A 55,826-nucleotide genomic window follows, 5' to 3' on the forward strand; every position below is an offset into this window, starting at 1 on the left:
AGCCGATCTCGTCGAAGTCGTTGCCGCTCATGCCGTCAGGATCTCACCCGCCCGGCAGCATGGCGCGAAACCGCCGCCACCCGGTGCGCCTACCGCCCGGCCGGAACCTGCCCGATCCCGTCGACCACGCTCCGCTCCAGCACGGCCTTCGTCTCCACGAGCGATCCGCCCGCGCCCAAGCTGCTGTCCTCGGCGAGCACGGTCCGCTTCCCCAGGTACTCCAGGGTCTGCGGGTCGAAGATCCACTGCTTGCGCATGCCGGCGTCCTCGTCGAGGTAGCTCACCACCAGGCCGGTGCGGCCCTCGGCGTCCTGCGCCTGGCCGCCCAGCTCCACGCCGGGGATCTTCGCCGCCGCCTGGTACACCGCCGCGGCCAGGTCCGGCGGCAGCAGGGCTTCCTGGATCAGGTCGCCGAGCTTGTCGAACGTCCGCCGGTCCTTCGAACCGCCGCTGCCGGAGTTCTCCCGCGCCCAGGCCAGCAGCGCGTCGGGATCGGTCGGAAGCTTCTGGAGCTCCTCGTAGGTGGGCGTCTGGTCGGCGTGCTTGATCAGCTCGAACATCGGCTCGGAGCCCTCGCGGATCGCGCCGGCGGGCGAGCCGGGAGCGACCTGCCGCTGCGCGAACCAGATCTCCCGCTCCTGCACCGGTCCCAGCACGAACGGCCCGCCGGTGTCGCCGTCGGCGGTGGAGTCCGCGCCGACGCTCCTGATGTAGACGTACTGGTCGGGCCGGACCTGGGGCGCTGGCTTCGCGGCGGCCGCCGCCGAGATCCGGCCCAGTTGCTCGGCCGCTGCGGCCTGCCCGGCGTTCGGGCCGGACTGCAGCACGAACACGCCGGCGGTGATGGCGGCGATCGTCAGCGGAACGGCGGCCAGGGCCCACCGCCTGCTCCGCGCCGGGCGGGCGTGGGTCCGGGGCTGCTGGTGGATCTCCTGCATGAGGTTCTCCCTGAGGACGGTGAACCGCTCGCCGGACAGCTCGGGCTCGGCCGGGGACGGCAGCAGGTGAGCGAGTTCGGCGCGGTCGACCTCTTCGCGCGACCCGCGTCGCATGGCCTTCATCGGTTCCTCCCTTGCGGCGAACGGGACGCCATCGGGCGTCCACCCCGTTCCTGTCCGGCTGCGGGCGCGGGTTCCGCCGCCACGCGCAGGTTCTGCATTTCGGCGTCGGCGAGCTTCTGCAGCCGCGCGCGGGCGCGCGACAGCCGGGAGCGCACCGTCCCGACCGGGACGCCGAGGGCTTCCGCGGCGGCCGCGTAGTCCAGGCCGGACCAGACGCACAGCGTGAAGACCTCGCGCTCACCGCGGCGGAGCTCGGCCAGCGCGCGTTGCGCGGCCGCGACGCGTTCGGCGTCGTCCATCCGGCCCGCCACGTCGTCGGCGAAGTCCGGGACGGTGTCCTGCGGCCGGGTCCGGGCCAGCGCGGCCTGGTGCCGCCGCGCCGCGCGGGAGACGTTGCGCTGGACGTTGGTGGCGATGCCGAGCAGCCACGGCAGCAGCGATTCGCCGTCGGCGTGCACCCGGTCCCGGATCCGCCAGGCCTCCAGGAACGTCAGCTGGGTGATGTCCTCGGCGGTGGCGTGGTCGGTGAGCCGGGCGGCGTGGCGGAAGACGGCTCGGGCGTGTTCGTCGAATAGCCGCGCGAATGCGGCCGGATCCCCGGCTCGCACCCGGCTGCGCAATGTCTCTCCCACGCCCAGTCCTGTCCGCGACACCCTTCGAGTTCCAGGTGACCTGGATCACTTTTCAAGGCAGGGGTGCGATTTCCCGAGAAATCGACGTTCGTCGGGGTGAACGTACATTTCTCGAGAAATTGCGTTCCTGCGGCCGGAAGCTCCTGACATTTGTCACGGATAGTTTCGACAAGCGGCAGTACCTCGCTCTTGTGTTCACCTGATCGAATGATCTTGCAGATTCAAGTGAACGCAACGTGAGAGGGGATCCGGTGCGAAATTCCTTGCGCGCGTTAGGGGTTACCGCAGCCTTGGGGGTGCTGCTGGTCGCTGCCCAGCCGGCTCTCGCCCAGCAGGCGCCACCCCAGCCGCCGTTCGAGGTGCCGGCGAAGTTCGCGGAACAGCGGATCCAGTGGGCACCGTGCTTCCCGCCCGAACTCCCGCCGGACCTGCCGCCGGGATCCGAGCGCCTCCAGTGCGGCACCATGACCGCGCCGATGGACTGGCACAACCCGGACAACGGCAAGGAAATCAGCATCGCGGTCACCAGGCTGTCGCCCGCCGACGGCCCCGGTGACCGCGCGCTGTTCACCAACCCCGGCGGACCCGGCGGCGCGGGCCTCGGCATGCCGCTGGCGATGCTCACCATGGGCATCCCCGAGGTGATGGACGCCTTCGACGTCTACGGCATCGACGTGCGCGGCACCGGGAACAGCAGCACTGTCTCCTGTGGACCGCAGGAGGCGGTGCCCGGGATGGACGTCCGGGATCGCAGCCCGGAGAGCATCGGGGCGCTGATGGACATGACCCGGCAGCTCGCCGCCGACTGCCAGGAGCACAGCGGTGAGCTCGGCCGCTACGTCACCACCGAGCAGACGGTGGCCGACTTCGACCTGCTCCGCCAGGTCGAGCAGCGCGAGAAGATCAACTGGTACGGCGTCTCGGGCGGCACCTGGCTCGGCGCCTACCTGGCCACCTACTTCCCGCAGTCGGTGGACAAGGTGGTGCTCGACTCGAACGCCGAGTTCACCGGCAGCTGGCAGGAGGTGTTCCGCTGGCAGCCGATGGCCTTCGAGCGCCGCTGGCGCGAGGACGTGCTGCCCTGGCTGGCCGCGCACGACGCGACCTACCACCTGGGCGCCGATCCGCGGCAGGTCCAGGCCACTGTGGACGAACTGCGCGCGGCGCTGAAGGCGAATCCGCTGCCGTCGCCGGACGGCCCGCCGGTCGACCACGCCGCGCTCGACAACCTGGTGGTGCAGAGCATGTACTCGAAGTTCGCGTTCCCGCAGCTGGGCGGCACGCTCGCGGCGCTGCGGGACGGCGCGGGCGAGGCCGCTCCGGTGCTCGCGCAGGCGCGGGCCCGCACCATGCCGATGCAGGCCGATCCGAGCGACAGCATGGCGGCGACGTTGTACTCGATCCGCTGCAACGACACGGAATTCCGGGGCTCCCCCGAGTCGGTGGTGGCGCGGTCCGGCGTCGAGGGGCGGCTGTTCCCGACCATGGGCTACTACTCGATCGTGCAGCCGTGCGTGTTCTGGGAGCGCCCGGACGTGAACCTGCCGAAGATCACGGGCAAGGGCCTCCCGCCGGTGCTGATGCTCCAGTCGGAGAACGACCCGGCGACCGCGTGGGAAGGCGCGGAGGTCGCGCACCGGAAGTTCCAGGGCTCGCGGATGATCACCGTCCGCGGCGAAGGCGACCACGGGGTCTTCGGCATCGGAAACGCCTGCGTGGACGACGCGACCACGGCGTACCTGCTTGACGGCGTGGTGCCCGGGCGAGACCTGGCCTGCCAGGGCACTCCGGCGCCGGAGCCGGCCGGGGTGCGCAGCCGCGAGTCCGGCGGTCGGAGCCTGCTGGACGAGCTGGACCGGCTGTCCGGCGTGCTCGGCTGATCTCGGAAAAGGGCTTGGCAGCGCGCAAAAAGCTCGCGGGCGGGGAGTGGATTCGATCCGCTCGCCGCCCGCGGGCCGTTGAGACGCCTTGCACTCATCGCAGTTGTGGCCTCCTCCGGATCGGAATGGTGTCCCGGTGCAGCCGGTCGATCTCACCGGCCTCCGACTGCTCGTCGACTTCGGCGTCCTCCCTGCGCAGCGAAACGAACACCGCAGCGACCGCGATCAGGGACAACGCCAACATGGCCAGATCAGCCATGACACACCCCCTCGTATCGGCGCGCCGTTTTCGGCGGTAATCACTGGGACGCACACAGTGTCCGCCGGGTTGCTGATCGTTTGAAATCCCCGGATCTGCTCCCCCGGGCTGCGTAGATCCACCCGTCGGCGAAAACGAAAACGGCGTTTCCCCGAAAGAGCTTCAGCTCTCTTGGGGAAACGCCGCACGATTGCGCACACTGCGCTGGAGCTCCGCGCCGGACGGGTGGACGCGAAGCTTCCCACGTCGCTTCGCGGATCCACCCGTCCGGGGGTCGCTCGGTCAGTGACCGAGACGCTGTTTCAGGGCCTCCAGCTCGTCGCGCATCGAGCTCGGCAGCGAGTCGCCGACGGTGTCGAACCACTCCTCGATGAGCGGCAGCTCCGCCTTCCACTCCTCGACGTCGACCTTCAGCGCCTCGTCGACGTCGGCCGTCGGCGTGTCCAGCCCGGTCAGGTCGAGCTCCTCGGCCGAGGGCACCCGGCCGATCGCGGTGTCGGCGGCGGCGGCGTTGCCCTCCAGCCGGTCCACGATCCACTTGAGCACGCGCGAGTTCTCGCCGAACCCGGGCCACAGGAAGCGCTTGTCGTCACCGCGGCGGAACCAGTTCACGTAGAAGATCCGCGGCAGCTTGGTGGCGTCGGCGGACTTGCCGATGTTCACCCAGTGCTGGAAGTAGTCGCCGACGTTGTAGCCGATGAACGGCAGCATCGCCATCGGGTCGCGCCGCACGTCGCCGACCTTGCCGGCCGCCGCGGCGGTCTTCTCCGAGGACAGCGTGGCGCCCATGAACACGCCGTGCTGCCAGTCGAACGCCTCGTTCACCAGCGGCACCGTGGTCTTGCGGCGGCCGCCGAAGAGGATCGCCGAGATCGGCACGCCGTTCGGGTCGTCCCACTCCGGCGCCAGGATCGGGCACTGCGACATCGGCGTGCAGTACCGCGAGTTCGGGTGCGCGGCGTTCTCCCCGTTGTCCGGGGTCCAGTCGCGGCCCTTCCAGTCGGTGAGGTGCTGCGGGTCGCCCTCCATGTCCTCCCACCAGACGTCGCCGTCGTCGGTGAGGGCCACGTTGGTGAACAGCGAGTTGCCCTTCTCGATGGTCTCCATCGCGTGCGGGTTCGTGTTCCAGTTGGTGCCCGGCGCGACGCCGAAGAAGCCGGCCTCCGGGTTCACCGCGTACAGACGACCGTCCTCGCCGAAGCGCATCCACGCGATGTCGTCACCGAGGGTCTCGACCTTCCAGCCCGGGATGGTGGGCCGCAGCATCGCGAGGTTGGTCTTGCCGCAGGCCGACGGGAACGCGGCCGCGACGTAGTAGACCTTGTCCTCCGGCGAGATCAGCTTCAGGATCAGCATGTGCTCGGCCAGCCAGCCCTCGTCGCGGGCCATCGCCGAGGCGATGCGCAGCGAGTAGCACTTCTTGCCCAGCAGCGCGTTTCCGCCGTAGCCGGAGCCGAAGCTCCAGATCATCCGCTCTTCGGGGAAGTGCGTGATGTACTTGGTGTCGTTGCACGGCCACGGCACGTCCTGCTGCCCCGGCTCCAGCGGCGCGCCCACGGAGTGCAGCGCGGGTACGAAGTCGCCGTCCTCGCCCAGCCGCTCCAGGACCTTCGCGCCCATCCGGGTCATGATCTGCATCGACACCACGACGTACTCGGAGTCGGTGATCTCCACGCCCAGCTTCGGCGGCTCGGCGTCCAGCGGGCCCATGCAGAACGGGATGACGTACATCGTGCGACCACGCATGCAGCCCCGGTAGAGCTCCGTCATGGTCGCCTTCATCTGGTTGGGGTCCATCCAGTTGTTGGTGACCCCGGCGTCCTTCTCCTCGACCGAGCAGATGTAGGTGCGCTCTTCGACGCGCGCCACGTCCGAGGGGTCCGAAGCCGCGTAGAACGAGTTCGGCTTGTTCGCCAGGCGGGTGAAGGTGCCCGCCTCGACGAGACGATCGGTCATCCGCTGCCATTCCTGCTGCGAACCGTCGCACCACACCACCTGGTCGGGTGTGGTCAGCTCGGCGACCTCGCGCACCCACGACAACAGGCGCTCGTGCGTGGTCGGTGCCTGGTCGAGACCTGGGATGGTCAATGCGGTCATCGCTCCGCGTCTCCTGACTGGGCGCCACAGCCCGGATTCGCCGACGGGGTCTCCCGTCGGCCTTTACAGGGAAAGCTTCGCCCGCCCCGAAGACCGGGCGAAGTGAAAAAGGGATGCACCGAGGCTAACGGCGGATCGGGCGCGCAATGGAGATCAGCCATGTTCGTTCTCTCACAAGAACGATAAGGGAATCGATTCAGAAGCGACCTGAGTAGTGGTCTGGACGAAAATCTCGCCGTGCCGGGATCGCTTGGATCCAGAATTTCCGGCGAACCGGACGTGTTCGCGAACACCGGGTTACGCGCAGGCATCGACCGAATGGCGGTTGATCCCCGCCGCGGACGTGAAAAACCCCGCCCGATGCGCATCGGGCGGGGTGGGAATCGAGCCGAGCGGTCAGCCCCAGACCTCGTCGGAGTCCGCCGCGCCGCCGCGCTGTCCGCCGCCCGCGCCGCCCGCGCCACCGCCCGCACCGCCGCTGTGCGTGTCGACGTTGGCGGCGTGCGGCTGGGCCGCGTCGTCGAAGGTCCAGGCCGCGTCGTCGGTCGCGCCGGTCGCCTGGTTCGGGGCGTATTGGCCGTCGTCGGTCATCTTGCCCTGCTCGACCACGGTCCACTGGCCGTCGCCGGTGTGGTGCGAGATCGTCACGTCGCCGGTCTGGCTGATCTCCACGACCTGGTCGGCGGACCCGTCGCCGTCGACGTCGGTGACCAGCATGGTGCCGCCGGCCTCGGTCTCCACGACCGCCGTGTCGGCGATGCCGTCCTGGTTGGTGTCCTCGGTGGCCGGGCCGACCTGCATGTCGCCCTGCGGCGTGTCGATGACCATCGACCGGCCGTGCTGCTGGTCGTCCGGGTCGGCGCCGCCCGGGTGCTGCTGGGGCGCCTCGCCGGCCCACCCGCCGGTCTCCGCGTCGAAGCGGGCCTGCTCGACGACCACGCCATCGCTGTCGATCGACTGCATGAGGTCGGCTTGACCGTCGCCGTTCTCGTCGATGTACGCGACGTAGCCGTCGTCGGTCATCACGGCGACCGTCTCGTCGATGCCATCGCCGTCGAGGTCGTAGTTGGCCTCGGCGGTGTACTCCTCGCCCTCGACGGTGACCTTGATGTCACCGTCTCCCGCGCCGGTCTCCTCGATGTACACGTCCGCAACCTCTCAGCCGCCGATCAACTGCAAAGCCTACGACGCAGGGTAGAGGCCGCAGGTTCCGGAAATGAAGGACCTGGTCTTTTCCGGGCGCCGATCGCAACGCTCGGTGGTCGGCCCGCAGCGCAGCGGAGGCGGGCTCCACAGTCGGTCAACGGTGTCCCGCGCCACCCCCGCTATCGGTCGAAGGTGCCGTCCTTGACGGCGCCGATGAACCGGTGCCAGCTCGGCACCGGCACGGCTAAGTGCCCACCGTCCCGATCCTTCGTGTCGCGTACCCCGACGGCATCGAGTGTGAAGCCGACCTCGACGCAGTTGGTGTCGGGTCCAGAGCGGCTGGACTTCCGCCATGTCATCTCAGCTTCCATCATCGGTCGGTCTCTCCAATCTCAGCGGCCAGTACTCTGATCAGCTGCAACGACGCGTCAGAGCTCAGCGCTTGTTCTCGCAGTTCATCGGCCGCGCGTTGGTAGTCCGCGACCACCTTCTTGTCGTACAAGAAGGCGGAAGACCTGTAGTGCTCCAGGTGGACGATGGGAAGTGCCTTCGGGAAGCTCAGGTAGACGAACGGGCCGACCAAGGACGCGTTCCACTTCGAGTCCTGCGCAGGAAGCACCTGGATGTCCACATTGGCCATCTCCGCCATTGAGGTCAGGTGCAGCAGTTGCTCGTGCTGAACCTGCTGGCCGCCGAACGGGCGGCGCAATGCGTCTTCGCAGATCAAGGCATGTAGCTTCACGGGATTGCGGCGGGTGAGGATCTCGCGCCGAGCCAGCCGAAGCATCAGCCTGGTCTCGGCCTCTCCGGAGCGACTGCCCGTCATGGCCACCCGTGCGTAGTCGGCGGTCTGCAGCAAACCTGGAATCAGAAGCGGTGCGACGTCAATGATCTCCGTGGCACTTCGCTCGAAATCTATGTAACTCGCCAGCGGACGACCGCTCCCGGAGCTTCCCAGGGCCAACCAGTTCGGGTCGCCTGCCTGTCGGGCTAGATCCAGTGCGCGTTCTCGATGCTCGCCCGTGACGCCGAGTTCTTGCAGGATGCTCGCCACATCCTCTGGTCTCGGGAGCCTTGCGCCGGTCTCGTAGCGCGATATCAGCGTGTGCGATGTTCCAAGTCGTCGAGCGAGCTCGCGCACTGAGAGGTTCTGTCGCTGACGCGCTTCTCTGAGTTCTGCTCCCAGGGCGCGGGCCCTGGGACTCCCGCTACTGGTGCCAGGCATGCACCAGATCCTAGAGAGAGATCCTCACCGCCCGTAAGTGTGATTGCACACAAGGTGACAGCTTCGAGATAGTGGTGCCAGCACCACATCAAGTAAATGGCACCAGGAGGCGGGGATGTTCGAAAGTGCTGGTGTGGACTGGTTTTGGCGGCCGGTGGGGGTCGGGCGGCATGCGTTCGACGTGGCCGCGAAGCGGGCGGAGCCGTATGCGGCGGTGACGTCGTTCTGCGGCGTGGAGGTGGATGCGTGGCAGGTGCAGCGACTGCCGCGAGAGCTGGAGTGGATCAACGAGGACACCTGCATGGACTGCTGGCGGCGCATCAGCGCTCGGTGGGCCACAGGCCCGTGAGCACTTTTTGCTGCTATGGCGACACAAAGTGCACACGGGTCCTGACCAGCGGAAACGTCGACTTCAAAGGTAGGGAGAAACCATGTTCTGGCTTCAGGTGAGCACTCTGGTTCTGGTGAACGTGCTGATCGCGAGCATGTTGCTGGTCCGCGCTCCGCGCGCGCAGCACGCCGGCGCGGGTGATGGCGCGTTGAACGTGTGGCAGCTGATCGAAGAGGTCGAGGCCGAGCGACAACGGGAAGCGGAGTCCGCCGGGCGGCACTGCCTGAACACCGAAACCCTTGCGCGCCTGCGCATCTGACCGAGGCTAGGTCCGGCGAACTCCCTCCCCTCGCCGGACCGCATGGTGGCCGGGCGCTCCGCCCCCGGCCCCGGCGCCCGGCCACCCCCGGCGATCACATGTTGTGCACTGCGTCACACCGAATTGAGCTCGAGTAAGGTCGAAGTTCGAGGATGGCGGTGATCGCGTGGCTACGACGGAAGGTGTTCCCATGACCGACGGCCGGACGGCTCTCGTCACCGGTGCCACCGGAAACCAGGGCGGCGCGACCGCCCGCCACCTGCTGGCGCGCGGCTGGACGGTGCGCGCGCTGGTGCGCGACCCGGAGAAGCCCGCAGCCCGCGAGCTGCGGGATGCGGGCGCGGTGCTGGTCCGGGGCAACCTGGACGACGCCGATTCCCTGCGCGCTGCGATGGCCGGGGCGGACGCGGTGTACAGCGTGCAGGCCCTGGCGTGGGACGAGGCAGGCTTGGCCGCCGAAGTCCGCCAGGGCACGACCGTGGCCGACGTCGCGCTGGAGACGGGCGTCTCGCACCTGGTCTACAGCTCGGTCGGCGGCGCCGAGCGCGACTCCGGCATCGCGCACTTCGAGAGCAAGTTCGCCATCGAGGAGCACATCCGGCGCATCGGTGTGCCCGCCACCGTGCTGCGCCCGGTGTTCTTCATGACCAACCTGGTCAGCACCACCGGCGATGCAGGCGAGCAGGTCCTTTCGCTGCCGCTGGCCCCGGCGACTTCGCTGCAGATGATCGCCCCCGACGACATCGGCTACTTCGCGGCCACCGCGCTGGACGACCCGCAGCGCTACCTCGGCCGGCAGCTCGAAATCGCCGGCGACGAGCCGACCATGCAGCAGGTCGCGGAGACGATCCAGCGCGTCACCGGCACCCCGACCCGCTACGAACCGAGGCCGTTCGAGGGGCGGGACCGGATGTTCGAGTGGTTCGAGGAGAGCGGCTACCGGGCCGACATCCCGGCCCTGCGCCAACAGCACCCGGGGCTGCAAACCTTCGAAGAGTTCCTGCGGCGGCAGTCCTGACCGGCGGTGATCGTGCGCCGTTTTCGCGCGAAAACGGCGTTCTCCACGCCTGGGGATGACGGTTTCGCGCGAAACTGTCATCCCGCGAGCGCTCGTGGCCCACTTGCGGTCAGGTGGTTTCGGTGTAGAGGCGGGCCCAGCCTTCGGCCGTGAGATCCCGGGGCAGCGCGGGCAGGTCGCGGACCCGGCATCCCGTGACGTTGCGGACGATCTCGCCCAGGCCCCGCCCGCGACCGGTGAACACCGCCTCGACGAACCGCTGGTAGCGGCGGAGTTCGCCGAAGGGCACCAGCGGACCAGCGCGGCGCAGGATCCTCAGCACGCCGCCGTCGACCGCGGGCACCGGCCGGAACGAACGAGCGGAAACCTTGCCGCAGAGCCGGAATTCGTACCACGGCGACCATTGCGCGGTCAGCTGGTTGCCGCCCGCGGCTCGCTTCCGGGCGACGTCCCACTGCACCAGCAGCACCGCCTCCGACCAGCACCGAATGCCCAGCAGCCGTCGCGTCATCGCGGTCGTGATGCCGAACGGGAGGTTGCCGACCACCGCGTGCGGCGTGTCGGGGAAGCGGAATTCGAGCATGTCGCCCGTGATCACGTGCACCCGAGGCCACTTGCCGCGGAGCTCGTCGGCCAAGTGCGGGTCGAGCTCCACGGCCGTGATCGGCCGTCCGGTGCGGGCCAATTCGCGGGTGATGGCCCCGCGTCCCGCGCCGAGCTCCACCACGGGAACCGGCGACGGATCGAGCAGATCGGCCATGCGGCGGGCGATGCCGCGGTCGATCAAGAAGTTCTGGCCGAGTTCGCGGCGCGCACGATCGCGCGCCGAATTCCGGCGGGAAGGCATGTTGGCTGCTCCTGCGTTCGCGGACCGGTCGGAACCGGGCCCTCGCGAGCGCAGGTCAGCGTGGAATCACCGCACGACGAACCGCGCGTCGGGAAACGAGAGCCCGGACGCGGAAGGCGACGCGAAAACAGATCCGGCGCCGCCTAAGCGGAACGCAGCCGGATGAAGAAGGCACAAGCAGCAGGACAGGCCATGCGGGGAACGTAGCAACGCACGCACCACCGGCGACACCGATTTTCCCGCTCGGGTTGACCTTGCCCCCGGGGGGCGGGGTTTAGCGTTCGTCGAGGTGACAGGAATGCGGATCAGCGAACTGGCCCGGCGGGCAGGCGTGACGACCAAAGCGGTGCGCTACTACGAATCGCTGGGGTTGATCGCCCCCGGACGGCTGCCCAACGGCTACCGGGATTACGACGAGGCCGACGTACGCCTGGTTCGGGAGGTCAAGGCCCTCAGCAACCTGGGCATCCCCGTCGAGCGCACCCGGCCGTTCCTCGACTGCCTCGCGGCCGGGCGGCAGCACGCGGACGACTGCCCGGCCTCGCTCGCCGGGTACCGGGAGGCGATCGACGAGCTCACCGAGCGGATCGAAGCGCTCACCTCCCGTCGCGCGGTGCTGATCGCGCACCTGCAAGAAGCCGCCCATCGCAACAGCTGCGCGACCAGCGGAGAGGACCCGATGAACGACTACCTGAACCTGCCCGCAGACCTGCCCGTGCCCGAGGACGACGGCGCGGCGGACCACCTGCCCGGGATGCGGATGCCGCGCCTGGAACTCCCGAGCAAAGGAGGCGAGACGGTCCGCGTCGACGCGCTCGGTCCGGGCCGCGCGGTGCTCTACATCTACCCGCTCACCGGCCGCCCCGGCACCGACCTCCCGGAAGGCTGGGACTCGATCCCCGGGGCGCGTGGCTGCACCCCCGAGGCGTGCAGCTTCCGCGACCACCACGAGGACCTGCACAACGCCGGCGCGACCCGCGTGTTCGGCCTGTCCAGCCAGTCCACCGACTACCAGCGCGAGGTCGTCGAGCGGCTCCACCTGCCGTTCCAGATGCTGTCCGACCCCGCGCTGGGCCTGGCCGACGCGCTCGACCTGCCCACGTTCGAGGCCGGCGGGATGACGCTCTACAAGCGGCTGACGCTGATCATCCGCGACGGCGCGATCGAACACGTCCACTACCCGATCTTCCCGCCCAACGAGCACGCCGAGCAGGTTCTGACCTGGCTGCGGGGCAATCCTCTTCGCTGAGCACCCGGTCGCGTGAAACCATGCGGTGACCGGTGATCTTCGGAGGTGGCGGATGCGGATCTACCTGAGCGTCGACATGGAAGGCGTCACCGGCCTCGTCGACGCCCAAGACGTCCAGCCCGCCGGGCGCGACTACGAGAACGGTCGGCAGATGATGGCCGAGGACGTCAACGCGGCGATCCGCGGCGCGATCGCCGCGGGGGCAACGGAGATCACCGTCAACGACGCGCACGGACCGATGCGCAACCTGCGCTCCGACATGCTGCACCCGTCGGCCCGGCTGATCCGCGGCAAGCCCAAGAACATGGGCATGCTCGAAGGGCTCGACGGCACCTTCGACGCCGCGCTCTGCATCGGCTACCACTCGCGCGCAGGCACGTCGGGCGTGCTCAGCCACAGCTTCATGGGCCACGAGATCGAGGACATGTGGCTCGACGACCGCCCCACCGGCGAGATCGGCCTCACCCACGCCACCGCCGCCGCGCTCGGTGTCCCGGTGGTGCTGCTCTCCGGCGACGACACCGCGTGCGCGGAGATGACCGAATGGGATTCCGGCGTGCGGACCGCAGCGGTGAAGTATGCGCGCGGCCGCTTCGCCGCCGAACTGCTGCCACTCGCCGAGGCTCGCGATGCCATCGAAACCGCGACCGCCGCGGCCCTGACCGGCGAGCTCCCGGCTCCGCGGCCCGCGCCGGAAACCACGACGCTCGCGGTGCGCTGGCAGTCGGCTTCGGTGGCCGGCACGCTGCTGAACCTCCCCGGCGTCACCGGCCGCGACGACCGCACCGTCGCGATCAGCGGCCCCGTTCCGGAGGTCTACCGGCAGTTCCGGGTGTGGCTGAACGTGGCCGCTTCGCTCACCGACCAGCGGCCCTACTGCTGATGATCCGTGTCCGTCCGGATACGCTGCGTTGGGCCTTTTCGGTTGCCCCGGCACCGTTTTGATAACTCTGCGTCGCTTGTTCAGGCCTCGTTCACCTTCGCGTCCAGGAACCATCGCCTGATCGACCTAACTTCCAGATGTTCCCCGACGAGCACCTGGAGGTCCGCTTGCCTTCCCGACCGGACAGCGGGCGGGTAATCCCGCTCCCCCTGCTTTCCCACCACTCCGCGAACCGCGCCTCGGTCACCTGCAAGTACCGCTGCGGCAACGCATGCGCGCACGAGGCCCCGAACACCTCGGCCAACGCCTACTTCGGCGACATCGTCGAGAGCGTGCTCAGCCGCCGGTCCGCGCTGAAGGCGAGCGGCGTGATCGCGCTGGCCGTCGGCGGCGCAGCGGCGCTCACCGGAACCGCGACCGCCGCCCCGGCGCCGCCGGCCCGCCCCGGCAGCGGGAACGTCCCGGGCACCGACTTCACCCCGGTCGCCCCGAACACCGAAGACCTCGTGGTCACCGCCGAGGGCTACGACCAGGGCATCGTGATCCGCTGGGGCGACCCGGTGGTGGCGGGCGCGCCCGAGTTCGACTTCGGCAAGCAGACCGCGGCCGCGCAGGAAAAGCAGTTCGGTTACAACAACGACTTCGCCGAACTGGTCCCGCTGGACGGCAGCGGCAAGCAGAACCTGCTGGTGGTCAACCACGAGTACACCACCGAAACGCACATGTTCGTCGGCTACGACGAGAACAACCCGACCGAGGAGCAGGTGCGCATCGCCTGGGCCGCGCACGGCCTTTCGGTGGTGTACGTGGAGCGGGAGCAGCGCGGCGGGCTCAAGCCGAAGCCGAGCCGGTACAACCGGCGCATCACCCTGAACACGCCGTTCGAGCTGCGCGGCCCGGCCGCGGGCAGCGACCACCTCAAGACGTCGGTCGACCCGACCGGCACCAAGGTCTTCGGCACGCAGAACAACTGCGCGGGCAGCCTGACGCCGTGGGGCACGATCCTCTCCGGCGAGGAGAACTTCAACCAGTACTTCGCCAACGCCGACTCGGTCACCGACCCGGCGACCAAGGCGCGCTACGCCCGCTACGGCATCAAGGGCACCACGAGCACCCGCAAGTGGGAGAAGTTCGACAAGCGCTGGGACCTCGCGCAGGAGCCCAACGAGGCCAACCGCTTCGGCTGGATCGTCGAGATCGACCCGCACGACCCGGACTCCACGCCGGTCAAGCACACCGCGCTCGGCCGGTTCAAGCACGAGGGCGCGGCGGTCAAGATCGCCGACGACGGCCGGGTGGTCGCCTACTCCGGCGACGACGAGCGCTTCGACTACATCTACAAGTTCGTGTCGAACGGCAAGGTGAAGCGGGGCACCAGCGCCTACGCCCGCCGGCACAACATGACGCTGCTCGACGACGGCACCCTGTACGTCGCGCGGTTCGCCGGCAACAGCCCGGCGAGCGAGATCGACGGCACCGGCAAGCTGCCGTCGGACGGCGTCTTCGACGGCACCGGCGAGTGGATTCCGCTGGCCAGCGGCAAGAAGTCGTTCGTGCCCGGCTTCACCGCCGAAGAGGTCTACATCTTCACCCGCCTCGCCGCCGACAAGGTCGGCGCGACGAAGATGGACCGGCCGGAGGACATCCAGCCGAACCCGGTCAACGGCCGCATCTACTGCGCGCTGACCAACAACTCCAACCGCGGCTCGACCGGCAACGCGGCGCCGGACGAGGCCAACCCGCGGGTCGGCAACAAGCACGGCCACGTGCTGGAGGTCGACGACGACGCGACGGGCACCAAGTTCCGCTGGGACCTGCTGCTGGTGTGCGGCGACCCGAACGACGCGGGCACCTACTTCGGCGGGTTCGACAAGTCGCAGGTCAGCCCGATCTCGTGCCCGGACAACGTGGCGTTCGACCGGCACGGCAACCTCTGGATCTCCACCGACGGCAACGCGCTGAAGAGCAACGACGGCCTGTTCGCGGTGCCGGTCGACGGCCCGGAGCGCGGTCGGGTCAAGCAGTTCCTGACGGTGCCGCACGGCGCGGAGACCTGCGGCCCGGTGGTCCGGGACACCGTGGTGACCGTGTGCGTGCAGCACCCGGGCGAGCTCGACGGGGCGAGCGCGGACAAGCCGGCGTCGCACTGGCCGGACGGCGGCGACTCGCAGCCGCGTCCGTCGGTCGTGGCGGTCTGGCGCAAGGACGGCGGTGAGATCGGCCGACGCTGATCCACCTTGCGAGCGCGGGGGTCTCCGGCAGGTCCGGAGGCCCCCGTTGCGTTGTGCGGGATTGCGGGATCACCAGCACGGCTAACCTCGTGCTGTGGCGGTGTTTTCGGACCAGCGCGCTTTCGCCGCGGCGATCAGCCGCGCGCTCGCCGATGCGATGCCGGGCTCCCGGGTGTCGTTGATCGGGTCGCTGGGGGCCGGAACCGACGACGAGTACAGCGATATCGACCTCGCCTGGGTGGTGCCGGACGGCGCGGTGTCGAGTGCGGCCGATCGGCTGGGCGCGGCGCTCGGTGTGGTCGCCGAGGTCGCGTCCGTGCGGTCGGATCCGGAGTTCCAGCGATCCGCGTTGCACCGGTCGGTCTTCGCGCGGTTTCGCGGCGTGCCGTTGTTCTGGCGGCTCGACCTGCAGATCTGGGCCGCCTCGCACGCCTTCGACGCCGACGTTCCTCAGGCGAGCGGCACCGACTGGTCGCTGCCGGAAAGCGCGGCGATGAACGCGCTCGGTGCGTGCAAAGCAGTGCTGCGCGGTCGACCCGAGACGGCGGAAGGCTTGCTGTCGCGGGGTTTTCATCGCATCGGTGAGCCGGACCCGGTTGGTGGGTGGGCACAGCGCATCGCCGCGCTCGTCGATGCGGCCGCCGCTCGGGAACCGCGACTGCACGAGATCGCTTCGGACATCCATGCGCTGCTTCGCAGGTACGGCAACGACTTTCGGCTGTGGACGGGGTGAGGCCGGATGGATCTGGAGATCGTGCCGTTCGACGGCCGTTTCGCCGGGCAGGCCGCGCGACTGATCGCCGGTGACCACGCATCGACGGGGACGGACCTCGCCGACGCGGATGTGGCCGAACGCCTCGTGGCGCAGTGGCAGGGCGACGGGCCGGCCGTGGCCGCCGTGGCCCGCGGCGAACTCGCCGGTTTCATGGCGGCATCGGCACCGGCATCGCCGGGAGACCAGCTGGCCAGGATCCGCCTCCAGCAGCACGCCTCGGTGCCGGAGGGAAGGCGCGAGATCTACCGCCGCCTGTACGGGGCGCTGTCCGGGCAGCTCACCGCGGTGGGCGCCTTCGAGCATTCGGTGGTGGTCGCGGCCGCGCACCAACCCGTCATCACCTGCCTGTTCGAGCTGGGTTTCGGCATCGACCAGGTCAAGGGCCTTCGGCAGGTGGAGCCGATCGGTGCCGCCGGGGCGGTCGAGGTGCGCGAGGCCGATGCGGAGGATCTCGCGGAACTGCTGGATCTCACCGTGGAACTGCAGCGATTCCACGCCGCACCGCCGATCCTGCGCCCCGCGCTCCTGGACCTCCGGGCGATCCGGGACGACCTCAGGGCGTCGCTCGGTGACGCCGACCGGGTGGTACTCGTCGCGGCGGAGCGCGACCGGCTGATCGGGATGATCCAGGCGGGCCGCGACAACCGCTTCCCGGCCACGGCCACGATCGGCCTCGCCGTGGTGACCGCCGACGCGCGATCCGGGGGAGTGGGCACGGCGCTGGTGTCCGGCGTCCTCGGCTGGGCGTCCCGCCGCGGCTTCCGCTGCTGCGGCGCCGAGTGGTCGTCGGCGAACCCGGTCAGCGACGCCTTCTGGCGCGGCCGCGGCTTCGTGCCAGCGCGCTACACGCTCACCCGGCTGATCGACTCCCGCGTCGCCTGGGCCGACACCGGCCTGAGCTATCGCTATTTCTGAGCCACGTTGGGAAAGTGCGCGGCTCGCACCAGCGATCACCGTGCTCCGGTCTGGTCGTCAATAAGTAAACTACACGGTGCAGTTGAGTTGATGCACTGATGAGTGTAATTTCGTGGCGAGACCCAGAGGAGGATCACCATGTCCTACCCGCCAGACCGGTACCGGGGCGACACCGGCGAGATCAGCGCTTCCTTCCGCCCGGCGGACGCCGATCCGGAGCTGGTCAACCCCTCCGGCACCAGGACCTACTACCTGGCCACCGGGAAACCGACCGGCCGAACCCACGACATCGCCACCGACGGCGAATTCGGCCTCTACCACGTGGTCGACCTGGCTCCCGGCGCCGGAACCGGCACCCACTTCCACAAGGCGATGTCCGAATCGTTCTTCGTCACCGACGGATCGCTGCGGGTCTACGACGGGGCGAAGTGGCGCGAAGCGACCAAGGGTGACTTCCTCCACGTGCCCCCGGGCGGACTGCACTCCTTCTACAACGAGTCCGACGAGCCGGTGTCGTTCCTGATGCTGTTCGCACCGGGCGCCCCGCGCGAGGAGTACTTCGAAGGCGTCGGCCACATCGCGGCGCTGGACGACGCCGAGCGAGAGCGGTTCTTCGTGGAGCACGACAGCTACTTCACCGACCTGCGATCCGGCCCAAAGAGCGGCAACTCCCGGTGAGGCCCGACGTAGACTGCACGGAGTAGTGCAGTTCGTTGGAAGGGGGCTCCGGTGTCACCGACCGGCCGACCGGAGAAGCGCCGCGCCATCGAGCAGGCGGCGCGCAAGGTGTTCGGCCGCGAGGGCTACACGCGGGCCAGCGTGGACGCGATCGCCGCAGAAGCGCAGGTGTCCAAGCGCACCATCTACAACCACTTCGCGGACAAGGAACAGCTCTTCCTGTCGGTGGCGCTGGACGGGGCGCACGAGGTCACCGACGCCATCGCGCGGCTGATGGAGCTGCACCTGCGCAAGATCGTCGACATCGAGGAAGACCTCGTCGCCTTCTGCCGGGACCGGGTCGCGGCGGTGGCGGAGTTCCCGGACCACTTCGCGCTCGTCCGGACGCTGGAAGCGGAGGTGACCAGGATTCCCCCGGCGGTGCTGGAGAAGTGGCTGGCCGCGGGCCCGCAGTCGGCGCACGAGCGGCTCGCGCCGTACCTCCGCAAGATCGCCGACAACGGCCTGCTCCAGTTCGACGACGCTGAGCGGGCCGCCTTGCACCTCAACCTGCTCACCATCACCGCCGTGCTCCAGCGGACGTTCTACGGCTCGATGCCGATCCCACAGGCCGAGGCCGACGAGCTCATCGTGAGCGGCGTGCGGGCGTTCTTGCGGCTGTACGCCGCTGCTCGCTCCTGAAGCGCGCTGTGGCGTCCGCTTTGGATTTCGCGCGTCAGCCTTCGGATCGGCTGTCGGTCGATTCCCGCCGCTCCCCGCGTGGCGCGGCGCGGAGGGCGACCACCGTGATCGCCGCCGCGACCATCACGATGCCCACCACCCACAGGCCGGTCTTCTGCGAGCCGGTCGCGTCCTTGAGCGCTCCCGTGATGTAGGGCGCCGCGAACCCGCTGATGTTGCCCAGCGAGTTGATCAGCGCGATACCGCCCGCCGCTGCCGCGCCCGCCAGGAAGTTGCTGGGCAACGCCCAGAAGGTGGGCAGCGCCGCGCAGACACCGACGGCGCAGATCGTCACGGCGACCATCGCGCTGAACGGATTGCCCAGGTACAGCGCGATCGGGATGGAGATGCCGCCGAGCAGCATCGGCAGCGCGACGTGCCACACGCGCTCCCGCGTCCGGTCGCCGTGCGCGGCCCAGAGCACCATGGCCACCGCGCCGACCACGTACGGAACCGCCGTGATCAACCCCGTTTCCATCGTCGACAGGTCGGTGCCGTACTGCTGCTCGAAGCCCTTGATGATGGTGGGCAGGAAGAAGCCCAGCGCGTACAGCCCGTACGCGATGCCGAAGTACACGAACGCCAACGCCAGGATCCGCGGGTGGGTCAGCGCCTTCCGCAGCGGCCAGCCGTGCGCCGTCTCGGTCTGCGCCCGCTCGGCCTCCAGTTGCTCGGTCAGCCACGCGCGCTCCTGCGGCGACAGCCACTTCGCCTGGGACGGCCGGTCGGTCAGGTAGAACCAGGTCACCACCGCCAGCAGCATCGCCGGGATGCCCTCGACGAGGAACATGAACCGCCAGCCGGACAGGCCGAAGACCCCGTGCCCGGTGCTGATCAGCGCGCTCGACACGGTGGCGCCGATGGCGCTGGACACCGGGACCGCTGTCATGAACAGCGCGACCGCCTTCGCCCGCTGCACCGCCGGGAACCAGTAGGTCAGGTACAGGATGATGCCCGGGAAGAACCCGGCCTCGGCCACGCCGAGCAGGAATCGCAGCACGATCAGCGCGGTGGCGCTCGGCACGAACGCCATCACCGTCGCGACCACGCCCCAGGTGATCATGATGCGGGCGAGCCACTTCCGCGCCCCGAAGCGGTGCAGGGCGAGGTTGCTCGGCACCTCCAGCACCAGGTAGCCGATGAAGAAGATGCCCGACGCGAAACCGAACGCGGTCGCGGTCAGCCCCAGCTCGTCGTTCATGCCGTTCGGGCCGGCGAAGCCGATGTTGACCCGGTCCAGGTAGTTCACAAAGTAGAGCAAGATCAGGAACGGCATCAACCGCACCGCGACCTTGCGCAGGACGCGGTTCTGGGCACCGGCAGGGGCGGCGTCGACACTGCTCACTCGGGTGACCTAAGCCTCATACCCCCAATGGGTCAAGGGGTAGTCCGCTGATTGGGACGGCCGGTCGCCGGGCCGAAACCGTACGGCGATACCGTTAGGGCATGCCCGAACGCCCAATTGCCCTGGTCACCGGCGCCTCGCGAGGCATCGGTGCCGCCGTCGCCCGCTCGCTTTCCGACACGCACGACCTGCTGTTGGGCGGGCGCGACGCCAACGCGCTGCAGGAGCTCGTCGACGAGCTCCCCGGTGCCAAATCGTGGCCCGTGGAACTCACCGACCACGACGCCGTGGCCACTGCGGTCGCCGACATCGAACGGCTCGACGTGGTGGTGCACAGCGCCGGCCTGGTCGAGCTGGCCTCGGTCGCCGAAGCCTCCAGCGACTCCTGGCGGCGCACCTTCGAGCTGAACCTCTTCGCCGTCACCGAGCTGACGCGCCTGCTGCTGCCCGCGCTGCGCGCCGTGAAGGGCCACGTGGTGCTGGTCAACTCCGGTGCCGGCCTGTCCGCGAAGCCGAACTGGGGTTCGTACGCCGCGAGCAAGTTCGCGCTGCGCGCCTTCGCCGACGTGCTCCGCGCCGAGGAAGCCGGGCACGGCGTGCGGGTCACCTCGGTGTTCCCGGGGCGCACCGCCACCGACATGCAGCGCACCGTCCGAGACCAGGAGGGCGGGGCGTTCGAGCCGGACCACTACCTGCGCCCGGAGTCGGTCGCCGCGCCGATCGTGTCCGCGGTGCGGGCCACCGGCGACGCACACCTCACCGAGATCGTCATCCGGCCGTCCTGAGGCCGTTCCGCGAGGGGCCGCGCGCATGAGCCGACCCGCAGAGCCGACACTGCGCCGCGGGTACCTAGGCCCTCTGCGGGAGCCGCAGTCCCGCTGTGGCCGCTCCGGCGTGGCGAAGGCATTGGTCGCTACGCCGGAGCCGTTCCAGCCGGACGCCCTCACCGCAGTCCGAGCAGCACCGCATGCCGCAAGCGGCTGACGCCGCCTCGCGAAGCGCGTCCTGCCCCGGAACCGGTCGAAGCATCCGGTCCGAACAGGGTGGTCCGGGTTCAGCCCCGGATGTGCTGTGCGGACTTGCGTGCCGTGGCCTGCACGGTGCGCCGGTCCACGCGCGTGGGCTCGCGCTCGTGCAGCACTTCTTCACCCGCGACCCAGACGTCCCGTACGCACCGGGAACCGGCGGCCCACACCACGTTGGCCAACACCTGAGCGTCCGGCGCGTCCAGGCCCGTGGCGAACGCCGGGTTGTCGATGTCGAGGTGCACGATGTCTGCCCAGCGCCCGGGTTCCAGCGCGCCGATGTCGTCGCGGTGTAGCGCTTCAGCCCCGCCTCGCGTCGCCGCGAGCAGCGCCGCCCGCGAACTCAGCGCCGTCGCATCGCCCGTGACCGTCCGTGCGAACAGTCCTGCCAACTGCACCTCCTCCCACAGATCCAGATCGTCGTTGCTGGATGGCCCGTCGGTGCCCAGTCCCACCGGAATGCCAGCGGCCAGCATGTCGACCAGCCGTGCGGTCCCCGACGCGAGCTTCGCGTTGGATCCCGGGCAGTGCGCCACGCCCACCCCGCGGCGCGCGAACAACTCGATGTCGTCGTCCGACAAGTGCACGCCGTGCGCGGCGAGCACCCGGCCGTCGAGCACGCCGAGCTTCTCCAACAACGCGGGCACCGAACCGAACTGCTTGCGCTGCTCGGCGTCTTCGGCGGCGCTCTCCGCCACGTGCGTGTGGACCAGGGCGGCACGCTGTTGCGCGGACTCGCCGATGGTCTGCAGCGCCTCCGGCGGCAGCGTGTAAGCCGAATGCGGCCCGTACGACAGCTCCACCCGGTCGCCGGGGCCGAACCGGAGGCCGTCGGCGTCGATCCACCGGTTGATCCCGTCGACCATGCCCTGCCAGCCGCCGAGCTTCTCCAGTGCCGGCGTGGAGATCACCGCCGATGCGAACACCACGCGCGAACCGACCGCCAGGGTGGCCTCCACCACCGACTCGCCCATGAAGTACATCTCGGCGCTCGTCGTGACGCCGGCCCGCAGCATCTCGACGCACCCGAGCTCCATCCCGGCGCGGACGTCCGCCGGACGCAGCCGAGCCTCGGCGGGCCAGATCACTTCGTGCAGCCAACGCAGCAGCGGCAGGTCTCCGCCCATCCCCCGCAGCAGCGTCATCGGGCTGTGCGCGTGCGCGTTGATCAGGCCCGGCAGCAGGATTCCGCTGCATTCCCGGACGGTCGCGTCGTTCGGGCGTTCCGGCGCTCCGACCCGCGGCCCGCAATACACGATGCGACCCTCGCCGTCGACGTCCACCACGGCGTCCCGGATCACCGAGCAGCCGGGATCGCAGGGCAGAACCATCGGTGCGTGCAGGCGCAGTGCGATCGACATGCCCGCATTCTGCCCGACGCTTATCCGCCGCCCGCCGTGCTCATGACAAGCAACATGATCACCCCCGCCAGCCCCGCGATACCGCCCAGCACCGCCATGAAGAAGATGTCTTGCGTGCGCCTCGTCATGACTCCAGAATCGCCGGATTCCGGCCCCTGGACCTCGGCTGATCGGCCCGTCGACCTCGTTCGATCGGCCAGTCCCAGCTGACCGTTCGACCGACCCCGAACGGGTAGGCGCAGCAGGCGGGTTCGGCCACGCGGCAGCGCCGGTGCAACAGCGCCGCGGCTCGCCGGGCAATGCTGTTACACCGCAAGAAACCAACGGCGTGGCACGCAAAGGCGGCGCACGAGCCGGATCGGCCGGCTAAGCCGCGCCAACGCGTGCCGGGGCGGAGGTCATTCGTCCATGAGCCCGCTGCGCCAAGCCCAAGCCGCGGTCTCCACCCGGTTGCGGGCCTTGATCTTGCCCTGCGCGGAGGCGAGGTGCGTCTTCACCGTCGACAGCGACATGAACAGCTCCTGGCCGATCTCGCCGTTGGTCAGGCCGCGCGCGGTCGCCCGCACGACGTCGAGCTCGCGTTCGGTCAGGTCCACGCTCGGCGCCTGCACCGCGCGACGTTGCACCTGGGGCTGGGAGAAGTGCTTGAGCAGGCGCACCGTGATCTGCGGCGAGACCAGCGCATCGCCGCGCTCCGCCGCCCGGATCGCCTCCAGCAGCAGCGTCGGGCCGGCGTCCTTGAGCAGGAAGCCGCTCGCCCCGTTCCGCAACGCGCTGTCGACGTATTCGTCGAGATCGAAGGTGGTCACGACGACCACCTTGATCGGGTCGGTGACATCGGGGCCGGCCAGCTGCTTGGTGGCCTCCAGCCCGTCGATCCCGGGCATCCGGATGTCCATCAGGCACACGTCCGGCCGCTTCTCCCGCGCGACCCGGACCGCGTCCACGCCGTTCGCGACGTCCGCCACCACTTCGATGTCGTCCTGGGATTCCAGGATCATCCGGAAACCGGCGCGCACCAGCTCCTGGTCGTCGGCGATCAACACCCGGATCATCGCTGTCCCACTTCCCCGCTCTGCTCCGCCAACGGCAGAACTGCTTCGACGCACCAACCGATGTGGTCTCCGGGACCGGCCCGGAATCTGCCGCCCAGCAGCTCGATCCGCTCCCGCATCCCCACCAAACCGTATCCGCCCGAGCCGCCGACCGGTTGCTGGCGTACCGCCGTGCCGTCATCGGTGATCCGCGCGTAGATGTTCACCGGGTCGGCGTGGACGTCGATCTGCACGTAACTCGCGTCGAGCGCGTGCTTTTCGGCGTTGGTCAGGGATTCCTGCACCACGCGGAGGGTGGACCGGGCGACCTCCGGCGGGATCTCCCGCCCGAGGTCGATGCGCAGGTCCACAGTGGTCGGCCGGTGGTCGCCGACCGGAACCCGCCGGGTGGCGTTCACGAGGGCTTCGAGGTCCGCTTCGAGGTCGGTGGTGGCCTGCTCGGTGGCCGCCGAAGCGCCGGCAGGTTCGGCGCCGCGCATGCTCGCGACCAGGCGCCGCATCGCGGTCAGCGCTTCGGTGCCGCTGTCGGCGATGCGGGCCAGTGCGTCGGTCGCCGCCTTCGGGTTCTTCTCCGCGACCATCTGGGCCGCCTGGGCCTGCACCACGATGCCGGTGACGTGGTGCGCCACCACGTCGTGCAACTCCCGCGCCAAGGCCATCCGCTCGGCCTGCTGCGCGTCCGACACCGCGCTGCGCACGGTCTTCGCGCGCTCCGTGTCCCGCGCGCGGAAGTACATCCCGGTGCCGACCGAGATGACCAGGAACAGCCCGCCCATGAAGATCGACTGCAGGTAGTCGCTGAAATCGCTGAGCGATGACGAGGGGACCGGCATCACGAACAGGGCGAACAACGCCGAACCGACCAGCGCGGCGCCCGCCAGCACCGCGCGCCGCGGTTCCGCGTGCCTGGTGGCGTAGGTCACCAGCAGCATGCCCGCTCCGGTGGCGGAGATCGGGATCCCGCCGATCATGGCGACCTCGGTCGAGAGCCCCCAGAAGCGCATCATCAACGAGGTGAGCACCAGGGCCGTGGCCCCGAGCACCGACGCCTCGAACGGCCGGACCGGCCCGAAGACGGCCAGCACCGACATCACGACACCGCACAGCAGCAGCACGACACCGCTGACCAGCGAATCGCTCCCGTTCTTGGTGAATTCCAAGAAGACCAGCACGCTCAGCACCGCGATCACCGGCCATTGCCGGCGCACCAGCGCGCGCAGCGGGGTGTCCCGGGACTCCTCCGGCGCGGATCGGCGGCTGCGCAGGTAGATGCCGGTGCCCGCGGTGAGCATCAGCTGCAGGAAGCCGAAGCTCAGCGTCTGGCCGAACGCCATCCCCGGGTAGACGGCCGACATGTGCCCGCGCACCAGCACCGATGCGACGCAGCTCACCACCAGCACCGCGGTGACCGGAATCGCCTTGTGCAGCGGGCGGAACCGGAACAGGTACAGGACCAGCAGGAGACCCGCCAAGTTCTCGGTCGGGGTGATCGTGAGCAGCCCCAGGGAGTAGAAGTGCGCGCCGGACAGCCGGCCGACCACCGTGGTGCAGCCCAGCACGACCGCGGCCGCGAGCCCGCACCAGACCGGCGCGCGCCGACCGAGGATCGCCAGCAGCGCCATCGCGGTGATCCCCGGGATCAGCACGATGTCGTCTTCGAACAACCCCAGCGTGTTCCCCAGCCAGATCAACCCGAGCAGCCCGGCGAAGATCCACTGCTCGCGCAGGAGATCGCCGAGGCGGCGCCACCACGGGGCGGTCGGCCCGGGTCCGGGGCTCGTCGCGCTGTTGCTCACGGCTCGACCGTAACCGGTGGCCCGATTCGAACACCTTGGCCGAATGGTTCGAATGCCCTGGCCGATCGGCCGACCCCCGCGCGTCGATCAGCGGCCCCGAGGCCGATCCGGAATCCGCCGCCGGCCGCCAATCTCGAATCCAGCAGGCCCCGCACCGGTGGGGCCCCGAGATCCGGACCGCAGCCCGAACACGAGCAACCGCAGGCACGGCGAGCACGGGCCAGCACGGCGACGAACGGCGTTAGCGGCGCGAAACGAGCAGGAGGAAGGAAGATGTCGGCTTCAATCGTCGACCGGCGGCCCGGGGAGCCGTTCCTGGTGGCGCGCGGATTGGTCAAGAACTACGGCTCATACCGGGCGCTGGCCGGGGTGGACCTCGCGATCCGCACCGGCGAGGTGATGGCGATCGTCGGGCCGTCGGGCTCCGGCAAGACGACGCTGCTGCACGTGCTGGCCGGGATCCTGCGCCCGGACGGCGGCGAGGTGCTCCTGGACGGGCATCGCATCGACCAGCTCGGCGAGGCGAAGCGCAGCGCGCTGCGGCGCCACGAGTTCGGCTTCGTCTTCCAGCAGGGCATGCTGGTCGGCGAGCTGACGGCGGAGGAGAACACGGCGCTGCCGCTGCTGCTGGCCGGGGCCAACCGGAAGCAGGCGCTGGAGGGCGCGCGGGACTGGCTGGGCCGGCTCGGCCTCGGCGGGCTGGAGAAGCGGCTGCCCGGCGAGCTCTCCGGCGGTCAGGCGCAGCGGGTGGCGATCGCGCGGGCGCTCGCGCACCGCCCCAAGGTGATCTTCGCCGACGAGCCGACCGGCGCCCTGGACACCCGCACCGGCGAGGAGACCACGCAGGCGCTGTTCGCCGCCGCTGCGGCGACCCAGGCGGCCGTGGTCATCGTGACGCACGACCGGGAACTGGCCGCCAAGACGGGGCGGATCGTGGAGATCCGCGACGGCTTGATCGCGGGCGGGGTGATGGTCGGATGAATCCCGTGCAGCTGGCGCTGCGGGTGCTGCGCGTCGACTCGCGCAGCCGCCTGTCGGCGCTGCTCACCGCAGCCGGGGTCGCGGTCGCCACCGCGCTGGTCCTGTTCCTGGCGACCCTGCCGAACGCGACGGACGCTCGAATGGATCGGGCGGCCTGGATGCGCGGTGCCGCCGATCCCTCCGGCGCGGTTTCGCAGGCGAGCCTGGACTTCTTCGAGAACGAGAAGATCATCCGGCTCGACGTGTCGGGCGACCGGCCCGCGGTGGACGGCGCGCCGGGCTTCCCCGGTGCCGGCGAGGTCCTGCTGTCACCGCGATTGGCCGAGCTGGCGAAGCAGCGCCCGCCTGAAGAGCTCGCCAACCGCTTCGACGGCAACGTCATCGGAGTTCTGGACGAGACCTCGCTGAAGTTCCCGGAGCAGCTCGTCGCGGTGGTCGGGCACCAGCCGGGCACGCTGGACGCCGTCAAGGCCGAGGAATCGGGCTGGATCGCGGCCGGTACCGACGACTTCCTGCTGAAGTTCCTGTCCGGGGTGGGGATCGTGCTGCTCGCGATTCCCAGCCTGGTGCTCGTCGCGTCGGCGGCCAGGCTGACCGCCGCAAGGCGGGAGCGCAGGCTCGCGGCCCTGCGGCTGGCCGGTGCGACGCCGGGGCAGGTGGTCGGCACCGTGGCCGCCGAGACCACCATCTCCGCTGTGGCGGGTACCGTCGTCGGTCTCCTGCTGAGCTGGCCGCTGCGGTTCGTGGGGGCGCAGGTCCCGTGGGGTGGCGGCACCTGGTTGCCGAGCGACTTCACCCCGTCGGTGCCGACGGTCGTCGCGGTGGCGGTCGTGATTCCGCTGCTGGTCGTGCTGGCCGCGGTGCTGGGTTTGCGCCGGGTCGTGCAGGCGCCCGTCGGCGCGGCGATGAACCAGTCGCGGAAGGCGCCCAAGGCGTGGCGGCTGCTCGCGTTGCCCGCGGCAGCGGTGTTCTTCGCGTTCGGGCTCGCCACCGCCGAAAAGACCGGTGGCCTGACGTTGATGCTCGCGGCGCTCGCGGCGGTGCTGGTGTCCGCCTCGGTCGTCGGTCCGTGGTTGACCGGCGCGCTCGGCAAGCTGTTCGCCACCGCGTGGCGACGGCCTGCCATGCTGCTCGCGGGTCGGCGGCTGCGCAGCGACCCGAAGGCCGCCTACCGGTCCGTGTCCGGCATCGTCCTCGCGGTGTTCGTCGGGTCGATGGCGCTGACGCTGCTGCCCAGCTTCGAGGCATTCGCAGGCGGCGGACGTTCCTTCAAGGACTCCGTGCTGTACCTGGACGTTCCGTCCGCGACGGTGGCCGACCAGAAGAAGCGTGTCGTCGGCGAGCTGGAGCGCCGCGGCGCGAACGCCACCGTCGCGAGCGCGAACCAGGTCACCCTCGAGACCTCCGAGGGCGGAGAGTACGCCGGCCTGGTGATCAGTTGCCCGGAAGCGGCGGCGGTGACCCGGATGGCCGTCGGCGTGTGCGCGGGACCGCCCGCGATCCGCGCTGATCCGGCCACCCAGCTGCCTGACTCGGGGCTGCGCCTCCGGGCCTACCCGGCCCGGGACTCCAACGAGGAACCGCCGACGTTCGGGTTGCCCGCCAACGTCGTGACGCGGCCGCTCGGCGGCCAGGATCCCGAGCTGAGCTCTTCGGTGCTGATCGACCCCGATCTCGTGCCCGAGGTCGCGAACGTCGGGGAGTCCACGCTGGTGGTGAACCCGGCGACCGACGCCGACCGGGAGAAGGTGCGGACCGCGCTCGCCGCGGCACTGCCCGGCGAAAGCTTCCTGAGCCGCGAGCTGCGGCTGGAGGACCAGCAGACGATGCTGGGCGACCTCAAGCGGGTGACCGCCATCGGCCTGGGGCTCGCGGCCCTGCTCGCGGGCAGCAGCGCCGCGATCACGGCCGCGTCGTCGGTGGTCGATCGCCGACGCACCTTCGGCGCGTTGATCGCGGCGGGAACCCCGGTGCGCATGCTGGGGCGCGCTCTGCGGACCGAGGCGGCGCTGCCCGCGCTGGTCGCGACGCTGACCGCCGGTGCGGGTGGTATCGCGATCGGGGTCTCGATGCTGACCCTGTTCGGGGATGACGCCCAGGTGGTGATCAGCGGCTGGATCCTCGCGCCTGTCGTGATCGGTGTGGCCGTCGCGGTGCTCGCCGCCTCCAGCAGCGGCCCGATGCTGCGCAGGATCAGCAGCGAACCCATCGCCGACGAGTAGTGGGCGAGCGCCCTGTCAGCAACCATCCGGCCAGTTCCGCCCGCGCGGGACTGGCCGGATGGCCATCCGGGGCCGACCACATGACCGATCCGCCGGACCTGTCCCGAACGTGATGCTTGAAGAGTCGGAAGGAAAGACCAGGGAGGTCAGAGATGCTCGCCAACATCGTTTCCGGAATCGGAGCCTTCATCGCCCTCGCGGTGCTGCTGCTCATGTCGCTCAGCTCGGTGCTCCCCGAGATCATGGACCGCGTCGCGGCCCGGCGCGGTGCGTCGACGGCCGGTGCGCGGGTCAGTCCTCGGGCAGGCCGGTTCCCAGGCAACGCCGGTTCATCCGGGCCAGCACGTCGTACCGCGGCCGGCTCGGTTCGGGGGACTGGAAGCCACTCGGTGCTCCCAGCCGGGCCCGCCGGGTCGCTTCCTTGGTGACGGTGAACATCGGCCGGGAGGCACCGTTCTGGGGCGCGGAATGCAACCAGGCCAGCCGGTGCAGTGCCTCGCTGTGGTGGTCGGTGATCGTGACGCGAGCGGAGTCGAACGAGAACAGCACGGCCCGGTTGATCTCGACGATCGCCCGGTCCCGCCACAGGGTTCGTTCGGTGGAGGTGTCCATGCCCAGCCGTTCGGCCACGTGCCGGGTGACGCCGTACGCGTTCTCGTCGGCCAGGCCGCGGGTGCCGATCTCGGTCCCCACGAACCAGGTGTTGAACGGCGCGGCCGGGTACTGGATGCCGCCGATGAGCAGCTGCATGTTGCTGATCAGGGGCACCGTGTGCCAACGGAGGCCCAGCTCGACGAACCACGGGAACTCCGGGTGCTCCAACGGGACTTCCTGCACAACGTCCCGCGGAACGGTCACCGGCTTGGGGCCTTCGTGGGCGGTCTCCACCACCAGCGGCAGGTGGTCGAAGCGCCCGCGCTGGGTCGGCGGTCTCCAGCCGAGGCGCTGGGCTTCGGCGGTGAATCCGCTGTACCTGGCGTCGCCGAGCACGCCGCCGTCGGACAACGCGTAGCCCGCGTACCGGACGACCTGTTCGTTCCAGATGCACGGGCCGGGACCATCCGGCGAGTCCGGCGCGAAAACCGTGATCAGCGGCTGGATCTGGCCCGCATTGGTGGCCAGCCGGAGATGCTCGAAGCATTCGCTGGCGATCGCTGAGGCGTTGCGCAGGCCGCGAAGATCGCGGACCTTCAGCCGGCGCCACGGCACACCGCTCGTGCACCACCCGCTGTCGCGCAGCGCGACGCGCGCGCCGTAGGCGAGTTCCTCGCTGGTGTGGCGGTAGGTACCGGTGTCGGCGAACTCCTGGCGCACCTCGGCCAGGCGCTGGGACAGGGAGCCTGCCTCGGGATGAGCGTCGTGGAAGGCCCGCAGGAACTGCTCGGCCGCCGAGATATCCGTGGTCGGTTCGGACCGATCGGCGACGAGTCGGCTCGTGCCGGTGGCGTATTCGCCACCGATGTCCGGCGGGCGCTGCTGGGTCGGGATGACTTCATCACGGATATCCGTCACGGGCCGGAAGGTAGTCGCGATCACCGCTCACTCGTCACTACATGAGCCTTCTTCTTTTCGGTGAATTCACAACACCACGATCGCGCGGCAACCCACTCATCGTGACTTCTATCGACGTGCAGGTCACGGTACTTGATCGCCCAATTGAGTGAACATCTTGCTGTTCGTCGTGGATGGCCAGACCAAGTGCGGTGTCCGATCATCGCCAGCATCCGGCCTCCCGTGCGGCAAAGCTGGACGCGTGACGGCGATGAAAACGAAGATGCAGGTGTTGGAGGGCATGTACGCGGCGGAGGCCGAGTACCTGGCGGCCGGCGGGCCCGGCGAAGCGAGCTTCGAACCGCTCGCCGAATTCTTCTCGCCGCAGGTCGTCCTGCACCAGGCCGAGGCGCTGCCCTACGGCGGGAGCTGGCGGGGCCACCAGGGCATGGAACGCTTCTTCCTCGAGATGAGCCGAACCTGGGAATCGTTCGAGATGCTGGCGCAGGACTTCCTGACGCCGAGCGACACGACCGGGCCGCTGGTGGTGCTCACCCAGGTCCGAGCGCGCTCCCGGGCGACCGGCCGCCGGCTCGAATTCCCCATCCTGCAAACGATCGAGATCCAGGACGGGCAGATCATCGACATCCGTCCGTTCTACTGGGACACCGCAGAGATCGCGGAAGCTTGCACGAACGCGTGACCAGCACTCGTCCGAGCCGGTTGACATTGCGCACCGAGAGCGAAAAGCCTTGGACGCGAGGGTGAAACGCTTGCTGGGATAGCCGGATGAGCTCCTTCTGGACGGGCCGGCTCGTTCGGCTGCGCGGCATCGAGCCCGAGGACTGGCGAGCGTTCATGCGGATGGACTCGCACTCCGAGCACCAGCGATCGGCGGACACGCTCTACCCGCCGCGCTCGGCCGACGGATACCGCGCGTGGACGGCCGAGCAGTCCGCCGCGCAACCGTTCGGCGACTCGCTCCGCCTGGTGATCGAGGCGCTGGACAGCGGCGCGCTGGTCGGATCCGTCTCGACCCATGACGCGGATCCGCGCACCGGCCGGTTCTCCCACGGCGTGGCGATCGACGACCAGTACCAACGGCGTGGCTTTGCGGCCGAAGCGGTCGTGCTCCTGCTGCGCTTCATGTTCGGCGAGCGCCGGTACCACAAGTGCGAGGCGCAGATCTACGCCGACAACGAGGCGTCGCTCGCGCTGCACCGCAGGCTCGGCTTCATCGAAGAAGGCTTGCTGCGCGAACACGAATTCTTCGCCGGTCGTCACCACGACCTGGTGGTCATGGGCGTGACGGCCCCGGAGTTCGCGGAGCGGCACGGTCTCGGCGAAGCGCCTTCCGGCGACCGGCGCGACGAGGCCTAGCCGAGCAGGTTCGGCTGGTCGATCACCCAGAGCCAGGTGCCGTCGGGTTGGCGGCGGGCCACCTCGACGGTGACGCCGCCATCGGCCAGCCGCACGGAGGTGAGCGCCAGGTCGCCGTTGCGGATCGCGGGCTGCGTCTCGCCGGGCGCGAACTCGGGCTTGGCCGCCACGAGCTGCTCGTACGCCGCGCGGATCTCGCGGTGCCCGACAACCCAGCCGGTCGGGACGATCAGCACGGCGTCGGGCTCGTACAGCGCCACCAGTCCGTCGACGTCGCCGGCGTTGAGCCGTTCCAGCACGAACCGGTTTAAGTCCTCCGGCTGCGCTGCGCGCTGGCGGTCGCTGGTCATCGCGCTCGTCCCCTCTGCTCAGGCAACTCGTTTCGAGCACACGATGGCAGCAAGGTCCGACACGACAACCGATCCCAGGCGGCAGCAGCTCGCCCGCGGAACCGCTTAGACGCGCTCGAAGATCAGGTCGTGGATTTCGCGGCCCTCTTCGTGCGCCCGGTTCTCGAACTTCGTGACCGGTCGCCACTCCGGCCGCGGCGCCCAACCGCCCGGCTCGTCGGCGTACCGGTTGCGCAGCTGCGGTTCCGCCTGGCAGACCTCCAGCATCTGCTCGGCGTAGTTCTCCCAGTCCGTCGCGAGGTGCAGCACGCCGCCGGGCGCGAGCCGGGATGCGATCAGCCGGACCGAGTCGGGCTGCACGAGACGGCGCTTGTGGTGGCGCTTCTTCGGCCACGGGTCGGGGAAGTAGATGCGCACCTCGGCCAGCGACGCGGGCTCGATGTGGTCGCGAAGCAGCACGATCGCATCGCCGCGCAGCAACCGGAGGTTGGTGATCTCCAGCTTCTCGGCCCGCAGCATCAGCTGGGCCAGCCCCGGCTTGTAGACCTCGACCGCCACGTAGTTGGCGTCGGGCTGGGCGGCGACGAGCTGCGCGGTCGTTTCGCCCATGCCGGAGCCGATCTCCAGCACGGTCGGCGCGGAGCGGCCGAACCAGGCCGCGAGGTCCAGCGGGCCCTCGGGCAGCGCGGTCACCTCGGAACCCAGCTCGGGCCAGTGGCGATCCCAGGCGCGCTGCTGGCCCACCGTCATCCGCTCGCCGCGCTGGACGTAGCTGACGACGGTACGACGAAACGGAACCTGCTGGTCAGAGGCATTCACGGGGACTCAGTATCGCAAACCGGTGATGGGCCCCGACGACCGAACCCACTCGTCCGGGAGGCGGGGCCGGTGGATCACCAGGATTCGATCTGGCCCAGCATCGACACCAGGCCGGTGGACCGCTTGACCGGCACCGGAACCGGCTCGGTCTCGCCGTGCGCCGGCACCACGTTCAGCCAGCCCCGGTGCTCGTCGGTCAGCACCACGGTGGTCGGCATCCGCATCGGCGCCCGGTCCGACGGCGCGAACTCCCAGTACCCGGCCTCGCCGATGCCGGCCCAGGGCACGAAGACCCAGCCCGGTCGCGTGCCGAGCACCGCGTGCGCCTCGTCCTCGATCTCGAACGCCGCTTTCCGCGATTCGATCTCGCCGCGATCCAGCGCCCGCAGCCACCACGGGGCGGGCAGCCGACGCTTGGCGCCGTGCAGCTTGCGGAACAGTTCGAGCACCTGGTGCTCGGGCGCGGTGTGGATCCAGCTCCGCCGCAGCGATGCTGGTGTCGCCGCCTCCAGCGCGGGCGGGTGTGCTTCGGTGGCCAGCGACCATTCGAGCCTGGGCACCGGCTCCAGCTGGACGTCGTCCGTCGAACGAACTCGCGCACCGTCCTGCTGCGCGGGAACTGCCGGGATTTCCTTCGATTGCACCATCGGCCCACCCTTCTGCTGTTGAGAAAGTTGCGAGCCACGAACTCGCCCTCGGCCAGCGCATGCCCCCAAGCGACGCTGGTTCGGGACATCCCTTACTCATGCCTTACCACAGCGAATGCAAAGAATGCCGCGAGCATGTCGATTGTGTCAAAAGTCACATGTTTACAACGTGTTCGGCCCATCTGCCGCAGGTCGACTCGACAAGTCACCCCGATGCGGTTGGAGTGGGGGGGTGCCAGACCAGACGATCCAACAGGTGGAGATCGACGGCGGTGTCGTCGTCGGCGTGGACAGTTCCGCATCGTCGCTGCGCGCCTTGATCGTGGCGGCCGAGGAGGCCCGACGCCGCAGCGTCCCCTTGCACGTCGTGCGGGCCTGGAGCTTCCGGACCGCGCCGCGGCCGGCGGACTACCCGCCGAACGTCGTGCCGAGCATGGACGAGTTCCAGCAGTCGGTCCAAGCGGACACGGAACGCATCGTGGCCAACAAGCTCGGCGAACACTCCGATCTCCCGGTCCACATACACGTTGTCCACTCGCCGTCGCCGCAGGCGCTGCTGTCGGCGTCGCGGGGAGCGGACCTGCTGGTCGTCGGCCATCGCGGGCGCGGCGGGTTCGCGGGCCTGATGCTGGGCTCGGTGGCCGAGCAATGCGTCCGGCACGCGGCTTGCCCGGTCTTGGTGGTCCGCCCCAGCGTCTGACGCGGGACGCCGCGCGAGGTCTGCTGCGGGTGTCCGGAAAGCACAGGGCCCGGGCCATCCCCCGAATGACAGCCCGGGCCCTCCCCCGTCCCGACCGCCGGCGCCCCCGAGCGCTTTGCAGTCGGTCGAATTCGGTTGTGCTAGTCGGCCCCGTCGTCAGCCTCGCGCGGTGTCCACAGCGGACCCTGCGGTGCCGCACGCACCGGGAGGCGACGTCTGCGGCTCGATCTTGCCGCTGATCCTATCGGTTGACGTGATCAGACTCTCGGCCGGGCCGGGTAACGTTTTGCTATCCCGCGCCCAACTGGGCATTTCTATAGTTGATCATGAAAGGTTCCACAGCCGCTTCGGTTCTCGCTGGTCAGGCGTCGCGCCGCCGAACGATGATCAAAGCGATCACCCACAGGACCAACGCGACGGCCGCGAAGTAGGCCAGCGCGCCCCACGGGCCGAACGGCATGTCGCCCACGCCGTCGCTGCCCGAGAGGAAGTGGCCGGCGGCGTTGAACGGCATCCACTTCTGCACGTCGGCGCCGATCTTCGGGATCAGCCCGACCAGGCTCTCCACCAGCAGCGGCCAGAGCAGCAGCAGGGCGACGGCACCGGCCGTCTGCCGCAGCATGGCGCCGACCGCGACCGCCAGCACCGCGCCGATCGCGAACACCAGGCCGACCCCGGCGACCTGGCGCCAGTCGTCGCCCGTGGCGAAGGCGAGATCCGCGCCCGGTGCCAGCAGCTTCGCGACTCCCCACGAGCCGAATGCGGCCACCTCGCCGATGATCAGCGCCACCAGCGCGACGACGACGGTCTTGGCCAGCAGCGCGGCGGCCCGGTTCGGCACCGCCTGGAAGGTCGCCCGGATCGTGCCGAACCGGTACTCGGTGGTGATCGACAACGCGGCGAGCACGAGGACCACCATCAGGCCGAACTGGTAGCCGGCCTGCGTCATCGACAGCGACATCTCGTTCTCGAGCTGAGACGCGAACAGCGTGGTGAAGCCGATGGTCAACGCCAGCGCGAGGAAGGTGCACCACCACGGCGACCGGGTGGAGAAGAGCTTGATGCGTTCGACGGCGAGCAGGGTCATCGGGCCACCCCCGAGGTGTTCAGCGCGGACGCGGCGGCGCCGAGATTGGTCTGGTACTCAACGGCGTTGCCGGTCATCTGCATGAAGGCCTCCTCCAGCGAGCTCCGCTGCGCGGTGAGCTCGTGCAGGACGATCCCGTGCTGCGCGGCGAGTTCGCCGATCTGCTCGGTCTCGGCCTCCTCGACGACCAGCGTGTCCTGGGTCGTCGACCGCACGCTCAATCCCTGCGTGCTCAGGAGCTGCTGCAGCTGCGCTGCCCCCGGCGAGCGCACCAGCACGCCCTGGGTGCCTGCGTTGTCCACGAACTGCTGGGTGCTGCACTGCGCGATCAGCTCGCCGCGGCCGATCACCACGAGTTCCTCGGCCGTCAGGGCCATTTCGGAAAGCAGGTGGCTGGAGACGAACACGGCGCGCCCCTCGGCGGCCAAGCCCTGCATGAACCGTCGGATCCAGTGGATGCCCTCCGGGTCCAGCCCGTTCACCGGTTCGTCGAACAACAGGATCTTCGGGTCGCCGAGCAGGGCGGTCGCGATCCCGAGCCGCTGCGACATGCCCAGCGAGAAGCCGCCCGCCTTGCGGTTCGCGACCTCCTCCAGGCCGACCATGCCGAGGACCTCGTCGACGCGCTTCGCGGGCAGGCCGTTGGACTTCGCCATCCACAGCAGGTGGGTGCGCGCCGACCTGTTGGGGTGCACCCACTTCGCGTCGAGCAGTGCGCCCACGGTGCGCAGCGGGTTCTTCAGCTCGCGGTAGGGCTTGCCGTCGATGCGCACCTCACCGGACGTCGGCCGGTCCAGGCCGAGCATCATGCGCATGGTGGTGGACTTGCCTGCCCCGTTGGGGCCGAGGAAACCCGTGACCCGGCCGGGCTTCACGGTGAACGACAGGTTGTTCACCGCGACTTTCGGTCCGTAGCGCTTGGTGAGGCCGATCGCCTCGATCATGATCACTCCTGTAAGCCGACAATGCCGCGGCCCAACCGGGCCACACCACAAAGCGTGCCTGGTCGATCCGTGCGCCTGCATCGGCCCAGCGTCTGGACCTCGGGTCAGACCTGAGTCGTAGTCGACCCAGTCCTACAGGATGACGGCCTCAGGGGTGTCCCTGAGATCTCATCGGAACCAGCGGTCCAGGATCGCTGCCAGCCCGTCCTCGGCGACCGGCCCGGTGACCTCGTCGGCCGCGGCGCGCACGATCTCCGCAGCCTGCCCCATCGCGACGCCGCGCGCCGCCCAGCGCAGCATCTCGATGTCGTTGTCCCCGTCACCGGCGGCGAAGGTGTCCTCGCTCGCGATGCCCAGCTCGGCGCGCAGCTTCTCCAGCGCCGAGCCCTTGGTCACGCCTTCCGGCACCACGGTGACCCACGGCTCGTAGTGGTCCACGGTGTAGGTGCAGTTGGGCAGCCGTACCCCGGCCATCGCCGCGATGAGCTCGGCGGGCTCGTGATCCACCCAGTTCGCGATCAGCCGCGGCACCGGGTGGTCGACGAGTTCGTCCAAGGTGGCCAGCTGCTGCGGTCCGTGCAGCTCGTCCTCGGGGAACTTGCTGGTCACCAGGCTGCCGGCGCCGATGTCCTCGCTCGCGAAGATCGCCCCGGGCAGCCGCCTGGTCAGCTCGGCGAGCACCGGCCCCGGTTCGAACGTCTCGATCGACACGGGCTCCCGCGCCGCCACGTCGACCCGCACCGCTCCGTTGGAGCACAACGCGTCTCCGCCGGTCAGCTCCAGCTCGTCCAGGATCGGCAGGGTGCCGAGCATGCTCCGGCCGGTCGACACCACGACCTGGGTGCCCGCTTCGACGACGCGGCGCACCGCGGCCTTGACCTCGGCGGAAATCGCTTGGGTGGCGGGGTCGAGCAGGGTTCCGTCGATGTCGAGGGCGATGAGTCGGGGTTTCCACGCGGCGTCGCTCACCACCGCAGGCTAGCCGTCCACCAGCGCGTTCGTGGGTCGCTGGAGGCGCAATTCACGCCTCGCCCGGTTTGACCAGACCGGTTTCGTAGGCGAGCACCACGGCCTGCACCCGGTCGCGAACGTCCAATTTGGACAGGATGCGGCCGAGGTGGGTCTTCACGGTGGCCTCGGACAGGAACAGCGCGCCCGCGATCTCGGCGTTCGACAGTCCTTTCGCGACCAGCACCAGCACCTCGCGCTCCCGCTCGGTCAGCACGTCGAGCACCGACGCGTCCCGCAGCTGGCCGCCGCGCTCACCGAGGAACCGGTCGAGCAGCCGTTTGGTGACGCTGGGCGCGACCACCGCGTCGCCGCTGGCCACCGAGCGCACCGCTGTGACCAGGCTCTCCGGCGGGGCGTCCTTGAGCAGGAATCCGCTGGCTCCGTTGCGTAGCGCGGAAAGCGCGTACTCGTCCAGGTCGAAGGTGGTCATCACCAGGACCTTCGCGCTGTCCGCCGCGACGATCCGGCGGGTCGCCTCGACGCCGTCGAGCACCGGCATCCGGACGTCCATCAGCACCACGTCCGGCCGCAGCCGCTCGGCGAGCCCGATCGCCTCCTCGCCGTTGCCCGCCTCGCCGACGACCTCCAGGTCATCCTGCGCGTCGAGCACCATCCGGAAGCCCATGCGCATCAGTTCCTGGTCGTCCACCAGCAGCACCCGCACCATGCCGTACACCCTATCCGAGCTGGGGTTTCGGATTTCTCAGCGACCTTTCTCGGCCGATGCCCCAGGCTGCGCGTCCGGATCGAGCGGCAGCACCGCGCGCACCCGCCAGCCGCCCTCGGGCCGCGGACCGGCCTCCAGCGTGCCGCCGTAGACCGCGGCGCGCTCCCGCATGCCGATGATCCCGTTGCCGCCCGAGGCCAGCCCGGACGGCTCCTTCCGGATGCCGTCGTCCAGCACCTCGATCTCGATGCGCTGCCCGTCGTTGTCCACCCGGACCGAGGCCGTGGTGCCCGTGCCGCCGTGCTTGACCACGTTGGTCAGCGACTCCTGCACGATCCGGTAGACGCTGAGCCCGATCCTGGTCGGCAGCCCGGCGAAATCGCCGGTCAGCTCCATCGACACGGCGAGCCCGAGGCCGCGCACCCGGTTCACCAGGTCGCTGAGGTCCGCGGCGGTGGGCTGCGGGATGCGGCCGGGGTCTTGCTCGTCGCTGTCGCGCAGCACGCCGAGCAGGCTCCGCAGTTCGCCGAGGGCCTCGCGGCCGGTGCTGCCGATCGCCTGCAACGCGCGCTCGGCGAGATCCGGGTTGCTGCGCAGGGCGTATCCGGCGCCGTCGGCTTGCGTCACCATCACGCTGACCGAATGCGCGAGGACGTCGTGGATTTCCCGGGCGATCCGGTTGCGCTCCTCGGCGACCGCGATGCGCGCCTGCTGATCGCGTTCGAACTCCAGGTTGCGCAGCCGTCTCTCCACCTCGGCGTGGTACGCGCGGCGGGCGCCGATGAACTCGCCCAGCACCCAGCAGAAGCCGGCCAGCATGACGAAGAAGAGCACCTGGACGAAGATCAGCTCGGCCAGGTTCCCTTCCCGCTGGCCGCCCGTGAACAGCCGCGCCAGGTAGAAAGCGCCGGTCAGCGCGGTGTAGAGCGCCGCGATCCGGCGTCCCTCGGAGGCGACCAGGGTGTAGATCATCATGCACGGCGCGATGAGGGCCACCGTCGAGCCCGGGCCGGTGTTGGCGACCGACATGATCGCCATGCCGAGCAGCGCGACGTACGCCGACCGCACCGGCCAGATGCGCCGCACCGCCAGCGGCACGGTCAGCAACACCCCGGCCACGGCGTACAGCCAGGCGGGCATGCCGATCGAGGGCTTGCCCTCGTCGAGCTCTCCCAGGTGCACGAGCAGCATGAAGGTGGCGATCCCGCTGTCGCCGACCAACGGGCGCGCCCGCAACCAGAGGCTCAGTTTCCGCACCTAGCGAGGTTATGCGCCGCATACGTGGTCCGGCGTCATCCCACGGGCTCGACCCGGGTCAGCCTCAGGTCGCACCCGCGCGGAGGCGTCCCGGCTCGGGCGGGGATCCGACCGCGGCCCGCTGGGCCGGTCGTGATCGCGCGCACTTGGTCCGGTTCGGTGTGGGTGCGTGGCAGGATGTAGCGCGCAGCGAGATCGCACGATCGGGAAGGTCGGACTTGAGTACGGCAACCGAGCAGCAGCACTGGCCTGGCCCGCTATCCGCGGCGGTCGCCCGGCTGTGCACCGGGTTGCAGCCGCAGGTGTCCGAGCGGACCGCGGCCGGCTTCGCCGAGGTGCTGCGCAGGCTCTCCGCGCCGCTGCAGGTGGCCGTCGCGGGCCGGATCAAGTCCGGCAAGTCCACGCTGGTCAACGCGCTGATCGGGCGCCGGGTCGCGCCCACGGACGTGGGCGAGTGCACCCGGCTGGTCACCCGCTTCCAGTACGGCACCGTGGACCGCGTCGAGGTCGTATTCCACGACGGAAAAAAGCAGGCCGTGCCCTTCGACGCCGACGGCGGCATCCCGGCCGACCTGGGCGTGGACATCGACGAGGTCTCGCACCTGGAGGCCTACCTGACCAACGCGGTGCTGCGCGACCTGACGGTGATCGACACCCCCGGGCTCGGTTCGCTGGACGCCGCGTCCGTGGCGCGCACCGAAGAACTGCTGGGCACCCGCAAGGAGGACGCCGACGACGCCGACTCCGATCTCGATCCCGTGTCGCGCAACGCGGTCGCGGGCGCCGAGGCCGTCCTCTACGTGGTGACGCAGGGCGTCCGGGCCGACGACGAGCAGGCCCTGGCCGCGTTCACCGCCGCCACCGCCAGCCGCGAGGCCGGGCCGGTCAACGCGATCGCGGTGCTGAACAAGGCGGACACCATCGAGCCGAGCTCGGTCGAGGACTCGGGCGGCGAGGTGTGGAAGGCCGCGTCGCTGCTCGCGGAGAAGCAGGCCCAGCTGCTCAAGCCCAAGGTCGCCGACGTGCTGCCGGTGATCGGCCTGCTCGCGGAGACCGCCGAATCCGGCGAGTTCACCGCAGCCGACGCGGAGGCGCTGCGCGGCCTCGCCCAGCTGGACGAGGCGACCCGCGAAACCCTGCTGGTGTCCGCGGACCTGTTCACCAGCTGGGAGTGCGACGTGCCGGCCGGCACCCGCAACCGGTTGCTGGAGCGGATGGACCTCTTCGGGATCCGGAGCGCGCTGGAGGCGATCGACGCGGACCCGGAGATCACCGCGGGCGCGCTGCGGCGTCGGTTGCTGGATTCCTCCGGGCTGGCTTCGGTGCTGAACCGGCTGGACACGGTGTTCCGGGCGCGGGCCGACGGGATCAAGGCCGCGGCCGCGCTGGCCTCGGTGACCGCGCTCGCCCACGCCTCCGGCGACCAGGGCGAGCGGCAGCGGGTGCACGACGCGATCGAGGTGCTGCTGGCCAAGCCGGAGGCGCACCAGCTCCGGGTGCTGGAGGCGCTGACGCTGGTCGCGGCCGGTGCGGTGGCGATGCCCGTGGACCTGGCCGAGGAAGTGATGCGGGTCGGCAGCAGCAACGACGTCGGCGAGCAGCTCGGCCTGCCCGGTCGGCACCGCAAAGAGCTGACCGACTACGCGCTGGAGCGGGCGAACTGGTGGCGCTCGTTCTCGTCGTTCGGCGCCACGCCCGCGCAGAGCCGCATCGCGCACGTGGTGCACCGGGCGTACTTCCTGATCTGGCAGCAGTTGCGGTCCGGGTGATGGCGATGCGGGGCTGGCGACGCAAGAATTCACCTGAAAGTGGAACCGGTGGTGTTCCCGACGCGTCCGATCCGGACGAGGGCACGGCAGTTGCCCCGGACGCCGACGCAGAGGTGGGAACCGACATGACCGCCGTGACCAGCGATGTCGTCACGGATCAGCTGGATCGCGCGCTGACCGAGCGGGCGACGCTGATCCAGCTGTGCATGTACGCGATGGACCGGGCGCGCAGCGCGGGAGTGGTGGAGCGGCTGTCCGAGGGGCTCAGCGGCATCGGCGTTGCGGCGTTGCGGCCGGACGGCACCCGCTTCGACCCGGCGCACCACGAGGCCGGTGGCATCACGCTCACCGACGACCCGGCCCTGGACGGCGTGATCGCCGAGACCGAGGTGCTGGGCTTCGCCGACCGGGACCGCGTGCTGCGCGCCCCGGTGGTGACCGTCTACCAGCTGCGGCAGCAGTGATGCCTGCCGCTCCGACGATTTCGCGGGGGACCGCCGTCCGCGGCGGGATTCGAGAGGAGCGAGGCGCATGACTGCACCGGGCGTCGCGGTCACCGTGGGCCTGCCGCAGCAGGTCAAGCAGGCCAGGGAGAAGCTGCACGGGTTCCTGCGGGAGGCCGACCCGACCGCCGCGGAGTGGGTCGAGCAGGTTCGGCGCGGCCGCCAGAAGACGCCCAGCGTCGTGGTGGTCGGGGAGACCAACCGGGGCAAGAGCTCGCTGGTCAACGCCCTGCTGGAGCACCCGGGACTGTCCCCTGTGGACGCCCAGGTGGCCACCAGCACGTACCTGGAGTTCACCCACGGCGAGCAGTGGGCGGCGCACGCCTGCTACCCCGGCCAGCAGGAGCCGGTGCCGTTCGACCTGGCCGAGCTGCCGAACTGGGCCAGCGCGGGCCGCGAACTGCCCGAAGGCCAGCTGCCGCCGCGCTACGTGCAGATCACCGCGCCGGTCGACGCGCTGGCCCGGGTGACCGTGGTGGACACGCCGGGAGTCGGCGGGCTGGACGCCCTGCACGGCGAGCTCGCGATGGAGGCGGCGGCCTCGGCGACGGCGCTGCTGTTCGTCGTCGACGCGTCGGCCCCGTTCACCCGGGGCGAGCTGGAATTCCTGCAGAAGGTCGCCGAGCGCGTCGAGACCGTCGTGTTCGCGCTGGCCAAGACCGATCAGCACCGCGGCTGGCGGCAGGTCTTGGAGGCGGACCGGAAGCTGCTGGTGGAGCACGCCCCGCGGTTCGCCGACATGCCGATCTTCCCGGTGTCCGCCCGGATGCAGGAGCTGGCGGAGAAGGCGCCCAGCGAGCAGGCCGCGGACATGCTGCGCGAGAAGTCCGGCATCGTCGAGCTGCGCACCGAGCTGGAGCGGCTGATCGGCGGGCGGGCCGCGATGCTCGGCGAGGCCAACACGATGCGGGCACTGTCCACTGTGCTCGGTGAGCTGGTCGCGAAGCTGTCGACGGAGAAGCGCGCGCTGACCGTCGGCGAGGACGAGGCGGAGTCGCTGCGCGCGCGGCGCGACGAGCTGTCCACCTCGCGGCGGTCGTCGACGCGCGGCTGGCAGGTGAAGCTGCGCGGCGAGATTCAGCGGACCCGCGTCGAGACCAGCCACGAGGTGGCCCGCCAGGTGCGGGAGGTGCAGAACTGGTTCCGCCGGGCCATCGACAGCGCGGACCGCAACCAGCTCGCTGAGCTGCCCCGCCACGTCGACGCGGCGTTGCAGATGGCGTCGACCCGGGTGGCGGCGACGCTGTCGGCGCGGCTGGCCGCGGTCGCCGAGCAGTCGTTGAAGGAGCTGTTCTCCGCCGAGGAGCTCGACGTGATCCGCTCGCAGTTCGCGCGCGGAGCGCAGGCGCCGATCGCGTTGCGGCCGCCGGACAAGCGGCCGCCGACCGCGGAGGACAAGCTCCTGGTTTTCATGGGGGTCTCCGGCGGGCTCGGTGTCGGCCGGGCGGCCGCGATGCCGCTGGCGGGCCTGGGCATCGCGGCGCTGAACCCGGTGGTGCTGCCGGTGACGATCGTGCTCGGTCTCGGGGCCGGCTGGTGGATGGCGCGGACCCGCAAGCACGCGGCGGACAAGCAGCACCTGAAGCAGTGGCTGACCGAGGCCATCGCTGATGCCCGATCGGCGCTGGACCAGCTCGTGGCGGAGCAGCTGATCGAGGCGGAGCAGCAGCTGTCGCTGGCCCTGGACGACGCCCTGACCAGGCGGATCGAGGCCATCGAGGGCGAGCTGCGGGAGGTGGACAAGGCGCTGAAGATGGACGCCGCGGAGCGCAGCCGGCAGCTGCAGACGGTCAACCGGCGCCTCACCGAGGCGACCGCCGGGCGGGAACGCGCCGAGAACCTCCTGGGCAGCATCCGGAACCTCCGCGACACCGCCTCCTGAGCCGGGGCTCACCACCCGTGCATACTTTTTGTCGCAATAGCAGCAAAAAGTACGCACGGGCTGTGGCGTGGCCTGCGGAGACGGCTCAAGTGATCTGAACGCACGACCGAGCCTGAAACGTCGTTGCGGTGCCGGTGACCGGGCGCGTGGGGTCGGGGGTATCGCGCCCGGTCACCGGGGTGGGCCGGTGCGGGTGGGGGTTGGGGGAGGTCGCCGCACCGGCCCTGCTCGGGAGGTTTGGGCCGTGAGTGTTTTGGGGTGTTCTAGCGCCCCAAAACACTCACGGGCCGTTACGGGCGCAGGTGGTGGCGTCCGGTGGGTTCGTCGGGGTCGGTGGTGGGGAATTCTGGTGGTATGCGGGGATGTTCGCGTTCCGGCCCGTGTTCTTCTTCGCGGGTTTCGGCTTCGATGTCGGCTATGAGGTGCCAGACCGTGTAGGCGCCTTCGCCGCCTCCGGCGTGCTGCCCCGTTGTCGCGAAGGCGATGGTGCGTGCGGGGATCTGGGTGGTGAGCATGGCGAGGATCAGCAGGTTGAACAGGACGAACGTGCTGAGCTGGATCCAGAACATGTTTTTCTCCTTGTCTTGGAAGTTGCTGTTTTTGCTGCTCATTGCCCGTGAGTGTTTTGGGGTGTCATAGCGCCCCAAAGCACTCACGGGCCTGTGGCCCACCGGGCGGTGATGCGCCGCCAGCAGTCCATGCAGGTGTCCTCGTTGATCCATTCCAGCTCCCGTGGCAGTCGCTGCGCCTGCCACGCTTCGACCTCCACGCCGCAGAAGGAGGTCACCGCCGCATAAGGCTCGGCCCGCTTCGCGGCCACGTCGAACGCATGCCGCCCAGCCCCCACAGGCCGCCAAAACCAGTCCACGCCAGCCTTTTCGAACATCCCCGCCTCCTTGTCTCTGGGACAAAGATGCCCCGAGGTTTGTCCCAGAGACAAGCCATATGACCACATTGAGTGATCACTTGACCATCTAGAGTGAAGACATGGCGAACACCGCGAAAGCGCGCGGACTTGGCGCAGAACTCAGGGAACTCCGCAAGGAAGCCGGGCTCACGGTCCGTGGACTCGAAGAGCGGCTGAGCTTCTCGCGTTCAACCATCAGCCGCATCGAACGCGGCGACAAGGTACCGAGCGCCGAAGATCTCGGCGCAATGCTCGCCATCTACAACGTGACCGGCAAGCGCCGCAAGGAACTCGTCCAGATGGCCAAGGACGCCGATGAGCCGAACTGGACCGAGATCGGTGATCCAGGCATCCCGCGCCAACTCGCCGCGCTGCTTGAGTTCGAGCGCGAAGCGACCCGCATCAGCATGGTTGCCCTGAACAGGATTCCCGGCCTGCTTCAGACCAGGGACTACGCGCTGGCCGTTCTTCAGTCTGGCGGGATACCGTCTGAACAGATCGAAACCTTGGCACGAGTCCGGATAAGCCGCCAGGAGATTCTCACCCGAGCTAACCCCGTGGAACTCCTTGTACTGCTTGACGAAGCCGCGCTACGCAGGCCGGTTGGCGGCAGGGCGATCATGGCCGACCAGACCAGGAAGCTCTTGAAGGCGACCGAAACCGAGAACGTGGTCGTTCAAGTCCTTCCTTTCGATCTCGGCGGACACATCGGCCAGGACGGCTCACATGTCATCTACGAGTTCGCCAAAGCGGACCCGATCGTCCATCTGGAGCACCGCCGCTCAAGCCAGTTCCTCGACGAGGTCGCGGACACGAGTGACTTTCGCAAGGTCACGGATACGCTACGCGAGCTAGCACTCAGCCCTTCTGAATCGGCTGCGCTGATCACGGCGTACGCCGCCGACTTGGAGGAATGATGATCTTCGAGTTCACCGGCTGGCGAAAGTCCAGCCACTCCGGCACTCAAACCGAATGCGTCGAGGTTGGGGTCGGGGTCGGTGCTGTTGGGATCCGGGACACCAAGGATCGGGACGGTGGGCACTTAGCCGTGCCGGTGCCGAGTTGGCACCGGTTCATCGGCGCCGTCAAGGGCGGCGTCTTCGACCGCTGAGGGCCTGGTCCAGCGGCGCGGAAGTGCGCTGGTGGGGCGGTTGGGTTTCTTGAGGTCGGGCTCGGCTGATCGGCATCGCCGCAGGTCGCGGGGTGTGGTATCAGGTAGCGGTCGCTTCGGCGCAGTTCGGGGAGGAGGCCGTGATCGTGAGGACTCGTTTCGCTCCCTTGGTCTCGTTGGTCGCCGTTGCCGTCCTGGCGGCCGGAGGGTTCGCTTCGGCTGAGCCGCGCTGGGCCGCCTCGTCCACCGCGGCCGTGCATCCCGGCGTGCAGACCGTGACCAACTCCGCGCAGTGCACCTCGAACTTCGTGTTCCAGGGCGGATCGAAGGTGTACCTAGGGCAGGCCGCGCACTGCGCCAGGACCGGCGGCGTCGAACAGACCAACGGTTGCACTTCGCCGTCGCTGCCCATCGGCACCCAGGTCCAGATCACCGGCGCGAGCAAGCCTGGCGTGCTGGTCTACAGCTCGTGGCTGACGATGCAGGCGATCAAGGAGAAGGACGCCGACGCCTGCGCCTACAACGATTTCGCGCTGATCCAGCTCGACGCGGCCGATGTCGGGAAGGTCAACCCGAGCTTGCCCGTGTGGGGCGGTCCCAGCGGCCTGAACACCGGCGGGCTGCAGCAGGGCGACCTCGTGGTGACCTACGGCAGTTCGAAGCTGCGGGCCAGCGTCAGCGACCTGAACGCGAAGGCGGGCACCTCGCTCGGGGATTCCGGCGGCGGCTGGAACCACACCATCTTCACGGTCACGCCGGGCATCCCCGGCGATTCCGGCAGCGGAGTCCTGGATTCGTCGGGGCGCGCGGTGGGCGTGCTGTCCACGTTGAACATTTCCGCGCAGAACTTCGGGAGCAACGGCGCCGGCGATCTAGCGCGCGAGTTGAACTACCTGCACGCGCACTCGTCGCTGCGAAACATCTCGTTGGTCACCGGAACCCAGGAATTCCGCACCGCCCGGTGACTTTCAGATGGCCCGCCACCAGGGCTCGGCTTCGGTGTTCGGGAACATGCCCTCACCGAGGACCACCCGGAACGGGTTCGGGCCGATCACCGCCCAGGCGTGCTTCGCCCGCTCCGCCGGGAAGTCCGGGCTGGTGACCAGTTCGAAGAGGTCGTCGAAGGCATCCGAGAACAGCTCGCTGAGGTGCTCGCCGAGCCGGTCGTACGCGCCGTTGCGCAGATGTGCGGCGAGCGCGTCGAGATCGATCTCGTCGAGCATCTGAGCCGTGGACGGGTCGTCGGTGAGAAGGTGCTCGGCCGCTGCCAGGCAGAGCTCGCGCAGCTCACCGGAAACCTCGACGACGGACGGCATCGTGCTGAACGCCGCCATCAGGTCGCCCGGGTCCTGGTGCGGGAGGCCCTTCGCCTTGCCGTGGCAGTACGGCACGAACTCCGGGAACTCCATGGCGTGCGCCGCCTGCGCCACGCGCAACCAGAACTCGGTCGGCAGCTCGTCGGCCCGGCCCGCCTCGTCGGCCCAGTGCCCGACGAAGTGCAGCGCGTTCATCCAGAAGTGGTTGTACCCGTCGTCGATGCACTCCGCGATCTCGACGGCCTGCCCGCTGTCGTCGAGCAGCGACTCCGGTACGAGTTCCGTCGCCGCGGTCAGGTGCTCCACCAGGTTCCCCTCCGGGAACACCAGGTCGGCGGTCAGCCAAGTCGGGTACATCCGTCGCCTCTCTCCCGCTGCCGACCGCCCCGCGGGCCGGCATGCCGAGGTTGAGACGCGCCACCACGCGCCGCAGTTCCGCTGTTATGCCGGCCGCGCCGCGCCGCCGGTCAGGGGCGCGGCGCGGCCGGGACGATCAGCGCCAGACGGCCACCACGGAGGGACGGGGTTGGCTGGTCCCGCCGTCCGGCCAGTGCGAGACCGGGTTGTCGGCGTTGGCCCCGTCGACCTCTCCCGGGTGCTGGGCCGAGACCATGATCAGGTCGTCCTCGATGATCGGACCGCAGGCTTCCGCACCGCGCGGGACGCTGAGGAACTGCATCACGTGGCCTCGCTCCGGGCCTTCCAGCGGCACGGCGTAGAGGCCGTCGTTGGCGCCCAGGGCCTCCGACGAGTCGGTGGTGATCCAGAGGTTGCCGTGGCTGTCGAAGGCCACGTTGTCCGGGCAGGCGATCGGGCTGACCTGGGACTTGTCGAAGCCCGCGAAGTAGGTCGCCGGGTCGTTCGGGTCGCCGCAGACCAGCAGCAGGCGCCAGGCGAAGCGGGTGTTCGCCGGGTCGTCGTCGAGTTCCAGGACCTGACCGTGCTTGTTGCCGTTGCGCGGGTTCGGCTCGTCGGCCGGTGCCTTGCCGGTCGCCCCGCGGTCCGAGTTGTTCGTCAGCGCCGCGTAGACGCGGCCGGTCTTCGGGTGCGGCTGCACGTCCTCCGGGCGGTCCATCTTCGTCGCGCCCACCTTGTCGGCCGCGAGCCGCGCGAAGACGTAGACCTCTTCGGCGGTCATGCCGGGCACGAAGCTGGTTTCGTTGTGCGCCAGCGGAATCCACTCGCCGGAGCCGTCGAACTCGCCGTCCGCCGGGAGCTTGCCGGATCCGTCGATCTCGTCCGGGCTGTCGCCGGTGAACTTCGCGACGTAGAGCGTGCCCGAGTCCAGCAGCGACATGTTGTGCCGCCGGGCGTGCTTGCTGCGGCCCGGTTTCATCCGCTGGTCCGAGACGAAGCGGTAGACGTACTCGAACTTCTCGTCGTCGCCCATGTACGCCACGACCCGGCCGTCGTCGGCGACCCGGATGTTGGCGCCCTCGTGCTTGAAGCGGCCGAGGGCGGTGTGCTTGACCGGCGTCGATTCCGGGTCGTGCGGGTCGAGTTCGATGATCCAGCCGAACCGGTTCGGCTCGTTGACCTGCTTGGCCAGGTCCCAGCGGGAGTCGAAGCGCTCCCACTTCCGCTCGCTGGCGGCGCCCTTGATCCCGTAGCGCGCCAGCCGCTCCTTGGTCGCCGGGTCGGTGATCGAGTCGGCGTTGGCGAAGTAGAAGTGGATGTTCTCCTCGCCCGAGAGGATCGTGCCCCACGGGGTCACGCCGCCGGAGCAGTTGTTCATGGTGCCGAACGATCGAGTGCCGGTCGGATCCGCCGGAGTTCTCAGCAGTTCGCTGCCCGCCGCCGGGCCGCGCAGCTCGAACGGGGTGTTGAGGGTGATCCGCCGGTTCAGCGGGTCGAGCACCGGCTTCGGCGCGCCGTCGCCGGTTTCGAGCACCACGACCGACAACCCGTGCGCGGCCCAGGCGACCCGGACCTGCTGCTCGGTGGGGTTCTCCGGGTCGTAGCCGCGGAAGAGGAACTCCTCGGAGGTGTACTCGTGGTTGTTCACCATCAGCCGCCGGTCGTCGTCCAGCGGCAGCAGCGCGCAGAAGTCGTTGTTGTAGCCGAACTGCCGCTCCTGGGCTTCCGGGGTCTGGTCGTCGAAGTCGAACTCCGGGGCACCGGGCAGGATCGGGTCACCCCACCTGATCACGACCTGCTGCTGGTAGCCCTCCGGCACGACGACGGCGTCTTCGCTGTTCGGCCGCACCGGCGTGAAGTCCAGCCCCGGCGGGCGGCCGGGCGCGGCGACGGCGGGCCGTCCGGCGAGGCCGGGCAGCACCGCTGCGGAGGCCGCGACCACCGCACCGGCGCGCAGCAAACCCCGGCGGGACAGCACGTTCTGCAACAGGTCGCCGAAGTACTGGTTCTCCGTCGGGTTCGGCGGGTGCTCCGCGCACTGGTCGCCGCAGCGGTACCGGCAGGTCACCCGCGCCCGCCCGGCCGACAACAGCGGTAGGAGTCGACGTTCGCCCGGCTGTGCCACCGCAACCTCCCAAGCTTGATCGAGAAATGGCTAGGAGCGTATGACACCACCAAAAGAAGGCAAACACTCTTCGAAAACTCGGCGAATTCTCGAAGAGCGCTTGCTCTATCGGGTTATTCAGTTAGGGACGGGGTCAGAACTCTTCGCCGACCAGTGCGGCTTCGGCGGGAACCGAGCGCGTGTTGGCCTGGGTGCGCAGCTCCGCGAACAGCAGGCCCGCGGCGATCACGCAGAGGATCGCGCCGGCCGCGAACGGGGCGTGCTGCGAGCCGAACCACTCGGCCACGTGCCCGACCAGCGTGGCCGCGGCCGCCCCGCCGAGCCAGCGCAGGAAGTTGTAGCCCGCGCTGGCGACCGGGCGCGGCGCGTCGCTGATGCTCATCGCGGTTCCGGTGAACAGGGTGTTGAGCAGGCCGGAGGCCAAGCCGCTGAGGATCACCGCGACGACCACCACGGGCTTGGAACCGAACGTCATGACGCCGAGCAGCACCGCGAAGATCAGCACCGCGAAGATGGTGCCGCCGACCTCGCCGAGCCGCGCCGCGAGCCGCGGGGCCAGGAACACGCCGGCGAGGGCGACGCACAGGCCCCAGCCGAAGAACACCAGGCCGACCGCGATCGCGCCGAACTCCAGGACGAACGGCGACCAGGCCAGCACGATGAAGAACGCGGCGGTGTAGAAGGCGGCGCCGAGCGAGGTGCGCAGCAGGCCGCCGTGGCGGAGCGCCCGGATCGGGTCGAGCAGCCGGACCTTGGTCCGGTGGGCGCGGTCGCCGTCCTTCGGCAGGAAACCCGCCGAGAGGATCAGCGCGATCGCCATCAGCACCGCGGTGCCGGCGAACGGCCCGCGCCAGGAGATGTTGCCCAGCAGGGCGCCCAGCAGCGGTCCGGTGGACAAGCCGATGCCCAGCGCCGCCTCGTAGAGCATGATGGCGGCCCCCTGACCGCCGCTGGCGGCACCGACGATCACCGACAGCGCGGTGGCGATGAAGAATGCGTTGCCGAGACCCCACACCGCGCGCAGCGCGACGAGCTCGCCGATCGAGCTGGCCATCGCGCACGCGAGCGTCGCCACCACGATCAGCACCAGCCCGGTGACCACGGTCCGCTTCGCGCCGAAGCGCGCGCTGAACGCGCCGGTGATCAGCATCGCCAGCACCTGCACGCCCAGGTAGGACGAGAACAGCAGGGTGACCTGCTCGGGGCCTGCGTTCAGCGCCTCTGCGATCGAGAGCAGGATCGGGTCGACCAGGCCGATGCCCATGAAGGCGATCACGGCGGCGAACGCGGTGATCCACACCGCCTTCGGTTGTCCCTTGAAAACGTCGAGTAACCGAACGTCGTGCCCGGCGCTCATCGGTCGCCACCCCTCGCTGGACGGAAGCAAGTCGTTTGCAATGCTAACAAGTTTTGGTTAGCGGGACAAACGACGATGAGCGAGCTCACTATCGGTGGAGGCCCGATCAGCCGGAATCGCGGTGCTCAGGAGCTCAGGGCCGCCTGCGCTGCCGCCGCGATCACCTCCTCCTCGTGGTGTTCGGCGAGGACCGCGAGGATCTCACCTGCGCTGTTGTGCTCCGTCGTGGCGATCTCCGCGATCAGCTCGACCTGCGTGGGCCCCGGCTGCCTGCTGAACTCCGCGAGGAACAGGTCGGCGTCCTCGTCCAGCGCCGCAGCCATGCCGTCCAGGGAGAACAGCAGCTCATCGCCGGGGCGGACCACGTTCTCGGTGCTCGCGGGGCGGGACTGCAGCCACATCCGCGCCGCCGGGCCGGCCACCGGATCTTCGGCCAGCTCGCGCGCCGCCGACACGCCCTCGGCGCCGGTGTGCTCCAACAGGCCCAGCGCCGCCAGGCGGATCGCCGGATCGTCCACGCGCCGGAGCAGCTCCGACAGCTCCGCGCTGGCCTGCTTCGCGCCGCGCTGCTCGATCCACCGCGGGATCAGCACCTGCTGCACGTCGGCCGGGGTGTCCGCGGCCACCAGTGCCAGCAGCTCAGCCGGGTACGACACCAGGTCGTCCACAGTGGGCACCTGGAAGCCGAAGGCGCGCAACGATTCCCGCGCCGCCCACAGGCCCGGCGGCATCAGCTCGATCATGGTGCGATCGGCGGCGACGCCTGCGGGCACGGCGGATTCCAGCACCTCGATCTCCTCCGGCGCGGTGGTGACGTGGCAGCGGACCGCCAGCATCGCCTCCCACTGGGCGAGCATCCTGCGGACGATGCCGCGCACGGCCTCCCGGTCGCTCGGCTCGCCCGCGTCCAGGAGATCGCAGGCCATCGACACCACCAGCTCCAGCGGCACCGCGTCGGTCCGCGAGTACAGCACGCTCAGCGCGGCCTGGACGATCTCCGGCAGCGCGTCCTCGTCCTCTGCGATCCCGTCCAGCTCGGCGTGGAACACGTCGTCGATCAGCACGAAGCACTGCCAGAGCCGGGTCCACAGCAGTTCCGGTTCCGCCAGCAGGGGTTCCGCGATCAGGGCGGGCACCAGCAGGTCTCCGGCCGGCCGGAGAAGGCCCGCCCGCTCGGCCCACTCCAGCAGCAGGTCGGCCTCCTCGACGCCGAACGCCTCGCCTAGGGCCGCGACCAGGTGGTCCACATCGGACGGATCGCGGCCGGTGCCGAGCCATTCCAGGACGGCGCGCATCTGCCGGACGACCGGCGAATTCGCCGCGATGGCCCGGTGCGGCTCGACGTGGACGAGATCGACCGGCGGCAACCAGAGCGCGGGCTGGTCCGGCGGCTCCTGCGCGTCCCTGCGCTCGATCTCCTCCAGGATCTCGCCGTCGAAGTCGATCTCGCCCGCGTCCACCGCGTCGAAGAACTCCGCCGCCGACCCCGGATCCTCCGGATCGAAGCCGAGTTCGTGCATCGTCGTGTCCCAGAACTTCGCCGCCGACCACTCGGTCGGCTCCGCCATCGCCGCCAGGTAGTCCGGCACGGCCCGCTCCACCGCCCCGTGCAGCTCGGCGAGCGAGCCGGGCGAGGTGAGCAGGCCCGCCGCGGCCAGGAAATCCAGCCACTGGTGCAGGAAGTCCGGCACCAGCGACCACTTCGGCACGAGCAACCGGCGGGGTACCACTTCGACCAGGAATCGCACCAGGTCTTCTTCGGTCCAGCGGGCCAGCAGCCCGTCCCTGGTGAACTTGTCGTCCAGCAGGCACCCGGCCAACCAGCCGGCGTCGGACTCCGGCCGGCTGCGGGTGAACGCCGCGACCAGCTCGCCGCGCGCCGCCTCGAACCGACCGACCTCGCCGTGGATGAAAGCAGTTCGCATCACGTGCTCCTCTCGCTCAGGTGTGCGGATCAGGTTAGGTAGCACGCCGAGCGGCGGCGGGGAGCCAAGCGAGTTGGGTGCGCGTGTCGTGATCCCCTGAACGGGCGGTATCTAGGTATGGCCCTCGGTACATGTCCCGCTTCGGCACCAGGGTCTTTCGGCCCATGCTTTCGACACGTCCAGAAACGGACGGACCGCTCGGGAAACCGGTGGTCGAACGGCGAGAGCCGCCGGAGCGACCGCGGCCCACCCGTTCGTCCCGGCCAGGGTCGACCCCGGAATCCCAGCGGCGTTCCCGCACCAGGGAGGAGGTTCCATTTGACCGGACAGCAGCTACTTGCCCCAGCTGTCTGTTGTTCGGCCCTCCCACCGGCGAGGCGGGTGCCACCCGTCCGACTAGGCGGCAACGGAGCCGCCGCACCCACCTCGCCGGTTCACCATCCCCCGATCCCCGAAGGCCCGCGAAAAGTCGTGATGAACAGCTCTTCCGAATACCGCTCCTACGGTTGGTGGGTCGAGCACGACCCGAACTCCGACCGCACCACACTCATCATCGGCGGCCGCATCGGCGCGCTGCGGATGCCCGCCGAATTCGCCGCCCGCGTGCACCAGGTGCTCGCCATCCACCTCCAGGCCGGACCCGTGCTGGTCGACGGCGCCGACTGGGTGCTGCTCACGCAGCCCGGCGGCCGCGTCGAACTGCCCGAGGACCTCGCCGAGGTCGCCGGCGTGCCGGCCGGCGCCCGCCTGGCCCTGCCGCCGCTGGACGACCCGAGCTGGATCAGCCCGCCGCGCGCGGACCGCCCGGCGCCGAGCCGGCAGGTAGTCATCTCGGCGGCCCGCCGCGCCCGCGCCGACGCCGAGCTCGCCATGACGGCCTGAGCCCGGACCGCGATGAGCGGCTGGCGTGGAGTGAACGACCTGTTCGCCTCGGTAGGAGAGGTGAACGGCCTGTTCGCCTCATCCGCCCGGCTTCGGTGGATGCCCCGATGGGATGGAGTGAACGGACCGTTCGTCCCGATAGGCGCGGTGAACAGGCCGTTCACTTCAACTGCCCCTCACGTCACGGCTGTTCGGCCACCCAGACCGCGATCTGCGCGCGCGAGGTGGCACCCAGCTTGGCGAGGATGTGCTCGATGTGGCTGTCCGAGGTCCGCTTCGAGATCACCAGCTGCTCGGCGATCTGCCGGTTCGACAACCCCTGCGCGACCAACCGCGCCACCTCGCGCTCCCGCGGCGTCAGCCGCACCGGCTCGTCCTCGGAAGGCGCGGGCGGGCGCTCGCCGAGCGCGAACCTGATCAGTTCGTCCAGCGTGTACTCCGCCCCGCGACTGCGCTCAGCGCGGAGTTCCGGCGTCGGCAGGGCGTTTCGGATGCGCGCATCGGCTTCCGCGTGCCAGCCGAGGTAGCGCTCCAGTCCGAACAGGTAGCGGCCCAGCGGCCGCCACAGGTGCGCCACCGCCGAGCTCAGCCGGGCCGCCCGCGCCACCCGGCCCTGGGCCGCCGACACCCACGCCTCCAGCTCGATCGCCATCAGGAGCCCTGGCACGTCGTCGAACAGCTGCTTGATCCGCAGGCATTCGTGCACGTGCGCCAGCGCGCCGGGGAAGTCGCCCTGCCGCCAGCGGGCCAGCCCGAGCACCAGCTCGGCCCACGAGCGGCCCCACAGCTCGCCGTGCTCCTCGCAGATCTCCCGGCATTCCTCGCACAGCTCGACGGCTCGCTCGCAGTCGCCGCGGAACACCGCCAGCAGCGCCAGGTTCGGCAGGCTGAGTAGCGCGACCCCGTCGTGCTGCAGCATCTCCCGCCGCTCCAGAGCTTCGGCCAGCCGGGACGTCGCCGCCGCGTTCTCGTTGTGCAGCAGGTCGACCAGCCCGGCGATGTGCGAGGTCAGCGCCAGCACCGAGCCGTACTCCGCCCGCCGGGCCGCGTCCCGTGCTTCGGCGAGCAGCGAGCGGGCGGCTTCGGTGTCTCCCTGCAAGGCGCTGACCAGGCCGTTCGTCGTCAGCGCCCGGGCCCGCTGCTGACCCGGTTCGGACACCGCCCGGAGCATCTCGTCGAGCCAGTACCGGCCTTCCCGCAGCGAACCGCCGCCCGCCCAGAAGAACCGCAGGGCCGCCGCCATCCGCAGGCCCTCGTGCCCCTCGCCGGGCTCGGTGCGGCAGAAGTCCAGGGCGGCGCGCAGGTTCGACCGGTCCTGCCGCAGCCGGGTCAGCCACTCCACCTGGTGCGGGCCGAGCCATTCCGCGTCGACGTGCTCGGCGAGCAGCAGGAAGTGGTCGCGGTGCCGCCGCCGCAGCGCGAGCTCCTTCGCGCCGCCGAGCCGCTCGCGCCCGTACTCCTGGATCGTCTTCAGCAGCCGGTAGCGGGTCCGGGTGGCGGGCTGGTCCTCCTTGACCAGCACGGACTTCTCCACCAGGCCCGCGACGCCGATGAACACGTCCTCGACGGTCACGCCGTCGCCGACGCAGACCGCCTCCGCCGCGTCCAGCTCGAAACCGCCGGTGAACACCGACAGCCGCGCCCACACGGCCTGCTCGGTCGGCGAGCACAGGTCGAAGCTCCACTCGATCGCCGCGCGCAGCGTGCGGTGGTGCGGCAGGCCGCTGCGATCGCCCAAGGTCAGCAGGCGGTACCGGTCGCTGAGCCGGTCGAGGATCTCCTCCACCGACAGCGACCGCATCCACACCGCGGCCAGCTCGATGGCCAGCGGCAGGCCGTCGAGCTGCCGGCACAGCCGGACCACCAGCGCCTCGTTCGCCGGGCCGATGGCGAATCCCGGCAGCACCGCCGAGGCCCGGTCGGCGAACAGCTCCAGCACCTCGAAGCCGGTGGCGCGCTGCACCACGTGGCCTTCCCGGTCCACCCGCGGCATGACCATCGGCAGCACCGGCCACACCCGCTCCGCGGCGAGCGCCAGCGGCGCGCGGGAGGTGGCGAGGACGCGCACCTCGGGGGCGGCGGCGAGCAGGTCCCCGACCAGCGGCACGCACTCGTCCAGCAGGTGCTCGCAGCCGTCGAGCAGGATCAGCATCCGCTTGTCGGCGAGCTGATCGGCGAGCACCGCCTCCGGCGGCAGGTCCGAGGGTTCGAGCCCGAGGCTGGTGACCAGCACCTGGGCGAGGTCGTCGCCGGGTAGGACCTTGCCCAGTTCCACCAGCCAGATGCCGTCCGGGAAGGCGCGGCGCAGATCGCGCGCGACGCGGATCGCCAGCCGTGACTTGCCGACCCCGGCCACTCCGGTCAGGGTCACCAGCCGCGAGGCCGACACCAGCCGCTTCACCTGCGTGATCGCCCCGCGGCGGCCGACGAAGCTCGTCAGGTCGTCGGGAAGTCTGCCCACCCGCCGGGTTGTCATGGCGGCCACCCGTGCTCGCCGAACGCCTTGTCGACACCGAGTGTAGGCCCGGGTTCCCCCGAACGGCGGCGTCAGAAGTGCAGCACCGCCCAGGTGATCATGCCGCCGACGGCGCTGAACAGGCCGCCGAACAGCAGGAACGCGAAGCCGGCCAGCTCCGGTCCGTCGCCGGCCAGCAGGATCCGGTACGGGTCGCGCGGGTGCTGGCGGACGGTGATCCCGGTGCCCACCGGGATGCGGCGGATCAGCCGCCCGCGCCCGCTGGGCGCCTCCAGCACCTCGCCGGTCGGGGCGGTCCAGCGGACCACCGCGTGGTGCCGCGTCATGCCCTGCGGGCCGGTGCTGGTCGTTTCGCCGATCACGACGCCGCGGGAGCGCGGGCCGGTCTTGATGCGCAGCGTGGCGAGGATCCCGGCGACGCCGACGGCCAGCACGCTGCCGCCGACGCACAGGAAAGCCACCCCGAACAGGACGCCGTTGTCCATCAGGTCGTCGGCGGTCACGCCTCGCCAGAACGCCCAGAGCGCCGCCAGACCGACGGCCAGCACGACGGCGCCGATCAGCGCGAAGATCACCGCAGGCCCGCCGTCGTGGCCGGGGAGGAAGATCTTCGACGGGTCGGCGTGGTCGTAGTGCACCAGGACGCGCCGACCGGGGATGAACGACGTGTGGGTCTTCGAGATCTCCGACTTCGCCCGGTGGGTCCGGCCGTCCTCGGCGGCGAACTCGATCACCGGCGCGTGCTGGTAGCTGCCGCCCGGGCCGTCGTCCGACGACGACCACCTGCTGTCCTGGGCGACCACGATCCCGTG

At 69.9% G+C, this 55,826-nt stretch carries 53 protein-coding genes (1 of these 53 running past the window's edge); 24 read left to right on the top strand and 29 right to left on the bottom strand.

Annotation, left to right across the window (positions count from 1 at the left end; translation table 11 throughout):
• Positions 1-89 precede the first annotated feature (89 nt).
• Together ACWEV3_RS18335 and ACWEV3_RS18340 are read right to left on the bottom strand one after the other, a co-directional pair.
• Positions 90-1,061, bottom strand: coding sequence for a CU044_5270 family protein (locus tag ACWEV3_RS18335; protein WP_452615018.1), 972 nt, complete (start codon positions 1,059-1,061; stop codon positions 90-92).
• The gene (locus tag ACWEV3_RS18340; RefSeq protein ID WP_452615019.1) at positions 1,058-1,693 is read right to left on the bottom strand and encodes an RNA polymerase sigma factor; all 636 of its coding nucleotides are present in this window, start codon (positions 1,691-1,693) and stop codon (positions 1,058-1,060) included. Before ACWEV3_RS18340 ends, ACWEV3_RS18335 begins: the two co-directional genes overlap by 4 nt.
• Before the next feature lie 251 nt (positions 1,694-1,944).
• On the opposite strand from ACWEV3_RS18340, the gene ACWEV3_RS18345 reads away from it, so the two are divergent.
• Complete coding sequence (locus ACWEV3_RS18345; RefSeq protein ID WP_452615020.1) at positions 1,945-3,573, top strand: alpha/beta hydrolase; 1,629 nt, start codon at positions 1,945-1,947, stop codon at positions 3,571-3,573.
• Between the two features lie 94 nt (positions 3,574-3,667).
• On the opposite strand, the gene ACWEV3_RS18350 is transcribed toward ACWEV3_RS18345, so the two are convergent.
• From ACWEV3_RS18350 to ACWEV3_RS18370, 5 genes are all read right to left on the bottom strand, one after another.
• On the bottom strand, positions 3,668-3,832 hold the full coding sequence (locus ACWEV3_RS18350; protein ID WP_165968264.1) for a hypothetical protein: 165 nt from the start codon (positions 3,830-3,832) through the stop codon (positions 3,668-3,670).
• A 282-nt stretch (positions 3,833-4,114) separates the two neighbouring features.
• Positions 4,115-5,929 carry a phosphoenolpyruvate carboxykinase (GTP) gene (locus ACWEV3_RS18355; protein WP_452615021.1) on the bottom strand — a complete coding sequence of 605 codons (1,815 nt, stop codon included), beginning with the start codon at positions 5,927-5,929 and terminating at the stop codon, positions 4,115-4,117.
• Between the two features lie 396 nt (positions 5,930-6,325).
• On the bottom strand, positions 6,326-7,075 hold the full coding sequence (locus ACWEV3_RS18360; protein ID WP_452615022.1) for a DUF6802 family protein: 750 nt from the start codon (positions 7,073-7,075) through the stop codon (positions 6,326-6,328).
• 179 nt (positions 7,076-7,254) lie between these two features.
• Complete coding sequence (locus ACWEV3_RS18365; RefSeq protein ID WP_452615023.1) at positions 7,255-7,434, bottom strand: DUF397 domain-containing protein; 180 nt, start codon at positions 7,432-7,434, stop codon at positions 7,255-7,257.
• An 11-nt stretch (positions 7,435-7,445) separates the two neighbouring features.
• Complete coding sequence (locus ACWEV3_RS18370; protein ID WP_452615024.1) at positions 7,446-8,300, bottom strand: helix-turn-helix domain-containing protein; 855 nt, start codon at positions 8,298-8,300, stop codon at positions 7,446-7,448.
• A 115-nt stretch (positions 8,301-8,415) separates the two neighbouring features.
• Here ACWEV3_RS18370 and ACWEV3_RS18375 point away from each other — a divergent pair, with 115 nt between their 5' ends.
• The 3 genes from ACWEV3_RS18375 (at position 8,416) to ACWEV3_RS18385 (ending at position 9,968) form a co-directional block, all read left to right on the top strand.
• Entirely contained in the window at positions 8,416-8,649 is a 234-nt protein-coding gene (locus ACWEV3_RS18375; RefSeq protein WP_452615025.1) for a zinc finger protein, read from the top strand.
• A 97-nt stretch (positions 8,650-8,746) separates the two neighbouring features.
• A complete protein-coding gene (locus ACWEV3_RS18380) occupies positions 8,747-8,950 on the top strand; it encodes a hypothetical protein (RefSeq protein WP_452615026.1) in 204 nt (67 codons plus the stop codon).
• A gap of 190 nt (positions 8,951-9,140) precedes the next feature.
• Positions 9,141-9,968, top strand: a complete 828-nt coding sequence (locus ACWEV3_RS18385; protein ID WP_452615027.1) for an NmrA/HSCARG family protein — start codon at positions 9,141-9,143, stop codon at positions 9,966-9,968.
• 109 nt (positions 9,969-10,077) lie between these two features.
• On the opposite strand, the gene erm is transcribed toward ACWEV3_RS18385, so the two are convergent.
• Positions 10,078-10,815, bottom strand: a complete 738-nt coding sequence (erm, locus tag ACWEV3_RS18390) for a 23S ribosomal RNA methyltransferase Erm (protein WP_452615028.1) — start codon at positions 10,813-10,815, stop codon at positions 10,078-10,080.
• 298 nt (positions 10,816-11,113) lie between these two features.
• Between erm and ACWEV3_RS18395 the strand changes: the two genes are divergently transcribed.
• The 7 genes from ACWEV3_RS18395 to ACWEV3_RS18425 all read left to right on the top strand — a co-directional run bounded on the left by ACWEV3_RS18395 (position 11,114) and on the right by ACWEV3_RS18425 (position 18,227).
• Positions 11,114-12,064 carry a MerR family transcriptional regulator gene (locus tag ACWEV3_RS18395; protein ID WP_452615029.1) on the top strand — a complete coding sequence of 317 codons (951 nt, stop codon included), beginning with the start codon at positions 11,114-11,116 and terminating at the stop codon, positions 12,062-12,064.
• A 52-nt stretch (positions 12,065-12,116) separates the two neighbouring features.
• Positions 12,117-12,947, top strand: a complete 831-nt coding sequence (locus ACWEV3_RS18400) for a M55 family metallopeptidase (RefSeq protein ID WP_452615030.1) — start codon at positions 12,117-12,119, stop codon at positions 12,945-12,947.
• A 137-nt stretch (positions 12,948-13,084) separates the two neighbouring features.
• Positions 13,085-15,178, top strand: a complete 2,094-nt coding sequence (locus tag ACWEV3_RS18405) for a PhoX family protein (protein WP_452615031.1) — start codon at positions 13,085-13,087, stop codon at positions 15,176-15,178.
• Between the two features lie 94 nt (positions 15,179-15,272).
• Positions 15,273-15,911: a hypothetical protein gene (locus tag ACWEV3_RS18410; protein ID WP_452615032.1), complete on the top strand. Its 639-nt coding sequence runs from the start codon at positions 15,273-15,275 to the stop codon at positions 15,909-15,911.
• A gap of 6 nt (positions 15,912-15,917) precedes the next feature.
• On the top strand, positions 15,918-16,868 hold the full coding sequence (locus ACWEV3_RS18415) for an N-acetyltransferase family protein (protein ID WP_452615033.1): 951 nt from the start codon (positions 15,918-15,920) through the stop codon (positions 16,866-16,868).
• Between the two features lie 138 nt (positions 16,869-17,006).
• Positions 17,007-17,546 (top strand): cupin domain-containing protein, encoded by a 540-nt coding sequence (locus tag ACWEV3_RS18420; protein ID WP_452615034.1) that lies wholly within the window; start codon positions 17,007-17,009, stop codon positions 17,544-17,546.
• A 51-nt stretch (positions 17,547-17,597) separates the two neighbouring features.
• Positions 17,598-18,227, top strand: coding sequence for a TetR/AcrR family transcriptional regulator (locus ACWEV3_RS18425; protein WP_452615035.1), 630 nt, complete (start codon positions 17,598-17,600; stop codon positions 18,225-18,227).
• A 34-nt stretch (positions 18,228-18,261) separates the two neighbouring features.
• On the opposite strand, the gene ACWEV3_RS18430 is transcribed toward ACWEV3_RS18425, so the two are convergent.
• Positions 18,262-19,611 carry an MFS transporter gene (locus ACWEV3_RS18430; RefSeq protein ID WP_452615036.1) on the bottom strand — a complete coding sequence of 450 codons (1,350 nt, stop codon included), beginning with the start codon at positions 19,609-19,611 and terminating at the stop codon, positions 18,262-18,264.
• A gap of 101 nt (positions 19,612-19,712) precedes the next feature.
• On the opposite strand from ACWEV3_RS18430, the gene ACWEV3_RS18435 reads away from it, so the two are divergent.
• Positions 19,713-20,396 carry an SDR family oxidoreductase gene (locus tag ACWEV3_RS18435; RefSeq protein WP_358580446.1) on the top strand — a complete coding sequence of 228 codons (684 nt, stop codon included), beginning with the start codon at positions 19,713-19,715 and terminating at the stop codon, positions 20,394-20,396.
• Between the two features lie 269 nt (positions 20,397-20,665).
• Here the strand turns inward: ACWEV3_RS18435 and ACWEV3_RS18440 are convergent, their stop codons facing one another.
• From ACWEV3_RS18440 to ACWEV3_RS18450, 3 genes are all read right to left on the bottom strand, one after another.
• Positions 20,666-21,997 (bottom strand): amidohydrolase family protein, encoded by a 1,332-nt coding sequence (locus ACWEV3_RS18440; protein WP_452615037.1) that lies wholly within the window; start codon positions 21,995-21,997, stop codon positions 20,666-20,668.
• A gap of 398 nt (positions 21,998-22,395) precedes the next feature.
• Positions 22,396-23,052 carry a response regulator transcription factor gene (locus tag ACWEV3_RS18445; RefSeq protein ID WP_358580451.1) on the bottom strand — a complete coding sequence of 219 codons (657 nt, stop codon included), beginning with the start codon at positions 23,050-23,052 and terminating at the stop codon, positions 22,396-22,398.
• On the bottom strand, positions 23,049-24,848 hold the full coding sequence (locus ACWEV3_RS18450; RefSeq protein WP_452615038.1) for a sensor histidine kinase: 1,800 nt from the start codon (positions 24,846-24,848) through the stop codon (positions 23,049-23,051). Before ACWEV3_RS18450 ends, ACWEV3_RS18445 begins: the two co-directional genes overlap by 4 nt.
• 273 nt (positions 24,849-25,121) lie before the next feature.
• Here ACWEV3_RS18450 and ACWEV3_RS18455 point away from each other — a divergent pair, with 273 nt between their 5' ends.
• Positions 25,122-25,829: an ABC transporter ATP-binding protein gene (locus tag ACWEV3_RS18455; RefSeq protein ID WP_452615039.1), complete on the top strand. Its 708-nt coding sequence runs from the start codon at positions 25,122-25,124 to the stop codon at positions 25,827-25,829.
• Entirely contained in the window at positions 25,826-28,051 is a 2,226-nt protein-coding gene (locus ACWEV3_RS18460; RefSeq protein ID WP_452615040.1) for an FtsX-like permease family protein, read from the top strand. The genes ACWEV3_RS18455 and ACWEV3_RS18460 overlap by 4 nt, the downstream gene beginning before the upstream one ends.
• A 291-nt stretch (positions 28,052-28,342) precedes the next feature.
• Here the strand turns inward: ACWEV3_RS18460 and ACWEV3_RS18465 are convergent, their stop codons facing one another.
• The gene (locus ACWEV3_RS18465; protein ID WP_452615041.1) at positions 28,343-29,563 is read right to left on the bottom strand and encodes a nitric oxide synthase oxygenase; all 1,221 of its coding nucleotides are present in this window, start codon (positions 29,561-29,563) and stop codon (positions 28,343-28,345) included.
• A gap of 262 nt (positions 29,564-29,825) precedes the next feature.
• On the opposite strand from ACWEV3_RS18465, the gene ACWEV3_RS18470 reads away from it, so the two are divergent.
• Both ACWEV3_RS18470 and ACWEV3_RS18475 read left to right on the top strand, forming a co-directional pair.
• Positions 29,826-30,245, top strand: coding sequence for a nuclear transport factor 2 family protein (locus ACWEV3_RS18470; RefSeq protein ID WP_452615042.1), 420 nt, complete (start codon positions 29,826-29,828; stop codon positions 30,243-30,245).
• Positions 30,246-30,331: 86 nt separating this feature from the next.
• A complete protein-coding gene (locus ACWEV3_RS18475; protein WP_452615043.1) occupies positions 30,332-30,922 on the top strand; it encodes a GNAT family N-acetyltransferase in 591 nt (196 codons plus the stop codon).
• Here the strand turns inward: ACWEV3_RS18475 and ACWEV3_RS18480 are convergent.
• The 3 genes from ACWEV3_RS18480 to ACWEV3_RS18490 form a co-directional block, all read right to left on the bottom strand.
• Positions 30,919-31,272 (bottom strand): YybH family protein, encoded by a 354-nt coding sequence (locus ACWEV3_RS18480; RefSeq protein ID WP_452615044.1) that lies wholly within the window; start codon positions 31,270-31,272, stop codon positions 30,919-30,921. The genes ACWEV3_RS18475 and ACWEV3_RS18480 overlap by 4 nt on opposite strands.
• A gap of 105 nt (positions 31,273-31,377) precedes the next feature.
• Positions 31,378-32,022, bottom strand: a complete 645-nt coding sequence (trmB, locus tag ACWEV3_RS18485; protein ID WP_452615231.1) for a tRNA (guanosine(46)-N7)-methyltransferase TrmB — start codon at positions 32,020-32,022, stop codon at positions 31,378-31,380.
• Positions 32,023-32,165: 143 nt separating this feature from the next.
• On the bottom strand, positions 32,166-32,738 hold the full coding sequence (locus ACWEV3_RS18490; RefSeq protein ID WP_358580467.1) for a hypothetical protein: 573 nt from the start codon (positions 32,736-32,738) through the stop codon (positions 32,166-32,168).
• A 232-nt stretch (positions 32,739-32,970) separates the two neighbouring features.
• Between ACWEV3_RS18490 and ACWEV3_RS18495 the strand changes: the two genes are divergently transcribed.
• Positions 32,971-33,438 (top strand): universal stress protein, encoded by a 468-nt coding sequence (locus ACWEV3_RS18495; RefSeq protein WP_452615045.1) that lies wholly within the window; start codon positions 32,971-32,973, stop codon positions 33,436-33,438.
• Positions 33,439-33,799: 361 nt separating this feature from the next.
• Here the strand turns inward: ACWEV3_RS18495 and ACWEV3_RS18500 are convergent, their stop codons facing one another.
• The 5 genes from ACWEV3_RS18500 to ACWEV3_RS18520 form a co-directional block, all read right to left on the bottom strand.
• On the bottom strand, positions 33,800-34,525 hold the full coding sequence (locus ACWEV3_RS18500) for a hypothetical protein (RefSeq protein ID WP_452615046.1): 726 nt from the start codon (positions 34,523-34,525) through the stop codon (positions 33,800-33,802).
• Entirely contained in the window at positions 34,522-35,469 is a 948-nt protein-coding gene (locus ACWEV3_RS18505) for an ABC transporter ATP-binding protein (RefSeq protein WP_452615047.1), read from the bottom strand. The genes ACWEV3_RS18500 and ACWEV3_RS18505 overlap by 4 nt, the downstream gene beginning before the upstream one ends.
• 168 nt (positions 35,470-35,637) lie before the next feature.
• Positions 35,638-36,438 carry an HAD hydrolase family protein gene (locus tag ACWEV3_RS18510; protein ID WP_452615048.1) on the bottom strand — a complete coding sequence of 267 codons (801 nt, stop codon included), beginning with the start codon at positions 36,436-36,438 and terminating at the stop codon, positions 35,638-35,640.
• A 52-nt stretch (positions 36,439-36,490) separates the two neighbouring features.
• A complete protein-coding gene (locus tag ACWEV3_RS18515) occupies positions 36,491-37,147 on the bottom strand; it encodes a response regulator (protein WP_452615049.1) in 657 nt (218 codons plus the stop codon).
• A gap of 36 nt (positions 37,148-37,183) precedes the next feature.
• Positions 37,184-38,404 (bottom strand): sensor histidine kinase, encoded by a 1,221-nt coding sequence (locus ACWEV3_RS18520; RefSeq protein ID WP_452615050.1) that lies wholly within the window; start codon positions 38,402-38,404, stop codon positions 37,184-37,186.
• Between the two features lie 218 nt (positions 38,405-38,622).
• On the opposite strand from ACWEV3_RS18520, the gene ACWEV3_RS18525 reads away from it, so the two are divergent.
• From ACWEV3_RS18525 to ACWEV3_RS18535, 3 genes are all read left to right on the top strand, one after another.
• Positions 38,623-40,173: a dynamin family protein gene (locus tag ACWEV3_RS18525; protein ID WP_452615051.1), complete on the top strand. Its 1,551-nt coding sequence runs from the start codon at positions 38,623-38,625 to the stop codon at positions 40,171-40,173.
• Positions 40,173-40,637 (top strand): nucleotide exchange factor GrpE, encoded by a 465-nt coding sequence (gene grpE, locus ACWEV3_RS18530; protein WP_452615052.1) that lies wholly within the window; start codon positions 40,173-40,175, stop codon positions 40,635-40,637. Before ACWEV3_RS18525 ends, grpE begins: the two co-directional genes overlap by 1 nt.
• Before the next feature lie 67 nt (positions 40,638-40,704).
• On the top strand, positions 40,705-42,558 hold the full coding sequence (locus tag ACWEV3_RS18535) for a dynamin family protein (protein WP_452615053.1): 1,854 nt from the start codon (positions 40,705-40,707) through the stop codon (positions 42,556-42,558).
• 290 nt (positions 42,559-42,848) lie between these two features.
• Here ACWEV3_RS18535 and ACWEV3_RS18540 read toward each other — a convergent pair whose 3' ends face one another.
• Complete coding sequence (locus ACWEV3_RS18540) at positions 42,849-43,127, bottom strand: hypothetical protein (RefSeq protein ID WP_452615054.1); 279 nt, start codon at positions 43,125-43,127, stop codon at positions 42,849-42,851.
• 83 nt (positions 43,128-43,210) lie between these two features.
• Complete coding sequence (locus tag ACWEV3_RS18545) at positions 43,211-43,444, bottom strand: zinc finger protein (RefSeq protein WP_452615055.1); 234 nt, start codon at positions 43,442-43,444, stop codon at positions 43,211-43,213.
• Between the two features lie 101 nt (positions 43,445-43,545).
• Between ACWEV3_RS18545 and ACWEV3_RS18550 the strand changes: the two genes are divergently transcribed.
• The 3 genes from ACWEV3_RS18550 to ACWEV3_RS18560 all read left to right on the top strand — a co-directional run bounded on the left by ACWEV3_RS18550 (position 43,546) and on the right by ACWEV3_RS18560 (position 45,541).
• Positions 43,546-44,382 carry a helix-turn-helix domain-containing protein gene (locus ACWEV3_RS18550; RefSeq protein WP_452615056.1) on the top strand — a complete coding sequence of 279 codons (837 nt, stop codon included), beginning with the start codon at positions 43,546-43,548 and terminating at the stop codon, positions 44,380-44,382.
• Entirely contained in the window at positions 44,382-44,576 is a 195-nt protein-coding gene (locus tag ACWEV3_RS18555) for a DUF397 domain-containing protein (RefSeq protein WP_452615057.1), read from the top strand. Before ACWEV3_RS18550 ends, ACWEV3_RS18555 begins: the two co-directional genes overlap by 1 nt.
• A 146-nt stretch (positions 44,577-44,722) precedes the next feature.
• On the top strand, positions 44,723-45,541 hold the full coding sequence (locus ACWEV3_RS18560; protein WP_452615058.1) for a serine protease: 819 nt from the start codon (positions 44,723-44,725) through the stop codon (positions 45,539-45,541).
• 3 nt (positions 45,542-45,544) lie between these two features.
• Here the strand turns inward: ACWEV3_RS18560 and ACWEV3_RS18565 are convergent, their stop codons facing one another.
• From ACWEV3_RS18565 to ACWEV3_RS18580, 4 genes are all read right to left on the bottom strand, one after another.
• Complete coding sequence (locus ACWEV3_RS18565; RefSeq protein ID WP_452615059.1) at positions 45,545-46,249, bottom strand: hypothetical protein; 705 nt, start codon at positions 46,247-46,249, stop codon at positions 45,545-45,547.
• A 136-nt stretch (positions 46,250-46,385) separates the two neighbouring features.
• Complete coding sequence (locus ACWEV3_RS18570) at positions 46,386-48,374, bottom strand: PhoX family protein (RefSeq protein ID WP_452615060.1); 1,989 nt, start codon at positions 48,372-48,374, stop codon at positions 46,386-46,388.
• Between the two features lie 133 nt (positions 48,375-48,507).
• Positions 48,508-49,731, bottom strand: a complete 1,224-nt coding sequence (locus ACWEV3_RS18575; RefSeq protein ID WP_452615061.1) for an MFS transporter — start codon at positions 49,729-49,731, stop codon at positions 48,508-48,510.
• A 125-nt stretch (positions 49,732-49,856) separates the two neighbouring features.
• Positions 49,857-51,656: a HEAT repeat domain-containing protein gene (locus tag ACWEV3_RS18580; RefSeq protein ID WP_452615062.1), complete on the bottom strand. Its 1,800-nt coding sequence runs from the start codon at positions 51,654-51,656 to the stop codon at positions 49,857-49,859.
• Between the two features lie 474 nt (positions 51,657-52,130).
• Here ACWEV3_RS18580 and ACWEV3_RS18585 point away from each other — a divergent pair, with 474 nt between their 5' ends.
• Positions 52,131-52,538: a hypothetical protein gene (locus tag ACWEV3_RS18585; RefSeq protein ID WP_452615063.1), complete on the top strand. Its 408-nt coding sequence runs from the start codon at positions 52,131-52,133 to the stop codon at positions 52,536-52,538.
• Between the two features lie 181 nt (positions 52,539-52,719).
• Here the strand turns inward: ACWEV3_RS18585 and ACWEV3_RS18590 are convergent, their stop codons facing one another.
• Complete coding sequence (locus ACWEV3_RS18590; protein WP_452615064.1) at positions 52,720-55,014, bottom strand: LuxR C-terminal-related transcriptional regulator; 2,295 nt, start codon at positions 55,012-55,014, stop codon at positions 52,720-52,722.
• 71 nt (positions 55,015-55,085) lie between these two features.
• Positions 55,086-55,826, bottom strand: partial view of a DUF3592 domain-containing protein gene (locus ACWEV3_RS18595; RefSeq protein WP_452615065.1) — the 3' portion only. Its footprint extends 123 nt past the window's final position; the window shows 741 of its 864 coding nt (coding positions 124-864); its start codon lies off the right edge, out of view; the stop codon is at positions 55,086-55,088.

This window comes from Saccharopolyspora sp. NPDC003752 (genome assembly GCF_053605825.1).

Excerpts from the sequence above, each read along its gene's own strand:
- ACWEV3_RS18335 (WP_452615018.1), bottom strand. The coding sequence starts at position 1,061 with ATGAAGGCCATGCGACGCGGGTCGCGCGAAGAGGTCGACCGCGCCGAA.
- ACWEV3_RS18350 (WP_165968264.1), bottom strand. The coding sequence starts at position 3,832 with ATGGCTGATCTGGCCATGTTGGCGTTGTCCCTGATCGCGGTCGCTGCG.
- ACWEV3_RS18355 (WP_452615021.1), bottom strand. The coding sequence starts at position 5,929 with ATGACCGCATTGACCATCCCAGGTCTCGACCAGGCACCGACCACGCAC.
- ACWEV3_RS18365 (WP_452615023.1), bottom strand. The coding sequence starts at position 7,434 with ATGACATGGCGGAAGTCCAGCCGCTCTGGACCCGACACCAACTGCGTC.
- ACWEV3_RS18370 (WP_452615024.1), bottom strand. The coding sequence starts at position 8,300 with ATGCCTGGCACCAGTAGCGGGAGTCCCAGGGCCCGCGCCCTGGGAGCA.
- ACWEV3_RS18375 (WP_452615025.1), top strand. The coding sequence starts at position 8,416 with ATGTTCGAAAGTGCTGGTGTGGACTGGTTTTGGCGGCCGGTGGGGGTC.
- ACWEV3_RS18385 (WP_452615027.1), top strand. The coding sequence starts at position 9,141 with ATGACCGACGGCCGGACGGCTCTCGTCACCGGTGCCACCGGAAACCAG.
- erm (WP_452615028.1), bottom strand. The coding sequence starts at position 10,815 with ATGCCTTCCCGCCGGAATTCGGCGCGCGATCGTGCGCGCCGCGAACTC.
- ACWEV3_RS18395 (WP_452615029.1), top strand. The coding sequence starts at position 11,114 with ATGCGGATCAGCGAACTGGCCCGGCGGGCAGGCGTGACGACCAAAGCG.
- ACWEV3_RS18400 (WP_452615030.1), top strand. The coding sequence starts at position 12,117 with ATGCGGATCTACCTGAGCGTCGACATGGAAGGCGTCACCGGCCTCGTC.
- ACWEV3_RS18405 (WP_452615031.1), top strand. The coding sequence starts at position 13,085 with ATGTTCCCCGACGAGCACCTGGAGGTCCGCTTGCCTTCCCGACCGGAC.
- ACWEV3_RS18415 (WP_452615033.1), top strand. The coding sequence starts at position 15,918 with ATGGATCTGGAGATCGTGCCGTTCGACGGCCGTTTCGCCGGGCAGGCC.
- ACWEV3_RS18420 (WP_452615034.1), top strand. The coding sequence starts at position 17,007 with ATGTCCTACCCGCCAGACCGGTACCGGGGCGACACCGGCGAGATCAGC.
- ACWEV3_RS18435 (WP_358580446.1), top strand. The coding sequence starts at position 19,713 with ATGCCCGAACGCCCAATTGCCCTGGTCACCGGCGCCTCGCGAGGCATC.
- ACWEV3_RS18440 (WP_452615037.1), bottom strand. The coding sequence starts at position 21,997 with ATGTCGATCGCACTGCGCCTGCACGCACCGATGGTTCTGCCCTGCGAT.
- ACWEV3_RS18445 (WP_358580451.1), bottom strand. The coding sequence starts at position 23,052 with ATGATCCGGGTGTTGATCGCCGACGACCAGGAGCTGGTGCGCGCCGGT.
- ACWEV3_RS18455 (WP_452615039.1), top strand. The coding sequence starts at position 25,122 with ATGTCGGCTTCAATCGTCGACCGGCGGCCCGGGGAGCCGTTCCTGGTG.
- ACWEV3_RS18460 (WP_452615040.1), top strand. The coding sequence starts at position 25,826 with ATGAATCCCGTGCAGCTGGCGCTGCGGGTGCTGCGCGTCGACTCGCGC.
- ACWEV3_RS18470 (WP_452615042.1), top strand. The coding sequence starts at position 29,826 with ATGCAGGTGTTGGAGGGCATGTACGCGGCGGAGGCCGAGTACCTGGCG.
- ACWEV3_RS18475 (WP_452615043.1), top strand. The coding sequence starts at position 30,332 with ATGAGCTCCTTCTGGACGGGCCGGCTCGTTCGGCTGCGCGGCATCGAG.
- ACWEV3_RS18480 (WP_452615044.1), bottom strand. The coding sequence starts at position 31,272 with ATGACCAGCGACCGCCAGCGCGCAGCGCAGCCGGAGGACTTAAACCGG.
- trmB (WP_452615231.1), bottom strand. The coding sequence starts at position 32,022 with ATGACGGTGGGCCAGCAGCGCGCCTGGGATCGCCACTGGCCCGAGCTG.
- ACWEV3_RS18490 (WP_358580467.1), bottom strand. The coding sequence starts at position 32,738 with ATGGTGCAATCGAAGGAAATCCCGGCAGTTCCCGCGCAGCAGGACGGT.
- ACWEV3_RS18500 (WP_452615046.1), bottom strand. The coding sequence starts at position 34,525 with ATGACCCTGCTCGCCGTCGAACGCATCAAGCTCTTCTCCACCCGGTCG.
- ACWEV3_RS18505 (WP_452615047.1), bottom strand. The coding sequence starts at position 35,469 with ATGATCGAGGCGATCGGCCTCACCAAGCGCTACGGACCGAAAGTCGCG.
- ACWEV3_RS18515 (WP_452615049.1), bottom strand. The coding sequence starts at position 37,147 with ATGGTGCGGGTGCTGCTGGTGGACGACCAGGAACTGATGCGCATGGGC.
- grpE (WP_452615052.1), top strand. The coding sequence starts at position 40,173 with ATGGCGATGCGGGGCTGGCGACGCAAGAATTCACCTGAAAGTGGAACC.
- ACWEV3_RS18535 (WP_452615053.1), top strand. The coding sequence starts at position 40,705 with ATGACTGCACCGGGCGTCGCGGTCACCGTGGGCCTGCCGCAGCAGGTC.
- ACWEV3_RS18540 (WP_452615054.1), bottom strand. The coding sequence starts at position 43,127 with ATGTTCTGGATCCAGCTCAGCACGTTCGTCCTGTTCAACCTGCTGATC.
- ACWEV3_RS18545 (WP_452615055.1), bottom strand. The coding sequence starts at position 43,444 with ATGTTCGAAAAGGCTGGCGTGGACTGGTTTTGGCGGCCTGTGGGGGCT.
- ACWEV3_RS18550 (WP_452615056.1), top strand. The coding sequence starts at position 43,546 with ATGGCGAACACCGCGAAAGCGCGCGGACTTGGCGCAGAACTCAGGGAA.
- ACWEV3_RS18555 (WP_452615057.1), top strand. The coding sequence starts at position 44,382 with ATGATCTTCGAGTTCACCGGCTGGCGAAAGTCCAGCCACTCCGGCACT.
- ACWEV3_RS18565 (WP_452615059.1), bottom strand. The coding sequence starts at position 46,249 with ATGTACCCGACTTGGCTGACCGCCGACCTGGTGTTCCCGGAGGGGAAC.
- ACWEV3_RS18575 (WP_452615061.1), bottom strand. The coding sequence starts at position 49,731 with ATGAGCGCCGGGCACGACGTTCGGTTACTCGACGTTTTCAAGGGACAA.
- ACWEV3_RS18580 (WP_452615062.1), bottom strand. The coding sequence starts at position 51,656 with ATGCGAACTGCTTTCATCCACGGCGAGGTCGGTCGGTTCGAGGCGGCG.
- ACWEV3_RS18585 (WP_452615063.1), top strand. The coding sequence starts at position 52,131 with ATGAACAGCTCTTCCGAATACCGCTCCTACGGTTGGTGGGTCGAGCAC.
- ACWEV3_RS18590 (WP_452615064.1), bottom strand. The coding sequence starts at position 55,014 with ATGACAACCCGGCGGGTGGGCAGACTTCCCGACGACCTGACGAGCTTC.